General features: G+C 66.3%; 54 protein-coding genes and 2 tRNA genes (1 of these 56 only partly in view). 40 read left to right on the top strand and 16 right to left on the bottom strand.

Annotated elements, in window-relative coordinates; all coding sequences use genetic code 11:
• The 12 genes in view from C666_RS02840 to C666_RS02785 are tightly spaced (at most 60 nt apart) and all read left to right on the top strand, a layout consistent with a single transcriptional unit that may run on beyond the window.
• Positions 1–2,318, top strand: the 3' portion of a protein-coding gene (locus C666_RS02840; protein WP_038000122.1) for a FimV/HubP family polar landmark protein. The gene continues 709 nt to the left of window position 1, outside the view; 2,318 of the gene's 3,027 nt are visible here — the last part of the coding sequence; the start codon falls outside the window, past its left edge; its stop codon occupies positions 2,316–2,318.
• Positions 2,319–2,378: 60 nt separating this feature from the next.
• Positions 2,379–2,993, top strand: a complete 615-nt coding sequence (locus tag C666_RS02835; RefSeq protein WP_004333488.1) for a CbiQ family ECF transporter T component — start codon at positions 2,379–2,381, stop codon at positions 2,991–2,993.
• On the top strand, positions 2,981–3,778 hold the full coding sequence (truA, locus tag C666_RS02830; protein ID WP_028791996.1) for a tRNA pseudouridine(38-40) synthase TruA: 798 nt from the start codon (positions 2,981–2,983) through the stop codon (positions 3,776–3,778). The genes C666_RS02835 and truA overlap by 13 nt, the downstream gene beginning before the upstream one ends.
• Positions 3,779–4,402 (top strand): phosphoribosylanthranilate isomerase, encoded by a 624-nt coding sequence (locus tag C666_RS02825; protein ID WP_004333485.1) that lies wholly within the window; start codon positions 3,779–3,781, stop codon positions 4,400–4,402.
• Positions 4,395–5,603 carry a tryptophan synthase subunit beta gene (trpB, locus tag C666_RS02820; protein WP_004333483.1) on the top strand — a complete coding sequence of 403 codons (1,209 nt, stop codon included), beginning with the start codon at positions 4,395–4,397 and terminating at the stop codon, positions 5,601–5,603. Before C666_RS02825 ends, trpB begins: the two co-directional genes overlap by 8 nt.
• Positions 5,604–5,644: 41 nt before the next feature.
• On the top strand, positions 5,645–6,469 hold the full coding sequence (trpA, locus tag C666_RS02815; RefSeq protein ID WP_004333481.1) for a tryptophan synthase subunit alpha: 825 nt from the start codon (positions 5,645–5,647) through the stop codon (positions 6,467–6,469).
• Positions 6,466–7,344, top strand: a complete 879-nt coding sequence (accD, locus tag C666_RS02810; RefSeq protein WP_004333479.1) for an acetyl-CoA carboxylase, carboxyltransferase subunit beta — start codon at positions 6,466–6,468, stop codon at positions 7,342–7,344. The genes trpA and accD overlap by 4 nt, the downstream gene beginning before the upstream one ends.
• A complete protein-coding gene (gene folC, locus C666_RS02805; protein ID WP_004333477.1) occupies positions 7,344–8,651 on the top strand; it encodes a bifunctional tetrahydrofolate synthase/dihydrofolate synthase in 1,308 nt (435 codons plus the stop codon). The genes accD and folC overlap by 1 nt, the downstream gene beginning before the upstream one ends.
• Before the next feature lie 12 nt (positions 8,652–8,663).
• Positions 8,664–9,332 (top strand): SPOR domain-containing protein, encoded by a 669-nt coding sequence (locus C666_RS02800; protein ID WP_004333474.1) that lies wholly within the window; start codon positions 8,664–8,666, stop codon positions 9,330–9,332.
• Positions 9,333–9,341: 9 nt separating this feature from the next.
• Positions 9,342–9,833: a CvpA family protein gene (locus tag C666_RS02795; RefSeq protein ID WP_004333472.1), complete on the top strand. Its 492-nt coding sequence runs from the start codon at positions 9,342–9,344 to the stop codon at positions 9,831–9,833.
• Between the two features lie 11 nt (positions 9,834–9,844).
• Positions 9,845–11,380 (top strand): amidophosphoribosyltransferase, encoded by a 1,536-nt coding sequence (purF, locus tag C666_RS02790; protein WP_004333470.1) that lies wholly within the window; start codon positions 9,845–9,847, stop codon positions 11,378–11,380.
• A 44-nt stretch (positions 11,381–11,424) separates the two neighbouring features.
• A complete protein-coding gene (locus C666_RS02785) occupies positions 11,425–12,609 on the top strand; it encodes an O-succinylhomoserine sulfhydrylase (RefSeq protein WP_004333468.1) in 1,185 nt (394 codons plus the stop codon).
• A gap of 102 nt (positions 12,610–12,711) precedes the next feature.
• On the opposite strand, the gene C666_RS02780 is transcribed toward C666_RS02785, so the two are convergent.
• Genes C666_RS02780 through C666_RS02770 form a run of 3 tightly spaced genes read right to left on the bottom strand, consistent with a single transcriptional unit; the run spans position 12,712 to position 14,636 of the window.
• Entirely contained in the window at positions 12,712–13,518 is an 807-nt protein-coding gene (locus tag C666_RS02780) for a UDP-2,3-diacylglucosamine diphosphatase (protein WP_004333467.1), read from the bottom strand.
• Positions 13,508–14,005, bottom strand: coding sequence for a peptidylprolyl isomerase (locus C666_RS02775; RefSeq protein WP_004333465.1), 498 nt, complete (start codon positions 14,003–14,005; stop codon positions 13,508–13,510). The genes C666_RS02780 and C666_RS02775 overlap by 11 nt, the downstream gene beginning before the upstream one ends.
• A 46-nt stretch (positions 14,006–14,051) precedes the next feature.
• On the bottom strand, positions 14,052–14,636 hold the full coding sequence (locus C666_RS02770) for a peptidylprolyl isomerase (RefSeq protein ID WP_004333463.1): 585 nt from the start codon (positions 14,634–14,636) through the stop codon (positions 14,052–14,054).
• A gap of 260 nt (positions 14,637–14,896) precedes the next feature.
• Between C666_RS02770 and cysS the strand changes: the two genes are divergently transcribed.
• Positions 14,897–16,282, top strand: coding sequence for a cysteine--tRNA ligase (cysS, locus tag C666_RS02765; protein ID WP_004333462.1), 1,386 nt, complete (start codon positions 14,897–14,899; stop codon positions 16,280–16,282).
• A 134-nt stretch (positions 16,283–16,416) separates the two neighbouring features.
• Here the strand turns inward: cysS and dnaJ are convergent, their stop codons facing one another.
• The 3 genes from dnaJ to grpE all read right to left on the bottom strand — a co-directional run bounded on the left by dnaJ (position 16,417) and on the right by grpE (position 20,230).
• Complete coding sequence (gene dnaJ, locus C666_RS02760) at positions 16,417–17,532, bottom strand: molecular chaperone DnaJ (protein ID WP_004333461.1); 1,116 nt, start codon at positions 17,530–17,532, stop codon at positions 16,417–16,419.
• 96 nt (positions 17,533–17,628) lie between these two features.
• Positions 17,629–19,557, bottom strand: coding sequence for a molecular chaperone DnaK (dnaK, locus tag C666_RS02755; RefSeq protein ID WP_004333460.1), 1,929 nt, complete (start codon positions 19,555–19,557; stop codon positions 17,629–17,631).
• A 106-nt stretch (positions 19,558–19,663) separates the two neighbouring features.
• Entirely contained in the window at positions 19,664–20,230 is a 567-nt protein-coding gene (grpE, locus tag C666_RS02750) for a nucleotide exchange factor GrpE (RefSeq protein ID WP_004333454.1), read from the bottom strand.
• A gap of 314 nt (positions 20,231–20,544) precedes the next feature.
• Here grpE and azu point away from each other — a divergent pair, with 314 nt between their 5' ends.
• From azu to C666_RS02615, 27 genes are all read left to right on the top strand, one after another.
• Positions 20,545–20,988 carry an azurin gene (gene azu, locus C666_RS02745; RefSeq protein ID WP_004333452.1) on the top strand — a complete coding sequence of 148 codons (444 nt, stop codon included), beginning with the start codon at positions 20,545–20,547 and terminating at the stop codon, positions 20,986–20,988.
• Positions 20,989–21,381: 393 nt separating this feature from the next.
• The gene (gene gyrA / locus C666_RS02740; protein ID WP_004333450.1) at positions 21,382–24,045 is read left to right on the top strand and encodes a DNA gyrase subunit A; all 2,664 of its coding nucleotides are present in this window, start codon (positions 21,382–21,384) and stop codon (positions 24,043–24,045) included.
• Positions 24,045–25,142: a 3-phosphoserine/phosphohydroxythreonine transaminase gene (gene serC / locus C666_RS02735; protein ID WP_004333447.1), complete on the top strand. Its 1,098-nt coding sequence runs from the start codon at positions 24,045–24,047 to the stop codon at positions 25,140–25,142. Before gyrA ends, serC begins: the two co-directional genes overlap by 1 nt.
• Positions 25,143–25,157: 15 nt before the next feature.
• The gene (pheA, locus tag C666_RS02730) at positions 25,158–26,228 is read left to right on the top strand and encodes a prephenate dehydratase (RefSeq protein ID WP_004333445.1); all 1,071 of its coding nucleotides are present in this window, start codon (positions 25,158–25,160) and stop codon (positions 26,226–26,228) included.
• 74 nt (positions 26,229–26,302) lie between these two features.
• Positions 26,303–27,400: a histidinol-phosphate transaminase gene (gene hisC / locus C666_RS02725; RefSeq protein ID WP_004333443.1), complete on the top strand. Its 1,098-nt coding sequence runs from the start codon at positions 26,303–26,305 to the stop codon at positions 27,398–27,400.
• The gene (locus tag C666_RS02720; protein WP_004333441.1) at positions 27,400–28,305 is read left to right on the top strand and encodes a prephenate dehydrogenase; all 906 of its coding nucleotides are present in this window, start codon (positions 27,400–27,402) and stop codon (positions 28,303–28,305) included. Before hisC ends, C666_RS02720 begins: the two co-directional genes overlap by 1 nt.
• Positions 28,306–28,375: 70 nt before the next feature.
• On the top strand, positions 28,376–30,328 hold the full coding sequence (locus C666_RS02715) for a bifunctional 3-phosphoshikimate 1-carboxyvinyltransferase/cytidylate kinase (RefSeq protein WP_004333438.1): 1,953 nt from the start codon (positions 28,376–28,378) through the stop codon (positions 30,326–30,328).
• Between the two features lie 88 nt (positions 30,329–30,416).
• Positions 30,417–32,120 carry a 30S ribosomal protein S1 gene (gene rpsA / locus C666_RS02710; protein ID WP_004333435.1) on the top strand — a complete coding sequence of 568 codons (1,704 nt, stop codon included), beginning with the start codon at positions 30,417–30,419 and terminating at the stop codon, positions 32,118–32,120.
• A 10-nt stretch (positions 32,121–32,130) separates the two neighbouring features.
• Positions 32,131–32,415: an integration host factor subunit beta gene (locus C666_RS02705; RefSeq protein WP_004333433.1), complete on the top strand. Its 285-nt coding sequence runs from the start codon at positions 32,131–32,133 to the stop codon at positions 32,413–32,415.
• A gap of 151 nt (positions 32,416–32,566) precedes the next feature.
• Positions 32,567–32,875: a LapA family protein gene (locus tag C666_RS02700; protein ID WP_028791992.1), complete on the top strand. Its 309-nt coding sequence runs from the start codon at positions 32,567–32,569 to the stop codon at positions 32,873–32,875.
• 15 nt (positions 32,876–32,890) lie between these two features.
• Positions 32,891–34,066 (top strand): lipopolysaccharide assembly protein LapB, encoded by a 1,176-nt coding sequence (gene lapB / locus C666_RS02695; protein WP_004333429.1) that lies wholly within the window; start codon positions 32,891–32,893, stop codon positions 34,064–34,066.
• A 35-nt stretch (positions 34,067–34,101) separates the two neighbouring features.
• A complete protein-coding gene (gene cysM / locus C666_RS02690; protein ID WP_004333428.1) occupies positions 34,102–34,992 on the top strand; it encodes a cysteine synthase CysM in 891 nt (296 codons plus the stop codon).
• Positions 34,952–37,069: a hypothetical protein gene (locus tag C666_RS02685; protein WP_245603887.1), complete on the top strand. Its 2,118-nt coding sequence runs from the start codon at positions 34,952–34,954 to the stop codon at positions 37,067–37,069. The genes cysM and C666_RS02685 overlap by 41 nt, the downstream gene beginning before the upstream one ends.
• Positions 37,070–37,106: 37 nt before the next feature.
• On the top strand, positions 37,107–37,304 hold the full coding sequence (locus C666_RS02680) for a hypothetical protein (RefSeq protein WP_004333424.1): 198 nt from the start codon (positions 37,107–37,109) through the stop codon (positions 37,302–37,304).
• Positions 37,301–37,738 carry a YdbL family probable chaperone protein gene (locus tag C666_RS02675; RefSeq protein ID WP_081593365.1) on the top strand — a complete coding sequence of 146 codons (438 nt, stop codon included), beginning with the start codon at positions 37,301–37,303 and terminating at the stop codon, positions 37,736–37,738. Before C666_RS02680 ends, C666_RS02675 begins: the two co-directional genes overlap by 4 nt.
• Positions 37,738–38,526, top strand: a complete 789-nt coding sequence (locus C666_RS02670) for a 3'-5' exonuclease (RefSeq protein WP_004333421.1) — start codon at positions 37,738–37,740, stop codon at positions 38,524–38,526. Before C666_RS02675 ends, C666_RS02670 begins: the two co-directional genes overlap by 1 nt.
• A 50-nt stretch (positions 38,527–38,576) precedes the next feature.
• The gene (locus C666_RS02665; RefSeq protein WP_004333419.1) at positions 38,577–38,819 is read left to right on the top strand and encodes a GlsB/YeaQ/YmgE family stress response membrane protein; all 243 of its coding nucleotides are present in this window, start codon (positions 38,577–38,579) and stop codon (positions 38,817–38,819) included.
• 67 nt (positions 38,820–38,886) lie between these two features.
• Positions 38,887–38,963: transfer RNA gene (locus tag C666_RS02660), tRNA-Val, on the top strand.
• A 189-nt stretch (positions 38,964–39,152) separates the two neighbouring features.
• Complete coding sequence (thrS, locus tag C666_RS02655; protein WP_004333418.1) at positions 39,153–41,069, top strand: threonine--tRNA ligase; 1,917 nt, start codon at positions 39,153–39,155, stop codon at positions 41,067–41,069.
• A 27-nt stretch (positions 41,070–41,096) separates the two neighbouring features.
• Positions 41,097–41,618: a translation initiation factor IF-3 gene (gene infC, locus C666_RS02650; protein ID WP_081593364.1), complete on the top strand. Its 522-nt coding sequence runs from the start codon at positions 41,097–41,099 to the stop codon at positions 41,616–41,618.
• A gap of 141 nt (positions 41,619–41,759) precedes the next feature.
• Complete coding sequence (gene rpmI, locus C666_RS02645; RefSeq protein ID WP_002923845.1) at positions 41,760–41,957, top strand: 50S ribosomal protein L35; 198 nt, start codon at positions 41,760–41,762, stop codon at positions 41,955–41,957.
• Between the two features lie 12 nt (positions 41,958–41,969).
• The gene (rplT, locus tag C666_RS02640; RefSeq protein WP_004333413.1) at positions 41,970–42,329 is read left to right on the top strand and encodes a 50S ribosomal protein L20; all 360 of its coding nucleotides are present in this window, start codon (positions 41,970–41,972) and stop codon (positions 42,327–42,329) included.
• 112 nt (positions 42,330–42,441) lie between these two features.
• Positions 42,442–43,473 (top strand): phenylalanine--tRNA ligase subunit alpha, encoded by a 1,032-nt coding sequence (locus C666_RS02635; RefSeq protein ID WP_004333410.1) that lies wholly within the window; start codon positions 42,442–42,444, stop codon positions 43,471–43,473.
• Between the two features lie 65 nt (positions 43,474–43,538).
• Entirely contained in the window at positions 43,539–45,929 is a 2,391-nt protein-coding gene (pheT, locus tag C666_RS02630) for a phenylalanine--tRNA ligase subunit beta (RefSeq protein ID WP_004333407.1), read from the top strand.
• A gap of 1 nt (position 45,930) precedes the next feature.
• Entirely contained in the window at positions 45,931–46,239 is a 309-nt protein-coding gene (locus C666_RS02625; RefSeq protein WP_004333406.1) for an integration host factor subunit alpha, read from the top strand.
• Entirely contained in the window at positions 46,220–46,600 is a 381-nt protein-coding gene (locus C666_RS02620) for a MerR family transcriptional regulator (RefSeq protein ID WP_004333403.1), read from the top strand. Before C666_RS02625 ends, C666_RS02620 begins: the two co-directional genes overlap by 20 nt.
• An 81-nt stretch (positions 46,601–46,681) precedes the next feature.
• Positions 46,682–46,758 (top strand) — tRNA-Pro (locus C666_RS02615).
• Positions 46,759–46,862: 104 nt separating this feature from the next.
• Here C666_RS02615 and C666_RS02610 read toward each other — a convergent pair.
• The 10 genes from C666_RS02610 to eutQ form a co-directional block, all read right to left on the bottom strand.
• Positions 46,863–48,311, bottom strand: coding sequence for an ethanolamine ammonia-lyase reactivating factor EutA (locus C666_RS02610; RefSeq protein ID WP_004333400.1), 1,449 nt, complete (start codon positions 48,309–48,311; stop codon positions 46,863–46,865).
• An 84-nt stretch (positions 48,312–48,395) separates the two neighbouring features.
• Positions 48,396–49,637, bottom strand: a complete 1,242-nt coding sequence (eutH, locus tag C666_RS02605; protein ID WP_004333398.1) for an ethanolamine utilization protein EutH — start codon at positions 49,635–49,637, stop codon at positions 48,396–48,398.
• An 81-nt stretch (positions 49,638–49,718) separates the two neighbouring features.
• Complete coding sequence (locus tag C666_RS02600) at positions 49,719–50,969, bottom strand: iron-containing alcohol dehydrogenase family protein (protein WP_004333396.1); 1,251 nt, start codon at positions 50,967–50,969, stop codon at positions 49,719–49,721.
• Between the two features lie 3 nt (positions 50,970–50,972).
• Positions 50,973–51,839, bottom strand: a complete 867-nt coding sequence (gene eutJ / locus C666_RS02595) for an ethanolamine utilization protein EutJ (protein WP_004333394.1) — start codon at positions 51,837–51,839, stop codon at positions 50,973–50,975.
• Positions 51,840–51,880: 41 nt separating this feature from the next.
• Positions 51,881–53,305, bottom strand: a complete 1,425-nt coding sequence (locus C666_RS02590; protein ID WP_004333393.1) for an aldehyde dehydrogenase family protein — start codon at positions 53,303–53,305, stop codon at positions 51,881–51,883.
• A gap of 97 nt (positions 53,306–53,402) precedes the next feature.
• Positions 53,403–53,687 (bottom strand): ethanolamine utilization microcompartment protein EutN, encoded by a 285-nt coding sequence (gene eutN, locus C666_RS02585; protein ID WP_004333391.1) that lies wholly within the window; start codon positions 53,685–53,687, stop codon positions 53,403–53,405.
• A gap of 236 nt (positions 53,688–53,923) precedes the next feature.
• Positions 53,924–54,211, bottom strand: coding sequence for an ethanolamine utilization microcompartment protein EutM (gene eutM, locus C666_RS02580; RefSeq protein ID WP_004333389.1), 288 nt, complete (start codon positions 54,209–54,211; stop codon positions 53,924–53,926).
• 52 nt (positions 54,212–54,263) lie between these two features.
• Entirely contained in the window at positions 54,264–55,337 is a 1,074-nt protein-coding gene (locus tag C666_RS02575) for a phosphotransacetylase (protein ID WP_004333387.1), read from the bottom strand.
• A complete protein-coding gene (gene eutT / locus C666_RS02570; protein ID WP_004333385.1) occupies positions 55,328–56,176 on the bottom strand; it encodes an ethanolamine utilization cob(I)yrinic acid a,c-diamide adenosyltransferase EutT in 849 nt (282 codons plus the stop codon). Before eutT ends, C666_RS02575 begins: the two co-directional genes overlap by 10 nt.
• A 27-nt stretch (positions 56,177–56,203) precedes the next feature.
• Positions 56,204–56,670: ethanolamine utilization acetate kinase EutQ (gene eutQ / locus C666_RS02565; RefSeq protein WP_004333383.1), on the bottom strand; the 467-nt coding region annotated here is incomplete at its 5' end.

The following is a 56,670-nucleotide window of genomic DNA, read 5'->3' as shown; positions in this document are numbered from 1 at the left end:
AGGCCCGGCGCGAGATCCGTGCCCAGTCCGCCGACTTCGATGCCTATCGCCGTGGGTTGGCCGCTGCTGCGGCCCGCCGCGCACCGGCGCCTCAGACTGCGGCCGAGCAGGAGAGCGGCGGCAAGATCGTGCCCCGTGTCGAAGAAGCCCGGCCGGCCGCCGATGCAGGAGACCAGGTCAAGGTTTCCCGCAGCCAGCCCGAGGACGGCGCTGGCAGCGACGATGCCGACAGCCGTCTGCACGCGCTGGAAGAGGAACTGGCCGCGCGCGACAGAGCGCTGGAAGAGGCCAATGCCAGGCTGGCCCAGCTCGAGTCGAGCATCAGCGACATGCAGAAGCTGCTGCAACTGCGCAATGCGCCGCTTGCCCAGCTGCAGCAGGAGGCGCGCGGCGAGCAGCCGGCGGGCGAAGCGAAGACGGAGCCGGCGCCAGAGCCTGTCTCCGAGGCGCCAGCGGCATCGGTCGCAGCGCTGTCCGCCGTCGCGGCAGAGCCCTCCGCAGCGGCGACGATGGCTGAACCCCCGGCGCCCGTAGCGCCGGCTGCCGCCGATCCTTCGTCCGCTCAGGCGGCCGAAGTGGCCCAGCCTGCGGCACCCGCTGCGGCCGAAGCCCCGCCCGCTCCGCCGAAACGGCCGGTTCGCCGGCCTCCGCCTCCGCCGCCCGAGCCGGAACCGAGCTTCCTGGAATCGATGATGGCCGACCCGACCGTCGTCGCGGGGGGCGCGGGTATCCTGGCCTTGTTGCTGGGATATGCAGGGATCAAGCTGCGGCAGCGGCGCAAGCAGCAGGCCGTACCTGCGCCCGAGGCGGTCAGCGAACTTGCCCCGGGGGGGCATGGCGTGTTCGCGTCGGCGGGAGGGGAGAGCGTCGACACCGGTGCCAGCAGCATCATGCAAACGGATTTCAGCCAGACGGGCTTGTCTGCGATCGATGCCGACGAGGGCGTCGACCCGGTTGCCGAGGCAGACGTCTACATGGCTTACGGACGGGATGCGCAGGCCGAGGAGATCCTGCAGGATGCGCTCAAGGCCGATCCGGCGCGGTCCGCGATCCACCTCAAGCTGTTGGACATCTACGCGCAGCGCCGGGACGCCCGCCTGTTCGAAACCGTCGCCACCGAGTTGTTCGCTCAGACCAACGGGCAGGGTGGGGACTGGGAGAAGGCGGCCGCCCTCGGCCGCAAGCTCGATGCGGAGAACCCGCTGTACGCGGAGCAACGTATCGAGAGCGAGCCGTGGACCGAGGTTCCCGCTGGCGTGCCGGTAGGAGCGGTCGCGGTGGCTGCAGCGGCTGCGAGCCTGCCTGGGCGGGATGCCGAAGCGGCGCCGGAGGCTGACAACGGGCCGGAAACGGAGCCGCCGGCCTCGCTTGCCGGCCTTGATTTCACCAGTTCCCTGCCGGTCGAGCCGAGCCAGTCGCAAATGCGCGATACGTGGATGGTGCCGGGCGACCTGAGCCAGTTCGGCGGTGACAAAAACGGCGACGATGGTTCTGCACTCCCGGACGCCGAGCAGGCACTGGCGGCGCTCGAAGCCGCAGCGGTGCCCGATTTCGAAACCGATGCCACGCTCGACACCGGGATCATCGACTTCGAACTCGATCTCGGCGACGAGGTGCCTGTCTCGACCGAAGGCGAGAAGGCAACGGAAGCGGTGCCCGAGGATGCCGGCCTCACCTTCGATCTCGAAATCGATGAGCTGGATCCCGCTGCCGGTGCGATCGGGCTCACTCCGCTCCAGCTTGGTGCGGCTCAGGCGCACGGCGCCGCCGACGAAGCCAGCGCCGATCTGGCGGCCAGCCTCGATTTCGAATTGCCCGACCTCGAGCTTGCCCCGGCAACGCTGCTGCCCGGAGAGGAGCAGGGCGGCGTATCCGCGCAGGATGCGGGGGCCGCAGAGGCTGAAAGCCCAGTCGTGGACATCGAGAAGACGAGTTTCGACAGCAGCCTGCTGGACTTCGATTTCGATATCGATACGCCGGTGCCGCCCCCGGCCGCTGGTGCCGCGGGTCTGGACCTGACCTCGATCGATCTGGATCTCGATGGTTTCGACGTGCCGGGCGGCGAAGCGGAGACCGTGCCGCCCTCGATCGTGGCGACACAGCTCGGGCAGTCCCATGTAGACCTGTCATCGTCCCAGGCACTCGAGCCGGATTTCGAGGCATCCAGCGACGAGGTGGAGACCAAGCTCGAGCTGGCCCGTGCCTACGATGACATGGGGGACAAGGAAGGTGCGCTCGAACTCCTCGAGGAGGTGCTGCGCGAGGGCGGCGAAGCGCAGCAGGCGGCCGCGCGCGAGATGATTGCGCGCTTGTCCTGATCATATTCCGCCTTGCCGCCGCAGGGTCTCAGCCCTGCGGCGGCAAGGTCGTTGACGAGCATGCATTCCGGACTTCTCCTGCTGTTGTGGTTCGCTGGTGTGGCATCGGTGCAGTTTCTCGCGCCTGGCACACTCGTGTGGGCCGTCGCCGCTTGCCTGTTGCTTGCGCTGGGGTTTGCCCGGGCGAGGGTTTTGCGCCTGCTGCGGCGGGTGAGGGTGCTCGTGTTCGCGATCTTGCTGCTGTTTGGCTGGTTTACGCCGGGCGAGGCCGTGCTTGCGGCATGGCCGCAGATGTCGCCGAGCCGCGAAGGGGCGATGCTGGCCCTGCTCCACGCCGGGCGCCTGGTCGCGGCCGTGTGCGCGGTTGCGCTGCTGCTCGAGCGTCTGCCGGTGGAGCGCCTGGTCGGCGGCCTCTACAGCCTGAGCCGCCCCTTCGCGGTGATCGGCCTGCGCGCCGGCGATCTCGCGTTGCGTCTGACGCTGGTCCTGCGCCTTGTCGAAGCCTCGCCGCGAGGCAGCGTCACGCACTGGAAGGAATGGCTGCGTGATGATGCCTGCGGCGCCGAGCCGCAGGTGATTCACCTCGCCCGCGAGCGCCTTGGTCCGGTCGATGCCATCGTCGTCCTCGGCTTGGCGGCGGCACTGTTGATGTGGGGGCCGTGGTGGTCCGCATAGCGATCGGTGTCGAGTATGCCGGCGACGCTTTTTGCGGCTGGCAGAGCCAGGTCCATGGCCGCACGGTGCAGGATGTGCTCGAACGGGCCTTGTCCGAGATCGCCGCCGTGCCGGTGCGCCTGCACTGTGCCGGGCGTACCGATACGGGCGTGCATGCGAGTGCGCAGGTTGCGCATTTCGATACCGTGGCATCCCGGCCGGTGACGGCCTGGGTGCGCGGCGTGAATGCGCTGCTGCCGCCGGCCGTCGTTGTGCGCTGGGCGGCGGCGGTGGATGAAACCTTCCATGCACGCTTTCTCGCCACCGAGCGCCAGTATCGCTACATCCTGCACAATGCCGCGACGCGGCCTGCGATGCTGGCGGGGCGTGTCGGATGGTTTCATGTGCCGCTCGATGAGGTGCGCATGGCCGAGGCTGCCGAATGCCTCGTCGGCACGCATGATTTTTCGTCCTTCCGCGCGGCCGGCTGCCAGTCGAAGACGCCGGTGCGCGTCATGCACGAAGCGCGCGTCACGCGCCAGGGGGAGTATCTGCTGTTCGATTTCCGTGCGAACGGCTTTCTGCACCACATGATCCGCAACCTGGTCGGGGCGCTGATCTACGTCGGCAAGGGGCGTTATCCGGTGGATTGGATGCGGGCCTTGCTCGAAGCGCGGGACCGCAGCCATGCCGCGCCGACCTTCACGCCGGATGGCCTGTACCTGTGTGGCGTCTGCTATCCGCCGCGCTGGTCGCTCCCCGGCGATGGGCGTATCATCGCGCTGCCCCAGCTTCCCCTCACCTGAATGTCCCGTACCCGAATCAAGATCTGCGGCCTGACCCGCCCGCAAGATGTGCGCGCGGCCGTCGACCATGGCGCCGACGCGGTCGGCTTCGTTTTCTATCCGCCCAGCCCGCGTGCGGTGAGCATCGACCAGGCGGCGGCGCTCGTGGCCTTGCTGCCGCCTTTCGTCACCTCCGTCGGCTTGTTCGTCAACGCCGGCCAGGATGAAGTGGATGCCGTTCTCGAGCGCGTGCCCTTGCAGCTTCTGCAGTTCCATGGCGACGAAACGGAGGCCGATTGCGCCCGCTACGGCAGGCCCTGGATCAAGGCGGCGAGGATGCGGGCAGGGGTCGATCTGGTAGAATTCTCGTCTTTGCATCCGCGGGCCGGGGGCATTCTCGTCGATGCATTCGTCGAGGGCTATGGCGGCGGGGGAAAGACTTTCGACTGGTCGCTGATTCCCGAGGGGTTCGGGCGGCCGCTCGTGCTTTCCGGCGGGCTCGATGCCGGTAATGTGACCGAGGCCGTACGGCGCATCCGACCGTGGGCGGTCGATGTGTCGAGCGGCGTCGAGCGTGACAAGGGAATCAAGGACGCGGCGCAGATCGCCGCGTTCATCGCTGGAGTTCGACAAGCAGATGGCTGACATGCCTTACCAGTTTCCCGATGCAGGCGGGCATTTCGGCCCCTATGGCGGCGTATTCGTTGCCGAAACCCTGATGCCGGCCCTGGCCGAGCTGCGCGAAGCCTATGCGGCGTGCCAGGCCGATCCCGCATTCATGGCCGAGTTCGAATACGAACTCAAGCATTACGTCGGCCGCCCGAGTCCGATCTACCATGCCAGGCGCTGGTCGGAAACCCTCGGTGGCGCGCAGATCTACCTGAAGCGCGAAGATCTCAACCACACCGGCGCACACAAGGTCAATAACTGCATCGGCCAGGCGCTGCTCGCCCGCCGCATGGGCAAGCCGCGCGTCATCGCCGAGACCGGCGCAGGCCAGCACGGGGTCGCGACCGCGACCGTCGCCGCGCGCTATGGCATGGAATGCGTCATCTACATGGGAGTCGAGGACGTCAAGCGCCAGGCTGCCAACGTCTATCGCATGAAACTGCTCGGCGCCACGGTGGTGCCGGTGGACTCGGGCTCGAAGACGCTCAAGGATGCGATGAACGAGGCGATGCGCGACTGGGTCACCAACGTCGCCGACACCTTCTACATCATCGGCACCGTGGCCGGCCCGCACCCCTACCCGCTGCTGGTGCGCGACTTCCAGACGGTGATCGGGCGGGAATGTCTGGTGCAGATGCCGGAGCTCACCGGACGCCAGCCTGACTACGTGATCGCCTGCGTCGGCGGCGGCTCCAATGCGATGGGCATCTTCCATCCCTATCTCGACACCGAGGACGTGCGTCTGATCGGCGTCGAAGCCGCAGGCGAGGGATTGGACACCGGCCGCCATGCCGCGCCGCTGACTGCCAATGCACGACCCGGCGTACTGCACGGCAATCGTACTTACCTGATGCAGGACGAGGACGGGCAGATCGTCGAAACCCACTCCATTTCCGCCGGCCTGGATTATCCCGGCGTAGGCCCCGAGCATGCCTGGCTCAAGGACTCGAAGCGTGCCGAGTACGTTGCCGCGACCGATGCCGAGGCGCTGCAGGCCTTCCACGATCTGTGCCGCTACGAAGGCATCATTCCTGCGCTCGAGTCCTCGCATGCCCTGGCCCATGCGGCCAGGCTGGCGCCGACGCTGCCCCGCGACAAGATCCTGCTGGTCAATCTCTCGGGGCGTGGCGACAAGGACATGCATACCGTCGCCGAGCGCTCCGGCATCCAGTTCTGAACCTGCCCGGGCCGCTTTGCGGCCCGCCGTGTGATCGAGACATGTCAAGAATCCAGACCGTTTTCCAGCGCCTGCAAGCCGATGGCCGCAAGGCGTTGATTCCCTTCATCACCGCCGGTTTTCCCGAACCCGCGCTGACTCTGCCGCTGATGCATGCCCTGGTCGAAGGGGGTGCCGACGTCATCGAGCTCGGGGTGCCGTTCTCCGACCCGATGGCCGACGGCCCCACCATCCAGCGCGCGTCCGAGTGCGCCCTGGCGCAGGGCATGAGCCTGCGCAAGCTGCTCGGCATCGTCCGTAGCTTTCGCGCCGAGGACGATGACACCCCGGTGGTGCTGATGGGGTACGCCAATCCCATCGAAGCGATGGGCACCGATGCTTTCGTCGCCGAGGCGCGCGCGGCGGGCGTGGATGGTGTGCTGGTGGTCGATTATCCGCCGGAAGAATGCGTGAGCTTCGCCCGCGCGGCCAAGGCGGCCGGGCTGGATCCGATCTTCCTGCTGGCGCCGACTTCGACCGAGCAGCGCTTTGCCGATGTGGCGGCGGCGGGCAGCGGCTATATCTACTATGTTTCGCTGAAGGGGGTGACCGGCAGCGGCAAACTCGACATCAATGAGGTGGCGCGCCGCATTCCCCGCATCCGCGCCGCGGTCGGCATGCCCGTCGGCGTGGGTTTCGGCATCCGCGACGCGGAAAGCGCCCGGCGCATCGGCGCCGTGGCCGACGCGGTCGTCATTGGCAGCCGGGTCATCGAGGAGATCGAGCAGAGTCCGCGCGACGAAGCCGCGGCACGCGTCACCGCCTTCATGCGCGGCATCCGCGAGGCGCTCGATGCCATCGAGCCGGCAACAGGAGTGAAGTCATGAGTTGGTTGCAGAAACTGCTGCCGCCGAAGATCAAGCGCAGCGACGGTTCGAGCCGCGGAAGATCGTCCATCCCGGAAGGGCTCTGGAGCAAGTGCGGTGCATGCGAGGCCGTGCTCTACCGCTCGGACCTCGACAGCAATCAGGGCGTCTGCCCCAAGTGTGGACATCATCACCGCCTTCGCGCCCGGCAGCGGCTCGACATGCTGCTCGATGCCGAGGGGCGTTTCGAGATCGGCGCCGAAGTGGTGCCGGTCGATGCGCTGAAGTTCAAGGACTCGCGCAAATACCCTGAGCGCCTGTCGGCCGCGACCTCGGATACCGGCGAAGCCGATGCCATGGTCGTGATGCAGGGCGCGATCCTGAGCGTGCCCGTCGTCGTGGCCTGCTTCGAATTCGAGTTCCTGGGAGGCTCGATGGGTTCGGTCGTCGGCGAGCGCTTTGTGCGTGGCGCCAGAGCTGCCTATGAACAGCGTGTGCCTTTCATCTGTGTCACCGCCTCGGGCGGCGCACGCATGCAGGAAGGCCTGTTCTCGCTGATGCAGATGGCCAAGACCACGGCGGCGATCACGCGTCTGGCCGAACGGCGCCTGCCCTTCGTCACCGTGCTGACCGATCCCACGATGGGGGGGGTGTCGGCGAGCTTCGCTTTCATGGGAGACATCGTCGTCGCCGAGCCGGGGGCGCTGATCGGCTTTGCCGGCCCGCGCGTGATCGAGCAGACGGTGCGTGAAAAACTGCCGGAAGGCTTCCAGCGTGCCGAATTCCTGCTCGAAAAGGGCGCCATCGACGTGATCGTCGACCGTCGCGAAATGCGCCACGAACTGGCACGCCTGCTCGGCCTGCTGCTGCGCCAGCCCGCAGCGTCCGCCGCCTGATGGAGGCCTCCGCCTTGCCGCGCACGCTCGATGGCTGGCTGCAGTTGCTCGAACAGCGCCATGCGCAAAGCATTCAGCTCGGGCTCGAGCGGGTCGCCGCCGTGCGTGCCGCGCTCGGGCCCGACCCCGACGCCGTGGTGATCACGGTCGGCGGCACCAACGGCAAGGGTTCGTGCTGCGCGATGCTCGAAGCCATCCTGCTCGCTGAAGGCTATCGCGTCGGCTGCTATACCTCGCCGCATCTGCTGCGCTACAACGAACGTGTCCGCCTCGATGGTAAGGAAGCCTCGGACGAGGCGCTGGTCGAGGCCTTCCAGGTCGTCGAGGCCGCGCGGGGCAGCACGCCGCTGACCTATTTCGAGCATGGCACGCTGGCCGCTTGGTCAGCGTTCCGCAAGCATGGGCCGGACGTCATCATCCTCGAGGTTGGCCTCGGCGGCCGCCTGGATGCGGTGAACGTGTTCGATGCCGACTGCGCCCTGGTGACCAGCGTGGCGCTTGATCACATGGATTATCTCGGCGACAGCCGGGATGCGATCGGCTTCGAGAAGGCCGGTATCTTCCGCGCCGGCCGTCCGGCCGTTTGCGGTGATCCGCAGCCGCCGGCGACGCTGCTCGCCCATGCCGATTCCATCGGTGCGCAGTTATGGGTCAGCGGCCGGGATTTCGGTTTCGGCGGTGACCGCCAGCAATGGGGCTACTGGCGCTACCAGGCGCCGCCCGCCCAGGGGGTACTGGCAAAGCGTGGCGGGCTGGCCTATCCGGCCTTGCGCGGCGCCAACCAGTTGCTCAACGCCGCGGCGGTGATGACCGTGCTCGATGCCTTGAAGAGCCGCATCCCGGTATCGATGCAGGCGATCCGCCAGGGGCTGATGCTGGTCGATGTGCCGGGCCGCTTCCAGGTCCTGCCCGGGCGTCCGGCCGTCGTGCTCGATGTCGCGCATAATCCGCAGGCGGCTGGCGTGCTGGCCGAAAACCTTGGCAGCATGGGCTTCTATCCGGAAACCTGGGCGGTGTTCGGCATGCTCGGCGACAAGGATGCCGAGGGCGTCGTCGCCCTGATGAAGGCGAGGGTGGACCACTGGCTGCTCGCCGATCTGCCCGGCCCGCGCGGACTGAAGGCGGAAGAACTGGCGCTGCGCCTGCGTACGGCGGGTGTCGACACCGATATCCGATGTTTCCCATCTCCCAAACACGCTTATGCTGCGGCGCAGCAAGAGGCCGGCGAGGGTGATAGAATCGTAGCCTTCGGATCTTTCCTCACCGTGGCCGAAGTGCTCGACGCAGTGAAAGCGGCCCGGCACTGACGAGATCTTTTCGTGAGCGACGCAGAAAACCTCGAGATCAAGAAACGCGCCCGACGTCGGTTGGTCGGCGCGATCGCGCTTGCGCTGCTGGCCGCGATCGTTTTGCCGATGATGATGGAGCAGGAGCCGCACCCGAGCAACGCCGATATCCAGATCACGATCCCCGATCGCGATACGGATGCCGGGCAGGCGCGTTCCGGCGAGCCGGCCGCCGCCGCGCCCGTCGCCCCCGGCCCAGAGGAGCAGCCGCCTTCTGCGCCGCCAGCCGCCGAGCCACCGCCCGCTGCCGTTGCGCCGGCGATTCCGGCAAGGCCCGAGACGCGTACCGAAGCAAGCGGCGCGGCGTCCCGACCCGAAGCCCCGAAGCCCGACGCCACAAGAAGCCCGGTGGCGAAGCCCGCGACCGAAGACGCCGAGGCCGCGCGCGCGCGCGCAGCCATCGAGGGCAGGGAAGTGCCGAAAGGCGAAGCCTTCGTGCTGCAGATAGGCGCATTTGCCGATGCCGCCAAGGCCGGGCGCATTGCGGCCGATCTCAAGAAGCAGGGCTTCTCCGCCTATACCGAAAAGGCCGGCAACGTCACGCGTGTGCGCGTCGGTCCCGTCACCGGCCGGGCCGCGGCTGACAAGGCCGCGGCACAGCTGAGGGCGCTCGGCTTCAGCACTGTGATCACGCCGCGCTGACCGCCCAGAATGACGGCCTTCGACTACGTCTTCCTCGGCATTCTGGGTTTGTCCGCTGCGGTCGGCATGTGGCGGGGGCTGGTCAGCGAAGTCATGGCGGTGCTCGCGTGGGTGGTCGCGCTTCTCGCGGCCTGGCGCTATAACGAACAGGCGGCGCAGGTGTTCACCGGACTCATCGCCGAACCCTTGTGGCGGCAGGTGGCGGGCGGCGCGCTCGTGGTCGTCGGGGTGTTGATCCTCGTGGCCCTGGTCCGCTACCTGTTGCGCCAGCTGCTGCGTGCCGCGGGCTTGGGCGCCGCCGACCGCTTCTTCGGTGCGTTGTTCGGCATTGCGCGGGGCATGCTGGTGGCGCTCGTGGTCGTACTGATCGGCGGCCTCGCCGGTCTGTCTCGCGAACCCTGGTGGACGCAGGCGCTGTTCTCGCCACCATTGGAAACGGCGGTCATTGCCGCCAAACCCTGGCTGCCCGATGTGGTGGCCGACAAGATTCGATTCAGATAGGCGAAATCTCCATGTGCGGAATTCTCGGGGTCGTTGCAACCTCTCCGGTCAACCAGTTGCTGTATGACGGGCTCCAGGTGTTGCAGCACCGCGGCCAGGATGCGGCAGGCATCGCCACTTCCGAAGGCGGGCGCTTTCACATGCACAAGGGCTCGGGTCTGGTGCGCGACGTGTTCCGCACGCGCAATATGCGCAACCTCGAAGGCAACTGGGGTATCGGCCATGTCCGCTATCCCACTGCCGGTTCGGCCTACAACGCCGCCGAGGCGCAGCCTTTCTACGTCAATTCGCCTTTCGGCCTGCTGCTGGCGCACAACGGCAACCTGACGAATTCCGACGCGCTCAAGCGCGAGATATTCCTGTCCGACCTGCGCCACATCAATACCAGCAGCGATTCCGAGGTGCTGCTGAACGTGCTGGCGCACGAGCTTCAGGCGGCCTGTAACGGCCTGAAGCTCGACGAGGACGCCGTGTTCCGCGCGGTCGCGGGGGTGCATCGCCGCTGCCGCGGTGCCTATGGGGTGGTGGTGATGATCGCCGGCTATGGCCTGCTTGCCTTCCGCGATCCGTACGGCATCCGCCCGCTGGTCATCGGCCGCAACGATACCGAGGCCGGTACCGAATGGCTGGTGGCTTCCGAGTCGGTCGCGCTCGACGTGCTGGGTTTCAAGCTGCTGCGCGACATCGCGCCGGGCGAGGCGGTGCTGATCGATACCCAGGGGCATTTCCACAGCCGCCAGTGCGCGAGCAAGACCGTGCAGGCGCCCTGCATGTTCGAGTTCGTGTATCTGGCGCGGCCCGATTCGATCATCGATGGCGTGTCGGTGTACGAATCGCGCATGAGGATGGGCGAATGCCTCGCCGACAAGATGAAGCGCACGATGGCGAATGTGCATATCGACGTGGTGATCCCGGTTCCCGATTCCAGCCGGCCGTCGGCGCTGCAGATGGCCGAGCGCCTCGGCCTGCCGTTCCGCGAAGGCTTCGTCAAGAACCGCTACATCGGCCGTACCTTCATCATGCCGGGGCAGGCCACGCGCAAGAAATCGGTGCGCCAGAAGCTGAACACCATCCACCAGGAGTTCAAGGGCAAGAGTGTGCTGCTGGTCGACGACTCCATCGTGCGTGGCACGACGAGCAAGGAAATCGTCAACATGGCAAGGGAGGCCGGCGCCTCGAAAGTGTACCTGGCCTCGGCCGCGCCTCCGGTACGCTATGCCAACGTATACGGCATCGACATGCCGACACGCGGCGAACTGATCGCCTCTGGCCGCAGCGAAGACGAAATCTGTCGCGAGATCGGCGCCGATGGCCTGATCTACCAGGATCTCGACGACCTCAAGGCCTCGGTGCGTGCGCTGAACCCCGCGATCAGCTTCTTCGAGACGTCCTGCTTCGACGGCTGCTACGTGACCGGCGACATCACCGCTGAGTACCTGAACGGCGTCGAGAATCGGCGTGGGCAGATCACGCCGTCCAAGGGCGATCTCCACGACGATGACGGCGGCCAGCTCGATCTCAATCTCGCTTCGGGATCGGACAACTGAACCGACAACCGGACCCTCGCCTGCCCACATTCCCCCCGACCGCCATGAACCTCCCCGAAGACCCACCCCTCCATCCCGACACCCTGGCGATCCGCTCCGGCATCGAGCGCAGCCAGTTCGGCGAGCATGGCGAGGCGATGTACCTCACTTCCAGCTTCGTGTTCGACAACGCGGCACAGGCTGCCGCACGCTTCTCGGGCGAAGAAGAGGGCAATGTCTATGCCCGCTTCTCCAACCCGACGGTCACCGCCATGCAGACGCGGCTTGCTGCGCTCGAAGGCGCCGAGGCCTGCGTGGCGACGGCGTCGGGCATGTCGGCGATCCTTTCGCTGGCGATGGCGACGCTGCAGGCGGGCGACCATGTGGTGGCGTCCAACGGCTTGTTCGGCGCGACCCAGCAGTTGTTCGGCGGCATCTTGTCGAAGTTCGGCATCGAGACCAGTTTCGTGCCGGCCACCGACCTCGGCGCCTATCGCAAGGCGGTCCGGCCGCGTACGCGGCTGTTCTTCGTCGAGACGCCTTCCAATCCGCTGACCGAGGTGGTCGATATCGCGGGCGTGGCGGCGATCGCCCATGAGGCCGGCGCGCTGCTGGCGGTGGACAATTGCTTCTGCACGCCGGCCCTGCAGCGGCCGCTGGCGCTCGGCGCCGACGTGGTCGTGCATTCGGCGACCAAGTACCTGGATGGCCAGGGGCGCGTGCTGGGCGGCGCGGTGGCGGGCAGGAAGGCCGTTACCGACGAGGTCTTCAAATTCCTGCGTACCGCGGGGCCGACACTGTCGCCTTTCAACGCCTGGGTCATTTTCAAGGGCCTGGAAACCTTGCGCATCCGCATGGAGGCGCAGTCGGCGGCGGCCCTGGAACTGGCACGCTGGCTCGAGGCCCAGCCGGGCGTGGCGCGCGTGTATTACCCCGGGCTGCCGTCGCATCCCCAGCATGAACTGGCGATGCGCCAGCAGAAAGCCGGTGGGGCCATCGTCAGTTTCGATGTGAAGGGCGGGCGCGACGAGGCGTGGAAGGTCGTCGATTCGACGCGCCTGATCTCGATCACTGCCAACCTGGGCGACACCAAGACCACGATCACCCATCCGGCGACGACGACGCACGGCCGCATCACGCCGGAAGCCCGCATGGCCGCCGGCATCGGCGACGGGCTGCTACGGGTTGCGGTGGGGCTGGAGTCGGTCGAGGACCTGAAGACGGACCTCGCGCGGGGGCTGGGCGCCTGAGTCTGCCGGGCAGGCGTGTCGAGCAGGATACGGGGCGCAAAGCCCCGTTTTCTTTTCCGGTTCCGGGGGGGGCAAGCGTCCGGTAGGATCGGTCCGGCGTGCTCAGTTCGGCATGTCTGCGTCGGTGGTGAAACGCTGGCCGTCGAAAGCGAGCCAGCGCGGTGCGCCGTGCCAGTCGGCGAGCACCCAGCGTACGCGCTGCATGCCGTCGATGACGTGGATGTGGCGTGCCGGGCGGTGGGTATGGCCATGCACCAGCACCGCGCCAGCGGAGGCGCGCAGCAGGCCGGCGACCGCATCGGCGTTGACGTCCATGATCTCCATGGCCTTTTCGCGCTTCGCGGCCTCGCTCTTCTGGCGAAGGCTTTCGATGAAGGCCCTGCGGGCGGCCAGGGGCTGGGCGAGGAAGCCGCGCTGCCATGCCGGCTCGCGTACCTGGGCGCGATAGGCCTGGTACGCGGTATCGTCGGTGCATAGCGCGTCGCCGTGACTCAGCAGTACCTGCGGGGAGCCGGGCGCATCGTCGAAGCGGATGATGCTGGGATCGGGCAGCAGCGCGGCGCCGCTGGCCCGGGCGAAGCCGCTGCCGGCCAGCAGATCGCGGTTGCCGTTCATGAAGAATACCGCCGTGCCGTTGTCGGCCAGGGCGCGGATTGCGTCGCACATGCGGCGGTTGAACGGGGTATCGAGGTCGTCGTCTCCGGCCCAGTATTCGAACAGGTCGCCGAGGATGAACAGGCTGGCGGCCTTGCGCGCGCGATGCTGCATGAAGCCGATGAATGCCGCGGCAGTGTCGGGTGCGTCTTCGGAGAGATGCAGGTCCGAAATGAACAGCGCCGGAAGCCGTGCATTGGCGGTTTCCGGCGCCGTGCAGCGGTCTGCTGGGGAAGGGGAGGCCTCAGGCGACAACTTCGGCGCGCTCGATGAGCACATCTTCCTTGGGCACGTCCTGGTGGAAGCCGCTCGAACCGGTCTTGACCTTGCGGATGGCGTCGACCACGTCCAGACCTTCGCTGACCTTGCCGAACACGCAGTAGCCCCAGCCTTGCGCGTCGGGCGAGCGGAAGTTCAGGAAATCGTTGTCGGCGACGTTGATGAAGAACTGCGCGGTGGCCGAATGCGGTGCCTGGGTGCGGGCCATGGCGATGGTGCCGCGTTCGTTCTTGAGGCCGTTGTCGGCTTCGTTCTTGATCTGCTCGCCGGTCGGCTTCTGGTTCATGCCCGGTTCGAAGCCGCCGCCCTGGATCATGAAGCCGTCGATGACGCGGTGGAAGATGGTGTTGTCGTAGTGGCCCGATTCGACGTAGGCGAGAAAGTTCGCGACCGTCTGCGGTGCCTTCTCGGCATCGAGTTCGATGGTGATGACGCCGTGATTGGTGTGCAGCTTGATTGCCATGTGATGCTCTCCTGGGGGCTTGCCGTTTGGGGGCGGTTTGAAGGGCTTACTTGCTCGGCTTCTTCGCTGCCGCGGGCTCGATCACGCTCGCGCTCTCGACGACCACGGCCTCGACCGGCACGTTCTGGTGGAAGCCGCGATTGGCCGTCTGCACCTTGGCGATCTTGTCGACCACTTCCATGCCCTTCACGACCTTGCCGAAAACGGCGTAGCCCCAGCCATCGCGCGAGGGGTAGTCGAGGGAGGTGTTGGGCACGAGGTTGATGAAGAACTGGGCGCTGGCGGAGTGCGGGTCGGCGGTGCGAGCCATGGCCAGCGTGCCGCGTTCGTTCTTGAGGCCGTTCTTTGCTTCGTTCTCGATTGGGGCGCGGGTGCTCTTCTGCTTCATGCCGGCGTCGAAACCGCCGCCCTGGACCATGAAGCCGTCGATGACGCGATGAAAGATGGTGCCGTCGTAGTAGCCGTCCTTGACGTACTGGACGAAGTTTTCGGCGGACTTGGGCGCCTTGTCGGCGAAGACCTCGACGACGATCTCGCCCTGGTTGGTCTTGATCTCGACCACGGGATTGGCGGCGAGGGCGCTCAGCGCGGTCGATGCCAGCGCGGCAAGGGCGATCAGATGCTTTCTCATGGAATCTCCGGTGCATGGCCGTGAGGCCGGAGGCAGGATTGGCGACGGATGGCGCGGGGGCTTCGGGCCGGGCGGGGAAAATGGCGGGCCGGGTGGCCGTGGTATATTTGCGGCCTGCTGCGCGACCCGCAGCCGCCTGCCCTGAGCCCGGGCGACGCAAGATTCTAGCAACAAGCCCCACCCCTCACAATCGCACCGACAGCGTGCGCATCCCGTCGTTTCCTCCAACCGTTCCTTCTCACCGTTTTCCGATTTCGCCGATGCTTTCCATCTACAACACCCTTTCGCGCAACAAGGAAGCCTTTACCCCGATCGAGCCTGGCAAGGTCCGCATGTACGTGTGCGGCATGACGGTGTACGACTTCTGTCACCTCGGCCATGCGCGCGTGATGGTGGTTTTCGACATGGTGGCGCGCTGGCTGCGCGCCAGCGGGCTGGATGTGAAGTACGTGCGCAACATCACCGACATCGACGACAAGATCATCCGCCGCGCGCAGGATAACGGCGAGTCCATCCGCCAGTTGACCGACCGCTTCATCGCCGCCATGCACGAGGACGCCGATGCGCTGGGCGTGCTGCGCCCCGACTTTGAACCGCGCGCCACCGATTACGTCGCGCAGATGCAGAGCCTGATCTCGCGCCTGGAACAGAAGGGCCTGGCCTATGTCGCCGCCAACCGCGACGTCTGTTACGCCGTGCGCAAGTTTGCGGGCTACGGCAAACTGTCGGGCAAGTCCCTCGATGAGCTGCGCGCAGGCGAGCGCGTGGACGTCGCCCAGGACAAGAACGATCCGCTCGACTTCGTGTTGTGGAAGCACGCCAAGGCCGAGGAGCCGGGCGAAGTGAAATGGGATTCGCCGTGGGGCGCGGGCCGGCCGGGCTGGCACATCGAGTGCTCGGCAATGAGCTCGGATCTGCTCGGCGACCATTTCGACATCCATGGCGGCGGCATGGATCTGCAGTTTCCCCACCACGAGAACGAAATCGCCCAGTCCGAGGGCGCGCATGGTCATGTCTTCGTCAATTACTGGATGCACAACGGCTTCGTGCGCGTCGACGACGAGAAGATGTCGAAGTCGCTCGGCAACTTCTTCACCATCCGCGAGGTATTGCAGAAATACGACCCCGAGGTGGTGCGCTTCTTCATCCTGCGCGCCCATTACCGCAGCGCGCTCAACTATTCGGATGCCCACCTGGAGGATGCACGCAGCGCGCTGACGCGCCTCTACACGGCCCTGAAGAACATGCCGGCCGAAGGCGAAATCGCGGTCGACTGGAGCGAATCCCATGCGAAGCGCTTCCGTGCGGCCATGGACGACGATTTCAATACCGCCGAAGCGGTGGCGGTGCTGTTCGAGTTGGCCAACGAGGTCAATCGCAGCGCATCGCCTGGGTTCGCGCGGCAGTTGAAGGCCCTGGGCGCCGTGCTGGGGCTGCTGGAGCGCGATCCGGTGGTTTTCCTGCAGGCGGGGGCGCCGGATGCCGGGGGCTTGGACGCCGAGGCGATCGAGGCCCGCATCGCCGCGCGTGCGGCGGCCAAGAAAGGCAAGAACTACGCCGAAGCCGACCGCATTCGCGCCGAGCTGGCCGAGGCCGGGGTCATTCTGGAGGACGGCCCGGGCGGTACGGCCTGGCGCCGCGCCTGATCGAGCCGCTGCCGGCCGGCAGGGCCGGCATGATCCCGAGGCTTTCCTGACGAAAATGGCCCGCCATCATGCCGATGGCGGGCCATTTTCCATGGGGCGACGAGAGCCGATTCCGCGTTCGCACGGCCCTGCTTTCAGGTGCCGAAGAAGTCCTTCACCTTGTCCATCCACGACTTGGCCTTCGGGTTGTGGCGGTCGACGTTGCCGCTGGAAACTTCCTCGAACTCGCGCAGCAGTTCCTTCTGGCGTTCGGTCAGGCTGACCGGCGTTTCGACCACGACATGGCACAGCAGATCGCCGTGGACGTGGCTGCGCACGTTCTTGATGCCCTTGCCGCGCAGGCGGAAGACCTTGCCGCTCTGCGTCTCGGCGGGAATCTTGAGGCGTGCCATGCCTTCCAGCGTCGGGATCTCGATTTCGCCGCCGAGCGCTGCGGTGGTGAAGCTGAGCGGCATCTCGCAGTGCAGGTCGTCGTGGTCGCGTTCGAACACCGCGTGCTTGCGGATGTGGATCTCGACGTAGAGGTCGCCTGCCGGGCCGCCGTTGACGCCCGGCTCGCCATGGCCGCCATGGCGCAGGCGCATGCCTTCGTCGATGCCGGCGGGAATCTTCACTTCCAGCGTCTTGTGCTTCTTCACCCGGCCCGCGCCGCCGCAGTCACGGCAGGGCTCGGGAATGATCTTGCCGCTGCCGTGGCACTTCGGGCAGGTCTGCTGGATCGAGAAGAAGCCCTGCTGCACGCGCACTTGCCCGTGGCCGTTACAGGTGGGGCAGGTCTTGGGCTGGGTGCCGGGCTTGGCGCCGCTGCCGTGGCAGGTGCTGCATTCCTCGACGGTGGGGATGCGGATCGTCTTCTCGGCGCCGCGCGCGGCCTCTTCGAGCGTGATCTCGAGGTTGTAGCGCAGGTCGGCGCCGCGATAGACGTTGGAACGTCCGCCGCGCCCGCCGCCGAACAGATCGCCGAAGATGTCGCCGAAGGCATCCGCGAAGCCGCCTTCGAAGCCCTGGCCGCCCCCCATCGCCTGGTCGACGCCGGCGTGGCCGTAGCGGTCGTAGGCGGCCTTCTTCTGCGGGTCGGAGAGCATCTCGTAGGCTTCCTTGCCCTCCTTGAATTTCTCTTCCGCTTCCTTGTTGTCCGGGTTGCGGTCCGGATGGTATTTCATGGCCAGCTTGCGGTAGGCCTTCTTGATCTCGTCGTCGCCGGCGTCGCGGTTGACGCCGAGCACGTCGTAGTAATCCCTTTTGGACATGGTGCTTCGCTCAGTCTGGTATCAAGCAAAGGCCGAGCCGGCGCCGGAGCGGGGCTCCGGCGGGGCTCGGCCGCGAAGGATTCGCCAGAATGACGATTACTTCTTGTCCTTCACTTCGGTGAATTCGGCATCCACCACGTCGGCATCGTCGGCCTTGCCACTGGCCTGCTGCGCGCCGGCACCCGCCTGGGCGCCGCCTTCGGCCTGGGCCTGGGCGTACATCTGTTCGCCCAGTTTCTGCGCAGCTGTGGCCAAGGCCTGGCTCTTGGCTTCGATGCCGTCCTTGTCCGAACCCTTGATGGCTTCTTCGGCATCCTTGATCGCGGCTTCGATCTTGGCCTTTTCGTCGTCGGACAGCTTGTCGCCGTACTCGCCGAGCGCCTTGCGCGTCGAATGCACGAGGGCGTCGCACTGGTTGCGGGCGTCGACCAGTTCGTGCGCCTTCTTGTCTTCCTCGGCGTGAGCCTCGGCGTCGCGCACCATGCGTTCGACCTCGTCGTCCGACAGGCCGGAGTTGGCCTGGATCTTGATCTTGTTCTCCTTGCCGGTGGCCTTGTCCTTGGCGGAGACGTGCAGGATGCCGTTGGCGTCGATGTCGAAGGTGACCTCGATCTGCGGCATGCCGCGCGGCGCCGGCGGAATGTCGGACAGGTTGAACTGGCCCAGGCTCTTGTTGCCCGAGGCCATCTCGCGCTCGCCCTGCAGCACGTGGATGGTCACCGCGCTCTGGTTGTCATCGGCGGTGGAGAACACCTGGCTGGCCTTGGTCGGAATCGTGGTGTTCTTCTGGATCAGCTTGGTCATCACGCCGCCCAGGGTCTCGATGCCGAGCGACAGCGGGGTGACGTCGAGCAGCAGCACGTCCTTGACTTCGCCCTGCAGCACGCCGCCCTGGATCGAGGCGCCCACGGCCACGGCTTCGTCAGGGTTCACGTCCTTGCGCGGCTCCTTGCCGAAGAACGCCTTGACCTTCTCCTGCACCATCGGCATGCGGGTCTGGCCGCCGACCAGGATCACGTCGTCGATGTCGGACACCTTCAGGCCGGCATCCTTCAGCGCCACGCGGCAGGGCTCGATCGAGCGTTCGACCAGGTCTTCGACCAGCGCTTCGAACTTGGCGCGGGTGATCTTGACCGCCAGGTGCTTCGGCCCGGAGGCGTCGGCGGTGATGTAGGGCAGGTTGACTTCGGTCTGCTGGCCGGACGACAGCTCGATCTTGGCCTTTTCGGCGGCTTCCTTCAGGCGCTGCAGCGCGAGCACGTCGTTCTTCAGGTCGACGCCCTGATCCTTCTTGAACTCGGTGACGATGTAGTCGATCAGGCGCTGGTCGAAATCCTCGCCGCCGAGGAAAGTGTCGCCGTTGGTGGCCAGCACTTCGAACTGGTGTTCGCCGTCGAGGTCGGCGATCTCGATGATCGAGATGTCGAAGGTGCCGCCGCCGAGGTCATACACTGCGATCTTGGAGTCGCCCGGCTTCTTGTCCATGCCGAAGGCGAGCGCGGCCGCGGTCGGCTCGTTGATGATGCGCTTGACTTCGAGGCCGGCGATGCGGCCGGCGTCCTTGGTGGCCTGGCGCTGGCTGTCGTTGAAGTAGGCCGGCACGGTGATCACCGCCTCGGTGACTTCCTCGCCGAGGTAGTCCTCGGCGGTCCTCTTCATCTTGCGCAGCACTTCGGCCGAGACCTGCGGCGGCGCGATCTTCTTGCCGCGCACTTCGACCCAGGCGTCGCCGTTGTCGGCCTTGGCGATGGTGAAGGGCATCAGGTCGATGTCCTTCTGCACTTCCTTTTCTTCGAAGCGGCGGCCGATCAGGCGCTTGATCGCGAACAGGGTGTTCCTGGCGTTGGTGACCGCCTGACGCTTGGCCGGCGCGCCGCACAGGATCTCGCCGTCTTCGGCGTAGGCGACCACGGACGGGGTGGTGCGCCCGCCTTCGGAGTTTTCGATGACCTTCGGCTTGCCGCCTTCCATCACGGAAACGCAGCTGTTGGTGGTGCCGAGGTCGATGCCGATGATCTTGCCCATGAGTTTTCCTTCGAGTCTGAATGGTGTGGCGGAGCGGCATGGCCGTCCGGTCTGGTTCGAATATGGGGTGGCGCGCCGGCGTTTCAAGCCGCTGCGCGCAGATTCCTTACTGGTCCTTGGACTTCGCGACCATCACCAGCGCCGGGCGGATGACGCGTTCGTTGAGGAGATAGCCCTTCTGCAGCACGGTGACGACGGTGTTGGGTTCGGCGTCCGACGCGACGGTGCTGATCGCCTGGTGCTTGTTGGGATCGAACTTCTGGCCGAGGGGGTTCTCTTCGGCGAGGCTGGCGCCTTCGAATGCGGCCACGAGCTGCTTCAGCGTCAGCTCGACGCCTTCGCGCAGCTTGTCGAGTGTCTGGTTCTCCACCGCGAGTGCGGCTTCGAGGCTGTCCTTGACCGGCAGCATCGCGCTGGCGAACTTCTCGGCAGCGAACTTCGAGGCCTTGGCAATGTCATCTTGTGCCCGGCGGCGGACGTTCTCGGTCTCCGCCTTGGCGCGCAACCAGGCATCGTGGTGTTCGGCGGCCTTCAGTTCGGCCTGGCGCAGGGTTTCCTCCAGGCTCTGCATCACATCCGGCGCAGCGCTTTCCGCGGTCGGCGCAGTCTCGCCGGGGGTGGGCCGTTGTTCGAGTTCCGGCGCGGGGTTCGGATTCTGGCTCGGGTCCTGCATGGGTGTCTGCTCCCTGTTGATGTCTGTTCCTCAGCGCCATGTTGGGGCGGGGAAGAAGATTTCAAGGGACGAGCATGCCGAAATTGCCGTGCCATGCGCGGCGAGTGCGGTACGGCGGGGCGTGGAGGGAGGGGGCGCCGTTGCGGCAGGCTGCGTGCTAGCGCACAATAGCCGGCATTGGTTCTCGTTCAGACTTGGAAGTGGCCCCAATCCGCTTTCTCCGTTTCGGAATTCAATATGATGCCTGGCGTTTGCCTGTGTCAGTGTTGTAGTTGCATGTGTTCCTGTTTGTCATACGATCATAGGAGATACTGATGAAACTGAAGAAAATTGCCGCCTGCGTTCTGCTGTCCGCAACTGTTGCGCCGGCCTGGGCTGCTTGCGAGGCCACCATCGAAGGCAATGACGCGATGCAGTTCAACCTCAAGGAGATCGTGGTCGACAAGAGCTGCAAGCAGTTCACGGTGACCCTGAAGCACGTCGGCAAGCTGGCCAAGGCGTCGATGGGCCACAACTGGGTGCTGGCGAAGACCGCCGATGTCAAGGATCTGGCCGCAGAGGGTGCCAAGGCCGGTCCGGCCAAGGATTACCTCAATGACGGCGATGCCCGCATCGTCGCCCATACCAAGCTGCTCGGCGGCGGCGAGTCGGATTCCGTGACGTTCGACGTGTCCAAGCTCGCGGCGGGTACGGAGTACACGTATTTCTGCTCCTTCCCCGGCCACTGGGCGGTGATGAAGGGCGTGCTGAAGTTCTGATCAGCCGTCCTGGCTGCCGGGGGCTGATGGCTTCCGGCGAGCTTTGCGGGGCGGAGGTGCGCAAGGCCCTTCGGCCCCGCAGGGCGCAAGTCGATATGAATGCCGCCGCTATGTCGGCGATGGCCTGGATGGCTTTCCGGGCGTGCCCTGTACGCTTCCAGCGCGGTCTGTCGTTGATGGCGGCAGGAAACCCTCTGCAGACTCTCCATGGTTCGCGTGCCGGCCGGGCCCGAGTGCAGGTTTTCGTGCATTTCCGATGCCTCGCTCGACGGTGTTCGCCGGCGGCGGAGAGCCGTTCCGGCTGGTTTGCCCGTGGCTGCGGTTCGGCCGTTAGAGGGGGCTCGTGGTAGCATTGACCGTTTTTGATTCACGCGGCTTTCGCCGCCATCGAGCATGACTCAGTTCGCCAAGGAAACCCTGCCGATCAGCCTCGAAGAGGAGATGCGGCACTCCTACCTCGATTACGCGATGAGCGTGATCGTGGGCCGCGCACTTCCCGACGCGCGCGACGGCCTCAAGCCGGTGCACCGCCGCGTGCTGTATGCGATGCACGAGCTGTCCAACGACTGGAACCGCGCCTACAAGAAATCCGCGCGTATCGTCGGCGACGTCATCGGCAAGTACCACCCTCATGGCGACACCGCCGTCTACGACACCATCGTGCGAATGGCGCAGGATTTCTCGCTGCGCTACATGCTGGTCGATGGCCAGGGCAACTTCGGCTCGGTCGACGGCGACAATGCCGCGGCGATGCGTTACACCGAAATCCGCATGGCGCGCATCGGCCACGAACTGCTGGCCGACATCGACAAGGAGACGGTCGACTTCGGCCCGAACTACGACGGCTCGGAGAGAGAGCCGCTGGTCATGCCGGCGCGCATCCCCAACCTGCTCATCAACGGTTCGAGCGGCATCGCGGTCGGCATGGCGACCAACATTCCGCCGCACAACCTGGGCGAGATCGTCGATGCCTGCCTGAAGCTGCTGGAAGATCCGGACACCGACATCGAGGCGCTGATCGACATCGTCAAGGCGCCCGACTTCCCGACAGCCGGGCTGATCTACGGCCTGCATGGCGTGCACGAAGGCTACCGTACCGGCCGCGGCCGCGTGATCATGCGCGCCCGCACCCACTTCGAGCCGATCGGCAAGACCGACCGCCAGGCCATCGTCGTCGACGAGCTGCCCTACCAGGTCAACAAGCGCACGCTGCAGGAGCGCATGGCGGAACTGGTCAACGAGAAGAAGATCGAGGGCATCAGCGAGATCCGCGACGAATCCGACAAGTCCGGCATGCGTCTGGTGGTCGAGCTCAAGCGCGGCGAGATGCCCGAGGTGGTGCTGAACAAGCTGTTCAAGCACACCCAGCTGCAGGACAGCTTCGGCATGAACATGGTCGCGCTTGTCGACGGCAAGCCGCGCCTGCTCAACCTCAAGCAGATGCTGGTGTGCTTCCTCGAGCACCGGCGTGAGGTCGTCACCCGCCGCACCATCTTCGAACTGCGCAAGGCGCGCGATCGCGGCCACATCCTCGAAGGCCTGGCGGTGGCGCTGTCCAACGTCGACGAGATCATCGCCCTGATCAAGGCCGCGCCGACGCCGGCCGACGCCAAGCGCGGCCTGATGGAGCGTACCTGGCGCTCGCCGCTGGTCGAGGAGATGCTGTCGCGCGCGATGGCCGACAGCTACCGGCCCGAAGGACTGGACCCGCAATTCGGCTTGTCTGCGCAGGGCTACCGCCTGTCCGAGGTCCAGGCCCAGGCCATCCTGGAACTGCGTCTGCAGCGTCTGACCGGGCTGGAGCAGGACAAGATCGTCGGCGAATACCGCGAGGTGATGGACATCATCACCGACCTGCTCGACATCCTGGCGCGGCCGGAGCGCATTACCGCGATCATCGTCGAAGAGCTGAGCGCGATCCGCAATCAGTTCGGCGACCCGCGCCGCTCCGAACTGGTGATGAACACCGCCGAGATCAACATCGAGGATCTGATCACGCCGGAGGACATGGTCGTCACGCTGTCGCACACCGGCTACTTCAAGCGCCAGCCACTGGCCGACTACCGTGCCCAGCGCCGCGGCGGCCGCGGCAAGCAGGCGACCTCGATGAAGGACGAGGACTTCATCGACCATCTCTTCGTCGCCAATACCCACGACACCGTGCTGTGCTTCTCCAGCCGCGGCCGCTGTTACTGGCTCAAGGTGTACGAAGTGCCCGAAGGCACGCGCAACTCGCGCGGCAAGCCGATCGTCAATCTCTTCCCGCTGGTCGAAGGCGAGAAGATCACCGCCGTGCTGCCGATCAAGGAGTTCGACGAAGAGCACTTCGTCTTCATGGCGACCTCGGAAGGCACGGTCAAGAAGACCGCGCTGACCGCGTTCTCCAACCCGCGCAAGGCCGGCATCATCGCGGTCAGCCTCGACGATGGCGACCACCTGATCGGCGTCGCCATCACCGATGGCGAATGCGACGTGATGCTGTTCTCCGACGCTGGCAAGGCGGTGCGCTTCGCCGAGACCGACGTGCGCCCGATGGGCCGCGAGGCGCGCGGCGTACGCGGCATGATGCTGGAAGACGGCCAGGCGGTGATCGCGATGCTGGTCGCCAAGGACGAGTCGCAGTCGGTGCTGACCGCGACCGAGAACGGTTACGGCAAGCGTACGCCGGTGGCCGAATACACCCGCCACGGCCGCGGCACCAAGGGCATGATCGCGATCCAGACCTCGGACCGCAACGGCAGGCTGGTCGGCGCGGTGCTGGTCGACCCGAGTGACGAAGTCATGCTCATCTCGACCGGCGGCGTGCTGATCCGCACCAGCGTCGAGAGCATCCGCGAGATGGGCCGCTCCACCCAGGGCGTGACCCTGATCAACCTCGATGACGGTACCTTCCTGGCCAGCATCGAGAAGGTCGCCGAGTCCGACGAGAGCATGCTCGCGGAAGGCGAGGGCGGGGACGGCGAAGCCGCCGCCGTGGATCTGCCCGATGGCGCGGAGCTGGCCGAGGACGAAGACCAGGGCGAGCCCCCCGTGGCCGGCGAGCCGGGAGAAGCTTGATGAGTCGCGTATGGAATTTCAGCGCCGGTCCGGCGGCGCTGCCCGAGGAAGTGCTGCGCCAGGCCGCCGACGAGATGCTCGACTGGCAGGGCTCGGGCATGGGCGTGATGGAGATGAGCCATCGCGGCAAGGAGTTCACTGCCATCGCGGCGCAGGCCGAGGCCGACCTGCGCGAACTGCTGGCGGTGCCGGCCAACTACCGCATCCTGTTCATGCAGGGCGGGGCGATCGCGGCGAACGCGATCATCCCGATGAACCTGATGGGCGGAAAGCGGGTGGCGGACTACGTCGTCACCGGTGCGTGGTCACAGAAATCGCAGAAGGAAGCGCGCAACTACGCCGAGGTGAACATCGCCGCCTCGTCCGAGGCGGGGGGCTTCATCACCGTGCCGCCGATGGCGGAATGGAAGCTGTCGGCCGACCCCGCCTATGTCTTCACCTGCACCAACGAGACCATCGGCGGCGTCGAATATCCTTTCGAGCCGGATCTCGCGCAGGTCGGCCGCGACGAGGTGCCTGTGGTGGCCGACATGTCCTCGCACATCCTGTCGCGCGTCATCGACGTCTCCAGGTACGGCCTCATCTTCGGCGGTGCGCAGAAGAACATCGGCCCGGCGGGCCTGACCATCGTCATCGTGCGCGAAGACCTGCTCGGCCGCGCGATGCCGCATTGTCCGAGCGCGTTCGACTTCAAGACCGTGGCCGACAACGGTTCGATGTACAACACGCCCCCTACCTATGGCATCTACATCGCCGGCCTGGTGTTCCAGTGGCTCAAGCGCCAGGGCGGCGTGGCGGCGATCGAGGCGCGCAACGTGGCCAAGGCCGGCCTGCTGTACGGTTTTCTCGATGCCAGTGATTTCTACGAGAATCGTATCGATCCGGCCTGTCGCTCGCGCATGAACGTGCCTTTCTTCCTGAAGGACGAAAGGCTCAATGATACTTTCCTGGCCGAATCGAGGGCGGCGGGGCTGTTGCAGCTCAAGGGACACAAGTCGGTGGGCGGCATGCGTGCGTCGATCTACAACGCGATGCCGCTGGCGGGCGTGCAGGCCCTGGTGGACTTCATGCGCGACTTCGCGGCGCGCAAGGCTTGACGGGATGGAGCGAGCATGAGCGACGAACTGCTGAAGCTGCGCAACGAGATCGACCGCCTCGATGAAGAGATCCTCGCCCGCCTGTCCGAGCGCGCGCGCTGCGCGCAGCGCGTGGGCGAGGTGAAGCAGGGCCATGCCCCCTTCTATCGCCCGGAGCGCGAGGCGCAGGTGCTGCGCCGCCTGGCGGAACTCAATCGGGGGCCGCTGCCGGCGGATGCGGTCAAGACCATCTTCCGCGAGATCATGTCGGCCTGCCTCGGGCTGGAGCACCCGCAGCGCATCGCCTATCTCGGCCCGGCCGGAACATTCTCGGAAAGCGCCAGCCGCAAGCAGTTCGGCTCGGCGCCCGCCTTCATGCCGATGGCGACGATCGAGGACGTGTTCCGCGCGGTCGAGGCCGGCAACGTCGACTATGGCGTGGTGCCGGTCGAGAACTCGACCGAGGGCGCGGTCAGCATCACGCTCGACCTGCTACTGGCCAGCCCGGTCAAGGTATGCGGCGAACTCAACCTGCGCATCCACCAGCAACTGATGTCGCGTGCCGATGGCATCGGCGCCGCCAAGCGCCTGTATTCGCATGCGCAGTCGCTGGCGCAGTGCCATGAGTGGCTGAACCGCAACCTGCCTCATCTGCCGCGCATTCCGGTGGCGAGCAACGCCGAGGCGGCGCGCCTGGCGGGGGAGGATGCCGAGTCCTGCGCGATCGCGGGCGAGGCCGCGGCCCAGCTCTACGGCCTGAACATCCTCGCCCCCAACATCGAGGATGAACCCAACAACACCACGCGCTTCCTGGTGATCGCCAGCCATGACGCCGGGCCTTCGGGCAAGGACCGCACCTCGCTGGTGTTCTCTGCGCCGAACCGCCCGGGGGCGATCCATACCTTGCTGGAGCCGCTCGCGCGCCATGGCGTGGACATGACCAAGCTGCAGTCGCGCCCCGCGCAGTCGGGTCTGTGGGAATACGTGTTCTATGCCGACATCAACGGACACAGGGAAGATGCCGGGGTCGCGGCCGCGCTCGTGGAGCTGGCCGATCGTGCGGCTTTCCTGAAGGTGCTTGGCTCCTACCCGGTTGCCGCCATCTGAATGAACCCGGGTGGGCTCTTGCCGCCCGTCTCGACCGCTTAACGAACAAGGCCGCGTGCCACCAGGAGACCGTCATGAGCGTAGCCAGCCACGCCCCGGATCACATCCGCGCCATCACGCCCTACCAGCCGGGCAAGCCGATCTCCGAGCTGGCGCGGGAAATGGGCATTGCCGAGGCCAGTATCGTCAAGCTGGCCTCGAACGAGAACCCGCTGGGAATGAGCACGCATGCCCGCGATGCCGCGCGTGCGGCGTTGGGTGACCTGGCGCGCTATCCGGATGGCGGCGCCTTTGCGCTGAAGGCGGCGCTGTGCCGTAAGTTTGGTGTTGGCCCCGAGCAACTGGTGATCGGCAACGGCTCCAACGACATCCTCGAGATCGCCGCGCAGGCTTTCCTCGGCCCCGGGTGTTCGGCCGTGTATGCACAGCACGCCTTTGCCGTCTATCCGCTCGCCACGCAGGCACGCGGCGCGCGCGGCATCGAGGTGCCGGCCAAGCACTTCGGGCACGATCTCGGCGCGATGGCAGCGGCGATCTGCGAAGACACCCGCATCGTCTTCATCGCCAATCCCAACAACCCGACCGGCACCTTTCTGCCCGGGGCGCAGATCGAGGCCTTCCTGAACGAGGTGCCGCAGGACGTGCTGGTGGTGCTCGACGAGGCCTATACCGAATACCTGTCGCCGGCGCAGCGCTACGACGCAATCGCCTGGATCGGGCGCTTCCCGAACCTGCTGGTGTCGCGCACCTTCTCCAAGGCCTATGGCCTGGCGGGCCTGCGGGTGGGCTACGGCATCGCGCATGCCGAGGTCGCCGACCTGATGAATCGCGTGCGCCAGCCTTTCAACGTCTCCAGCGTCGCGCTGGCGGCGGCGGAAGCGGCGCTGGAGGACGAAGAGTTCCTCGCCCAGTCGGCCGAGCTCAACCGGCGGGGCATGCTGCAGCTCACCGAGGCGTTTTCGGCACTGGGGCTGGAGTGGATCCCGTCCGCCGGCAACTTCGTCACCTTCAAGATCGGCGATGCCGCAGGCATCAACCGTGCGCTGCTGCAACAAGGTGTGATCGTGCGTCCGATCGCCGGCTACGGCATGCCGCACTGGCTGCGGGTGTCGATCGGGCTGCCGGAAGAAAATGCGCGTTTCATTGCCGCGCTGAAGCAGGCGATGGCCTGATGGCGGGCGGCACGGCCCCGCCCCTGATCGGCAGGCTCGTCATCTGCGGCGTCGGCCTCATCGGCGGCTCGTTCGCGCTCGGGCTGCGGTGCGCTGGGGCGGTTGGCCGCATCGTCGGCATCGGCCGGCGGCGTGAGCCGCTCGAACGCGCGCGGGAGCTGGGCGTGATCGACGAGATCGCCAGCGACTGGGCAGAGGCCCTGGCCGGCGCCGACCTGGTCCTGCTTGCCGCGCCCGTGGGGCAGATGGATGCGATCATGGCGGCGATGGCGCCGCATCTGGGCGCGGAGACGGTCGTCACCGATGTGGGCAGCACCAAGCGCGACGTGATCGACGCCGTTCATCGCCATCTCGGGCGGAATCTGCCGCAGGTGGTGCCGGCGCATCCGATCGCGGGCGCGGAAAAAAGCGGCGTCGATGCAGCGTTCGCCGATCTCTACGTCAAGCGCAAGGTGGTGCTGACGCCGCTGGCCGAGAGCCGGGCCGATGCGGTCGAGACGGTGCGCACGGCCTGGCAGGCATGCGGTGCGACGGTGGTGGACATGACACCGCAGGAGCACGACGGCGTGTTTGCCGCCGTCAGCCATCTACCGCATCTGCTGGCTTTCGGTCTGGTGGACGATCTTGCGCGGCGCGACAACGCGCAACTGCTGTTTTCGCACGCCGCCAGCGGTTTTCGCGACTTCACCCGCATCGCTGGCAGCCATCCGGAAATGTGGCGCGACATCTGCGTGGCCAACCGTGTGGCGCTGCTCGCCGAGCTGGATGCCTACCTCGGCGAGCTGGCAGGCCTGCGAAGCATGCTTGCGGCGGGAGATGGCGACGCGCTCGAAGCCGTTTTCGAGCGTGCGCGGCGTGCGCGCAACGCCTGGGCCGAAGGCCTGCCGGTGCAGACGGCTGAATGATTGAGCGGCCGTGGCGCTTGCCCGGCCATGGATTGGCCCCTCGCGTGGGGCCCCGCTTCTAGAGGCGAAGATGGCATTCCTTGATCTGTCCCCGATGCTGGGTGCGAGCGGCAGCGTGCGTCTGCCCGGCTCGAAGAGCATCTCCAACCGCGTGCTGTTGCTGGCCGCCCTGGCCGAAGGCCGGACCGAGATCCGCGACCTGCTGTCGTCGGATGACGTCGAACGCATGCTGGAGGCGCTGCAGGCGCTGGGCGTGCGCTGGGAGCGCAAGGGCGAGACGCTCGACTACGTGGTCGACGGTGTCGGCGGGCCGTTTCCGGTGAAGACCGGCGATCTGTTTCTCGGCAATGCGGGCACGGCTTTCCGCCCGCTGACCGCCGCACTGGCCCTGTCCGGCGGCGAGTACCGGCTGTCGGGCGTGCCGCGCATGCACGAACGCCCGATCGGCGATCTGGTCGAGGCGCTGCGCCAGCTCGGCGCCGACATCGACTGCACGGCGAACGAGGGTTTTCCGCCGCTGCACATCAGGCCGGCGGCGATTCGCCCGGGTGGCGTGGTGAAGGTGCGGGGCGACGTATCGAGCCAGTTCCTGACCGCGCTGCTGATGGCCTTGCCGCTGACCGGCGTGCAGACCACAGTCGAAGTCATCGGCGAACTGATCTCCAAGCCCTATATCGCGATCACGCTCGAACTGATGGCGCGCTTCGGCGTGAAAGTCGAGCGGCAGGACTGGGCGAGCTTCGTCGTGCCGGGCGGGGCGCGCTATCGCAGCCCGGGCACGGTATTCGTCGAAGGCGATGCATCGTCGGCGTCGTACTTTCTCGCCGCCGGTGCGATCGGCGGCGGGCCGGTGCGGGTCGAAGGCGTCGGCCGCGGCAGCATCCAGGGCGACGTTCGCTTCGCCGAAGCGCTGGAGCAGCTCGGGGCACGCATCGGCATGGGTGAAAACTGGATCGAGGCGGCGGCGCCGGCGTCGGGTACGCTGAAGGCCTTCGACCTCGACCTCAACCACATCCCGGATGCGGCGATGACGCTGGCGGTCGCGGCGCTGTTCGCCGATGGCCCCTGCCGCCTGCGCAACATCGCGAGCTGGCGGGTCAAGGAAACCGACCGCATCGCGGCGATGGCGATCGAACTGCGCAAGGTCGGCGCCGAGGTGGAGGAGGGAGCAGACTACCTGCGCGTCACCCCCCCCGTCCGTCTGCTGCCGGCCGCGATCGACACCTATGACGACCACCGCATGGCGATGTGCTTCTCGCTGGTCAGTCTCGGCGGCTGCCGCGTGCGCATCAATGATCCGAAGTGTGTCAACAAGACCTTTCCGGGTTATTTCGACGCTTTCGCCACGGTTGCGCAGCCGGTGCCGGTGATTGCGATCGACGGCCCGTCGGCCTCGGGCAAAGGAACGGTGGCCGAACGCGTCGCCGCCGCACTTGGCTGGCAGGTGCTCGACAGCGGCTCGCTGTACCGCATCGTGGCGCTGGCGGCGATGCGGGCGGGCGTGGCGCTCGACGACGAGGCCGGTGTGGCGGCGGTCGCCGCAGCCTTGCCGGCGCGCTTTGAGACCGGGCGCGTGCTGCTCGGCGACGACGACGTCACCACCGACATCCGCAGCGAAGCCTGCTCGTCCGGCGCGTCCCGGGTCGCGGTTCTGCCGGCCGTGCGCGAGGCGCTGCTGGGACGCCAGCGTGACTACCGTTCGGCCCCCGGGCTGGTCGCCGACGGGCGCGACATGGGGTCGGTGGTGTTTCCCGATGCGGGTCTCAAGATATTCCTCACGGCCTCGGTCGAGGCTCGTGCCGGGCGTCGCTATAAGCAGTTGATCGAAAAGGGATTGCCTGCTAACATGCAAAGCCTTCTGGACGACTTGCGGGAACGTGATGCGCGCGATGCGGCACGGCCCGTGGCGCCGCTCATGAAGTTGCCGGATGCAGCACTGCTCGATACGACCGAACTGGATGTCGAGGGTGCCGTGGCTTTCGTGCTCGATCTCGTGCGGGATCGGGGGCTGGCCGCCGGTTGATGTGCCGCGCGCAGGGGTGCGAGCCCAGGCGCGTTTTTTCTTAATTTCACTTTTTTGCCGTCGCACGGCGGTCCCGGATTTATCCCTCATGTCCAACGCCACCCCCGCTTTCGAAGAAAGCTTTGCCGCCCTTTTCGAAGAAAGCCTTGCCCTGCAGGAAATGCGTACCGGTGAAGTCATCACCGCCGAAGTCGTGCGCATCGATCAGAACTTCGTCGTCGTCAATGCCGGCCTGAAGTCCGAGAGCTACGTTCCCGTCGACGAGTTCCGCAACGACCGCGGCGAACTCGAAGTCAACGTCGGCGACTTCATCCACGTCGCCATCGACGCGCTGGAAGACGGTTTCGGCGAAACCCGTCTGTCGCGCGAGAAGGCCAAGCGCATCGCCGCCTGGAACGACCTCGAGAAGGCCCTCAACGAAGGCTCGCTGGTCAAGGGCGTCATCACCGGCCGCGTCAAGGGTGGCCTGACCGTCATGACCAACAGCATCCGCGCCTTCCTGCCGGGCTCGCTGGTCGACATGCGTCCGGTCAAGGACACCACGCCGTACGAAGGCAAGGAATACGAATTCAAGGTCATCAAGCTCGACCGCAAGCGCAACAACGTCGTCGTGTCGCGCCGCGCCGTGCTGGAAGAGTCGATGGGCGAAGAGCGCGAGAAGCTGCTCGCCAACCTCAAGGAAGGCACCGTCATCAAGGGTATCGTCAAGAACATCACCGACTACGGTGCGTTCGTCGACCTGGGCGGCATCGATGGCCTGCTGCACATCACCGACCTGGCCTGGCGCCGCGTCCGCCACCCGAGCGAAGTGCTCAACGTCGGCGACGAGATCGAAGCCAAGGTGCTCAAGTTCGACCAGGAGAAGAACCGTGTCTCGCTGGGCCTGAAGCAACTGGGCGAAGATCCGTGGGTCGGCATCTCGCGCCGCTACCCGCAGGGCACCCGCCTGTTCGGCAAGGTGACGAACATCACCGACTACGGCGCCTTCGTCGAAGTCGAGCAGGGTATCGAAGGCCTGGTCCACGTGTCCGAAATGGACTGGACCAACAAGAACATCCACCCGACCAAGGTCGTCCAACTGGGCGATGAGGTCGAAGTCATGATCCTCGAGATCGACGAGGACCGCCGCCGCATCTCGCTGGGCATGAAGCAGTGCATGTCCAACCCGTGGGACGATTTCGCCATCAACCACAAGAAGGGCGACAAGGTCCGCGGCCAGATCAAGTCGATCACCGACTTCGGTGTGTTCATCGGCCTGGAAGGCGGCATCGACGGCCTGGTGCACCTGTCCGATCTGTCGTGGAGCGAGCAGGGCGACGAAGCCGTTCGCCGCTTCAAGAAGGGCGACGAAGTCGAAGCCGTGGTGCTGGCGATCGACGTCGAACGCGAGCGCATCTCGCTCGGCATCAAGCAGCTCGAAGGCGATCCGTACACCAACTTCATCGCCACCCACGAGAAGAACACCCTCGTGCGCGGCACCGTGAAGTCGGTCGACGCGCGTGGCGCAGTGATTTCACTGGGCGATGACGTCGAAGCCTACCTGCGTGCTTCCGAGGCCGCCGCCCACCGCGTCGACGACCTGACCACGGTGCTGAAGGAAGGCGACGAGGTCGAGGCGATGGTCATCAACGTCGACCGCAAGACCCGTTCGATCAACCTGTCGATCCGCGCCAAGGATCAGGCCGAGCAGACCGAAGCCATGAGCAAGCTCGCTTCCGACAGCTCCGCCGCATCCGGCACGACCAATCTGGGTGCGCTGCTGAAGGCCAAGCTGAACGAGCAGAAGCAGTAACAAGCCGATCATGACCAAATCGGAGCTGATCGCCCAGCTCGCGGAGCGTTTTCCGCAGCTGGTCGCAAAGGACGCCGATTACGCGGTCAAGATGATTCTCGATGCGATGACCGACGCGCTGGCGCGCGGAGATCGCATCGAGATTCGCGGGTTTGGCAGTTTTGCGCTGAACTATCGTCCGCCTCGCGTCGGGCGCAATCCCAAGTCGGGTGAGAAGGTGCACGTGCCGGAAAAGTACGTGCCGCATTTCAAGGCCGGCAAGGAATTGCGCGAGCGGGTCGACCTTGCCGATTGAACTCGGTCATGGGGTCCGGCCGGTCGGGGTTTGACAGTTGGCCGCGCGGCGATCGGATGTAAGCAGGCTTGTGAGTGGCATTCGTGGTATCGGAAGGCGGCTTTGGCCGCCTTTCTTCTTTTTTGCGGCGCGCTCGGCGATAATGCACGCCATGCGCGCGATCATGTGGTTCATCCGTCTCCTGCTGTTCATCCTGCTGTTCGGGTTCGCGATCAAGAATGATCATCTGGCGACCCTGAACTTCTTCTTTGGCGGGCAGTGGCAGCTTCCCCTGGTGTTCGTCATCCTCGTCAGCTTTGCGGCTGGGGCATTGCTGGGTGTCACGGCGACTTTCGCCTCGTTGCTGCGCCAGCGCCGCGAAATATCGCAACTGCGCAAGCAACTCGAGCGCGCCGAGCGCGAGCGGGTCGCAACGCCTGCCGGGCCGACGGCCGACATCCAGATCCCCGGCCTTCCCTGAGCGCGCCGACGTCCAATGGAAATCGAACTCTGGTGGCTGCTGGCCCTTCCGCTGTTCTTCGCGCTGGGCTGGCTTGCTGCCCGCATCGACATTCGCCAGGTCGTGCAGGAGTCGCGCGCGTTGCCGCGCTCCTATCTGTCGGGCCTGAATTTCCTGCTCAACGAGCAGCCGGACAAGGCGATCGATTCCTTCGTCGAGGCCGTACGCATCGATCCACAGACGATCGAGCTGCATTTCGCCCTCGGCAGCCTGTTCCGCCGCCGTGGCGAAACCGACCGCGCGATCCGCATCCACCAGTTGCTGGTCGATCGCGAGGACATCACCGAAGAGCAGCGCCTGCAGGCGCTCGGCGAACTGGGGCAGGACTTCCTCAAGGCGGGGCTGCTCGATCGCGCCGAGGCGGTGTTCGTCCGCCTGCGGGGCACACGTGGCGACGCCATGGCGCTGCGCTACCTGCTGGAAATCTACCAGCAGGAAAAGGACTGGGCGAAGGCGATCGAGGTGGCGGATTCTCTGCCCGGCCACGAGAGTCTGATGTGGCGTACCGAGGTGGCGAACTTCCATTGCGAGCTCGCGGCGAACGCGCTGGCGAATTCCCTGCCGGATGAGGCCGAGCGCCACGTCGAGGCGGCATTGGCAGTCAATCCGCGCTGCGTGCGTGCGAGCCTGATCCGGGGCGACATCTGTGTTGCGCAGGGCCGGGACCAGGACGCCCTGGCGGCATGGAAGCGCATCGAGAATCAGGACCCGGTCTATCTCGCGCTGGCGGCCGAGCGGATCATGGACGCCTATGGGCGCCTCGGGCGACTCGAGGAGGGGCATCAGCTGTTGCGCGCCTGGCTCGACAGCCACGCCTCGCTCGACCTGCTGGACGAGCTTTTCCATTGGGAGATGGACAAGCAGGGGCCCAAGGCGGCCTACGAGCTGGTGCGGGAGGAGCTGCGCCGCAATCCCACGCTGCTTGGGCTGGACAAGCTGCTGGAGGCCGCGCTGTTGACGGTGCCGACCGAGCAGCGCGGCGACGTCGAATTGATCAAGCAGCTCATCCACGGCCATACACGCAAGGTTGCCCGCTACCGCTGTGACGCCTGTGGGTTCAAGGCGCGCCAGTTCCATTGGCGCTGCCCGGCTTGCGGCGGCTGGGAAACCTATCCGCCGCGGCGTACCGAAGAATTCGACCTGACCCCGTGACGGGGTCGATCCACCCCACACCGAGAACCCGATCCATGGAATTCAAGACGCTGGAAGATTACGTCGGCCATACTCCGCTGGTGCGTCTCAAGCGCATCAATGCCGGCCGCAACAACGTCATCCTCGCCAAGCTCGAAGGCAACAACCCGGCCGGTTCGGTCAAGGACCGGCCGGCGCTGTCGATGGTGGTGCATGCCGAGGCGCGGGGCGAGATCAAGCCGGGCGACACTCTGATCGAGGCCACCAGCGGCAATACCGGCATCGCGCTGGCGATGGCTGCCGCGATGCGCGGCTACCGCATGATCCTCGTCATGCCGGAGAATCAGAGCGTGGAGCGGCGGCAGACGATGCGCGCCTTCGGTGCCGAGCTGGTGCTGACACCGACATCCGGCGGCATGGAAATGGCACGCGACATCGCCGACAGGATGCGCGACGAAGGCAAGGGGATCATCCTCGACCAGTTCGCCAATCCGGACAATCCGCTCGCCCACTATGAAGGCACCGGTCCCGAGATCTGGGCGCAGAGCGGCGGGCGGGTGACCCACTTCGTCAGCTCGATGGGGACCACCGGCACCATCATGGGCACTTCGCGCTTCCTCAAGGAAATGAACCCGGCGGTGCAGATCGTGGGCTGTGAACCTGAAGAAGGCTCGCAGATTCCGGGCATCCGAAAATGGCCGGAAGCCTATCTGCCGAAAATATTCGAGCGTCCGCGCGTCGATCGCGTCGAGCGTGTCAGCCAGGCGGAAGCCGAGGAGATGACCCGCCGGCTGGCGCGCGAGGAAGGCATCTTTGCCGGCATCTCGTCGGGGGGCTCGATGCATGTCGCGCTGCGCCTCGCGGCCGAGCTCGAGAATGCGGTGATCGTGTCGATCGTCTGCGACCGTGGCGACCGCTACCTGTCGACGGGTGTGTTCCCGGCCTGAGGCCAGGACGGGGCGCGGGGCCCGCGGCAAGGCGGCCGCGCTTTTCCTCGGCCTTGCGCTGGCACTGCTGCTTGCCCTGGCGGCGCAAGCGGTCGAGCGCATCCAGCTTTCCATTGCCGACATCCGCACGCCGGCGCTGCGTGTGCAGGGCGTGCAGTTCCACTTCGCCACGGGAAGCGTGCCGCCCGAGCTGCGCATCGCAGGCCTTGCGCTGGGCGATCGAAGCTGGCGTGATCTGCGCCTTTCCTGCTCCCGGACGAGCGTCGCGCTCGAAGGCCTGGGCTGCCAGCGGGGAGAGCTTCGCATCGCCGGGCGCCGCCTGCCGCTGAGCGTCGATTTCCGTTTCGATCCCTTCGAGGCCACGCTCGAGGCCGGCCTGGCGTTTGCATCGGGCTCGCACGTGCGCCTGCGCTACGACGGCGAATCGCTTCTGGAGGTTTCTCTGGTGCGCTTCAGCGCCGAGGATCTGACCGAATTCGCTGCCATGCTCTCGCCCTCCATTGCCGCGGAGCTCTCGCGCCACGCGCTCGAAGGCGTGGTCGATGCGCAGCTGGCCTGGCAACTGCCAGGCGGCGCCCATCCGCATGAGAGCCTGCGACTGGAGGCCCGCCTCAGCGACGGCGGCTTCGCCGCCCCCGATGGTTTGCAGGCTGCGGAGGGTCTTCACGTCGCCGTGGATCTGTCGGCCCGGGCCTCGCCGGCAGGATGGGACTGGCAGGGGCGGGCAGCATGGGAAAAAGGGGAGGCCTATCTGCACCCGCTCTACCTGCAGGCGGGGCCCGTGCTGAATGCGGAGGGGACGATCGACGACGAGCGGGCGGTGCTGCGCATGGCCACGATCGAGATCGAAGGCGTGAGCCAGCTCGCATTCTCGGCCGGTATCGCACGCCAGCCGCTGGCCTTGCAGGATTTCGCGCTGTCGCTGGCGGGCGGGGATCTGGCGATCCTCGGACCGCGCTGGATCACGCCTGTGCTGGCGCCAGCGCTGGCGGAGCGGCTGCGCTTCGCGGGCCATGTCGGGGCGGGCATCGAAATCAAGGATGGGCATCTGGCCACGCTGGACCTGGTGTTCGATGAGGCCGGCGTGAGCCTGGCCGGCGTCGGGCCGAGCGGCGAGGCGGGGGGACGCGGCTTGGCCTTCGGGCCACTGTCGGGTCACCTGCCGTGGTCGGCGGCGGCCCCCACCCGCGCCCGTTTCCAGGTACAGGGAGGGCATTGGGAAGCGCTGTCGCTGGGGGCTTTCGAGGTGGAGGCGCTGCTCGACGGCGGGCATGCTGCGTTCGAGCCGATCCGCATCCAGCTGCTCGATGGGGCCCTGGTGCTGGAGGGGCTGGCGCTCGAACGCGAGGCAGCGGGCTGGCGAGGGCAGGGCGACGTGGTCGTGGAGCCCTTGTCGATGGCCTTGCTGACCGAGGCGCTGGGCTGGCCGGGAATGTCGGGCATCCTGTCGGCCTCGCTGCCGGGCATGCGCGTGAATTCCGGCGAGATCGCGCTGGACGGCGCCTTGGTCGTATCGGTGTTCGATGGCTATCTGCAGGCCACGGGGCTGCGCGTGAGCGAACCCTTTGGCGTCGCTTCGCACCTGAGGGCGGACATCCAGGCGCGCCACCTGGATCTCGCGCAGCTCACCGATACTTTCAGTTTCGGCAGCATCACCGGGTACGTGGATGCGGACGTACATGGCCTGGAGCTGGTGCGCTGGAGGCCCGCCGCGTTCGACATGAGGCTGGCCAGCAGCCCGGGGAGCTACCGCCGGCGCATCAGCCAGCGTGCGGTGCAGAACATCGGCGCGCTGGGGGGCGGAGGGGCCATGGCGGCCCTGCAGCGCGGGGTGCTGGGCGTATTCGATACTTTCGGCTACCGCGAACTGGGTTTGCATTGTGTGCTGGCGGGCGGGGTATGCATAATGGATGGCGTCGAGGGCGGTGAGCGCGCGGACGGCGGCTTCCGCATCGTTCGCGGCGGCGGCATCCCGGCGCTGGATGTCATCGGCTACAATCGGCGCGTCGACTGGAATGAACTCGTCGGACGAATCCAGCGCGTGATCGAAGACAACGTCGCGCCCGAGTTGCACTGATGTCCGGCTGGGTGTGCCGGGACCGCAGGAGGCTTGAATGTCGTTTTTCCACATGAGACCGTTGCTGCTCGCAGGGGCCGCGGCTGCCGCCGCATCGGCCTGCGTCACGATCAACATCTATTTCCCGGCCGCGGCTGCCGAAAAAGCCGCTGACCGCATCATCGACGAGGTGTGGCAGACACGCGAGGCCAAGCCGCCGCAGGCGGCGCCGGCCGAGGAAGGAGCCAGGCAATGAACTCATATCTTGCTCGTACTGGATGGATGCGCTGGCTGGCACCGGGGCTGTTCGGCTGCATGCTGGCCTTCGCGGTGCAGGCGCAGGGAAACCTCGAGGTCGATACGCCGGCGATTTCCGCACTCAAAGCGTCGATGCAGAAGCGCCATGCCCAACTCGCGCCTTTGTACGCATCGGGCGCGATCGGTCTCGCCGCCGACGGCAGTATCGCGCTGAGGGATGCTTCGGCCGTGCCGCTCGCGCAGCGAGGGGGCATCAGCGCGCTGGTCGCCGCCGAGAACGCCGATCGTGGCGCGCTGTACCGCGAAGTCGCCCGCGTCAACCAGCATCCCGAATGGGAGGCCGACGTGCGTGGCACCTTCGCCCAGCGCTGGATCGACCGCGCGCCGGCCGGCTGGTGGGTGCAGCGCGGCGGTGCATGGGTGAAGAAGTAATGCCCGTTCTTGTCTTCGACATCGAGACCGTTCCGGATGTGGCGGGCATCCGCAATCTTTACGAACTGCCCGCTGACCTGTCCGACGCCGAGGCGGCGGAGTGGGCCTTCCAGCAGCGGCGCGCCAGCCACGGCAACGATTTTCTGCCGCACCACCTCCAGCGCGTGGTGACGATTTCGTGCGTGCTGCGCGATGCCCAGCAGTTCCGCGTGTTCTCGCTGTCGGAGCCGGATGCCGGCGAGGGCGAGATCATCCAGCGCTTCTTCGATGGCATCGAGCGCTATACGCCGCAGATCATTTCCTGGAACGGCGGCGGCTTCGACCTGCCGGTGCTTCACTATCGCGGCATGCTGCATGGCGTGGCGGCGCCGCGCTACTGGGACCAGGGCGAGGGCGACTATCACGACTCGCGCGACTTCAAATGGAACAACTACATTGGCCGCTACCACAATCGTCATCTCGATCTGATGGACTTGCTGGCGATGTACCAGCCGCGCGCCAGTGCGCCGCTGGATGATCTGGCCAAGCTGATGGGGTATCCGGGCAAGCTCGGCATGGATGGTTCGGCCGTATGGCAGGCGTGGCAGGATGGCGGTATCGCCGATATCCGGGATTACTGCGAGACCGACGTCGTGAACACCTATCTGGTCTATCTGCGCTTCGAGCGCATGCGCGGGCATCTCGACGCCAAGGCGTGGGCAGACGAGGTGGCCGTCGTGCGAGAATCGCTCGGGCGGCTCGATGCGCCGCACTGGAAGCAGTTTCTCGCCGCCTGGGCACAGGATTGAGCCCGGGCGGCAGCGCTCCACCATAAAAATCGTACCGACAGGAGAATCACATGGGCATCATCGCTACCATTTTCATCGGCCTGATCGTTGGCCTCGTCGCCCGTCTGCTGCATCCCGGCAAGGACGGTCTCGGGCTCATCATGACGGCCTTGCTCGGCATCGCCGGTTCGCTCGTGGCGACCTACGGCGGCCAGGCGCTGGGCATCTACCAGGCAGGCCAGGGCGCAGGCTTCATCGGCGCCGTGGTCGGCGCGATCGTGATCCTGTTCGTCGTCAGCCGGCTCAAGAAGTAGTCTTTGATGTGCACTGCAAAAAAACTTTGACAAGTTTTTTGGAGTGCCTATAATGCGGGACTTCAGCAGGCGCGTAGCTCAGTTGGTTAGAGCACCACCTTGACATGGTGGGGGTCGTTGGTTCGAATCCAATCGCGCCTACCAAGATATTGGAGTCGATCATCATGTTCCGAACTACCACTCAGGCCGGAAACTGAACAGGTCGGCTCCGCTTGTAAGTCTGCTAGAGAAAAAAGCGCGCCTAGACCGCGCTTTTTTTTCGTCTACATTTTCGTTTCTTCGTATCCTAGCCCGCGACCTTGTCGGGGGTGAGAACTGCCAGAGGCCACTGCCATGCCCAACATCACGCTTCCCGATGGTTCCGTTCGCAGCTTCGACCATCCGGTGACCGTTGCCGAGGTCGCGGCCGCCATTGGTGCGGGCCTCGCCAAGGCTGCGCTTGCGGGCCGCGTCGGTGGGCGTCTGGTGGATATTTCCCACCGCCTCGATGCCGACGCCGATCTCGCGATCGTCACCGACAAGACGGAAGAAGGGCTCGACATCATCCGCCACTCTTCCGCCCACCTGCTGGCACATGCGGTGAAAGAGCTGTTTCCCGATGCGCAGGTGACGATCGGGCCGGTGATCGAAAACGGCTTTTACTACGATTTTTCTTACAAGCGGCCCTTCACGCCGGAAGACCTGGCCGCGATCGAGGCACGCATGGCCGAGATCGCGAAGCGCGAGATTCCGGTCCAGCGCGAAGTGTGGCCGCGCGACAAGGCGGTCGATTTCTTCAAGGGCATCGGCGAGCACTACAAGGCCGAGATCATCGCTTCGATTCCGGCGGGCGAGGACGTGTCGCTCTACCGCCAGGGCGATTTCATCGACCTGTGCCGGGGGCCGCACGTGCCCTCGACCGGCAAGCTCAAGGTCTTCAAGCTCATGAAGCTGGCTGGCGCCTACTGGCGCGGTGACTCGAAGAACGAGATGCTGCAGCGGGTCTATGGCACGGCGTGGACGAAGAAGGACGATCTCGACGCCTATCTGCACATGATCGAAGAGGCGGAAAAGCGCGACCATCGCAAGCTCGGCCGCCAGCTTGACCTCTTCCATCTGCAGGACGAGGCGCCTGGCATGGTGTTCTGGCACGCCAAGGGCTGGACGCTGTGGCAGCAGGTCGAGCAGTACATGCGCAGGACGCTCGGCGAACACGGCTATCAGGAAGTGAAGACGCCGCAGATCGTGGACCGTTCGCTGTGGGAGAAGTCCGGCCATTGGGGCATGTATTCCGACCTGATGTTCACCACGCAGTCCGAGAAGCGCGACTACGCGGTCAAGCCGATGAACTGTCCGTGCCACATCCAGATATTCAACCAGGGCCTCAAAAGCTATCGCGACCTGCCGTTGCGCATGGCCGAATTTGGCTCCTGCCACCGCAATGAGCCCTCCGGCTCGCTGCACGGCATCATGCGCGTGCGCAACTTCGTCCAGGACGATGCGCACATCTTCTGCGCGGAGAGCCAGGTCCAGGCCGAATCGGCTGAGTTCATCCGCCTGCTGCAGAAGGTGTATGCCGATTTCGGCTTCAGGGACGTGCTCGTCAAGCTCTCGACCCGGCCGGACAAGCGCGTGGGAACGGACGAGCAATGGGACGCCGCCGAGGCCGCGCTTGCCGCTGCGCTCGATGCCCAGGGCCTGAAGTACGACCTGCAGCCGGGCGAAGGCGCCTTCTATGGGCCGAAAATCGAATTTTCGCTCAAGGACAGCCTCGGCCGGGTATGGCAGTGCGGCACGCTGCAACTCGACTTCAATCTGCCGGTCCGCCTCGGCGCGGAGTTCGTCGACGAGGACAACAGCAAGAAGGTCCCGGTCATGCTGCACCGCGCGGTGCTGGGGTCGCTGGAACGCTTCATCGGCATCCTGATCGAGAACCACGCCGGCGCGATGCCCTTGTGGCTGGCACCGGTGCAGGCGGTGGTGATGAACATCTCCGAGGGGCAGGCGGACTATGCTGCCGAGGCCGTGGCGAAGCTCAGGAAGGCGGGCTTCCGTGTCGAAGCCGATTTGCGTAACGAAAAGATTAACTATAAAATTCGCGAACATAGCGTACAGAAGCTGCCCTACCAGATCGTCATCGGCGACAAAGAAAAGGCGGCGGGCCTGGTGGCCGTGCGTGCCCGGGGTGGCCATGATCTTGGTCAAATGTCCCTCGATTCGCTGATCGAACGCTGGCTTCGCGAAGTTGAAGCGAAGGCCGGCACGGTCTGATTTTTGGTTTTCGTGGAGAGTTGAACCATCGCTCAAGATAAGAAGCAGCGCGTAAATAGGGAGATCAACGCGCCCGAGGTCCGGCTGGTTGGTGAAGAAGGCGAACAGCTCGGAATCGTGTCCCTGAACGCAGCCCTGAACATGGCCGAAGAAGCCGGGCTGGATCTGGTCGAAATCGCACCGATGGCCGTACCGCCGGTATGCAAGCTGATGGATTTCGGCAAGTTCAAGTATCAGGAACAGAAGAAGGCCCACGAAGCCCGACTCAAGCAGAAGCAAGTCCAGGTCAAGGAGGTCAAGCTCCGCCCCGGTACCGACGAGAACGACTACCAGATCAAGCTTCGCAACCTGAAGCGTTTTCTGGAAGAAGGCGACAAGTGCAAGGTGACCTTGCGCTTCCGCGGCCGCGAGATGGCCCACCAGGAATTTGGCCTGCGCCAGCTCGAACGCATCAAGGCCGACCTGGATGAACAGGGCCAGGTCGAACAGATGCCGAAGATGGAAGGGCGCCAGATGATCATGGTCATTGCGCCGAAGAAGAAGCACTAAGCTTCGAGGAATTTGCCCCGCAGGGGCAAAGCCGGCAGATGGCGGGAGCCGCCTGCCGGAAAACAAGTGGTGCCGGGTAACGAAACGCGTCGGGGCTTATCGGCGCTACCTGGTTCCATCCAAAAACATGGAGTCTCAGCAATGCCCAAGATGAAGACGAAGAGCGGCGCCAAGAAGCGCTTCAAGGTCCGCTCGAGTGGTGGGATCAAGCGGTCCCAGGCGTTCAAGCGCCACATCCTGACCAAGAAAACGACCAAGGCGAAGCGTCAGCTGCGCGGCATGACCGAAGTTCATGCTGCCGATGAAAAGCTGATCCGCGCCATGCTTCCGTACGCTTGATAGGAGACCGCAATGCCTCGCGTTAAACGTGGTGTAACCGCCCGCGCTCGTCACAAGAAAGTCCTTTCCCAGGCCAAGGGGTATCGCGGCCGTCGCAAGAACGTCTATCGCATCGCCAAGCAGGCGGTGATGAAGGCCGGGCAGTACGCCTACCGCGACCGCCGTCAGCGCAAGCGCCAGTTCCGTACCCTGTGGATCGCCCGTATCAACGCCGCCGCGCGTGAACTGGGCCTGACCTACAGCACCTTCATGAATGGCCTGAAGAAGGCCGCGATCGAAGTGGACCGCAAGGTTCTGGCCGACTTGGCCGTGTTCGACAAGCCCGCTTTTGCGGCGATTGCCGAACAAGCCCGGGCCAAGCTCGCTGCGTGATTCAGCGCAGTCCGAAAAAAGGAGGCCTGGCCTCCTTTTTTTTCTTCTGAATCTGGCTCCACGCGTAGTACCCAGAGTATTCGCAGTAAATCGCAACCCGTAGGGCACGGACATGGAACACCTGGATCAATTGGTTCAACAGGCGGCTGCCGACTTTGCCGCTGCGGCGGACGGCGCCCAACTCGAACAGGCCAAGGCGCGCTATCTCGGCAAGAGCGGTTCGCTGACCGAGCGCCTCAAGTCGCTCGGCAAGCTGGACCCCGACGCGCGGCGCGAGGCGGGTGCCGCCATCAATGCCGCCAAGGCCGCAATCGAGGCCGAACTCGAAGCCCGCCGCAATGCGCAGCGCGAAGCCGCCCTGCTGGCCCAACTGGCCGCCGAGGCGCTGGACGTGACCCTGCCCGGGCGTGGCGCGGTAGCGGGCGGTCTGCATCCGGTGAGCCGCACGCTCGAACGCATCGAGCAACTGTTCGGCTCGATCGGCTTCGTCGCTGCTGACGGCCCCGAGATCGAAACCGACTGGCACAACTTCACCGCGCTCAATACGCCGGAGAAGCACCCCGCGCGTTCGATGCACGACACCTTCTACCTGGAAGGCCAGGACGAAGTGCTGCTGCGCACCCACACCAGTCCGGTGCAGATCCGCGCCATGCAGGCGCACGTCGAGCGCTACCGGGATTGCGACACCCTGCCCGAGCTGCGCGTGATCGCGCCGGGCCGGGTGTTCCGAGTCGACTCCGATGCCACGCACTCGCCGATGTTCCACCAGGCGGAAGGCCTGTGGGTGGGCGAGAACGTCAGCTTTGCCGACCTGAAGGGCGTGATCGCCGACTTCCTGCGCAGGTTCTTCGAGACTGACGATCTGCAGGTGCGCTTCCGCCCCTCCTTCTTCCCGTTCACCGAACCCAGCGCCGAAATCGACGTCGCTTTCATGAGCGGCGCGCTGGAAGGGCGCTGGCTCGAGATCGCCGGCTGCGGCATGGTGCATCCGAACGTGCTGCGCTTCGGCGGCATCGACCCCGAGCGCTACACCGGCTTCGCCTTCGGCATGGGACCGGACCGCCTGACGATGCTGCGCTATGGCGTCAACGACCTGCGCCTGTTCTTTGAAGGCGATCTGCGCTTCCTGAGCCAGTTCCGCTAAGCACTGTGCCGGCAGGGCGCCCCAGGCGGCGCCAGCCTCATCGAATTCTTCCGGGTAATCGAATCATGCAATTCTCCGAACAGTGGCTGCGGACTTTCGTCGATCCGCAACTCGACAGTGACGCGCTCGGCCATCTGCTGACGATGGCCGGCCTCGAAGTGGAAGAGGCGACGCCCGCTGCGCCCGCCTTCTCGGGCGTGGTCGTGGCCAGCATCGTCGAGGCGGAAAAGCACCCGAACGCCGACAAGCTCAAGCTGTGCAAGGTCGACGTCGGCGCCGGCGAGCTGCTGCAGATCGTCTGCGGCGCGCCGAATGCTGCCGCCGGCATGAAGGTGCCGTGCGCGAAGGTCGGTGCCGTGCTGCCGGGCGACTTCGCCATCAAGGCGGCCAAGCTGCGCGGTGTCGAGTCCTTTGGCATGCTCTGCTCCGCGCGCGAACTCGGCCTGTCCGAAGACCATGGCGGCCTGTACGCGCTGCCCGCGGATGCCCCGGTCGGCTGCGACATCCGCGACTACCTCGGCCTCGACGACACCTTGTTCACGATCAAGCTGACGCCGAACCGCGCCGACTGCCTCAGCCTCGAAGGCGTGGCGCGCGAAGTCGCGGCGATCACCAGTACCGCGCTGCGTAAGACCGAAATCGTGCCGGTCGCCCCGAGCCACGATGGCCGCCGCGCCATCGTGCTCGACGCGCCCGAAGCCTGCCCGCGCTACTGCGGCCGCATCCTCCGCGGCGTGAATGCCAAGGCGCCGATGCCGGACTGGATGGTCACGCGCCTGGCGCGCAGCGGCATCCGTTCGATCAGCGCGCTGGTGGACGTCACCAACTACGTCATGCTCGAACTCGGCCAGCCGCTGCACGCCTTCGACAACACCAAGTTGCAGGGCGCGATCCATGTGCGCCATCCGCGTGAAGGCGAGCAGGTGCTGCTGCTCAACGAGCAGACCGTGACGCCGGCCGCCGACACGCTGCTGATCGCCGATGAGGCCCGCGCGCTGGCGCTGGCCGGCATCATGGGCGGCGAAGACAGCGGCATCACGCTTGACACCACCGAAGTCTTCCTCGAAAGCGCCTTCTTCGCCCCGGATGCGATCGCCGGCCGCGCACGCGCCTACGGCTTCGGTTCGGACGCTTCGCACCGCTTCGAGCGCGGCGTCGATTTTGAACTCCCGCGCCGCGCGCTGGAGCGTGCCACGCAGCTCATCATCGACATCTGCGGCGGCGAGGCCGGCCCGGTCGAGGAAGCGCTTGCAGCCGACACGCTGCCGGTCCGCGAGCCGGTGCGTCTGCGCACCGCGCGCGCGCGCCGCGTGCTCGGCATCGATCTGGACGATGCCGCGATCCAGTCGCTGCTCGAACGCGTGCATCTGAATGTGCAGCGCGACGGCGAGGACTTTATCGTCACGCCGCCGTCGTGGCGCTTCGACGTCGAGATCGAAGTCGATCTGGTCGAAGAGCTCGCACGCCTGCATGGCTACGACAACATTCCCGCCGTGGCGCCGCAGGGCAGCCTGATGATGCAGCCCAGCACCGAGCACGCCCGTCCGGTGTGGGCAGCGCGTCATCTGCTGGCTGCACGCGGTTATCAGGAAGTGATCAATTTCGCTTTCGTCGAGGAAGCCTGGGAGCGCGACTTCTGCGCCAACGAAGACCCGATCCGCCTCGCCAATCCGATCGCCAGCCAGCTCAGCGTGATGCGCTCCAGCCTGATCGCGGGCTTGGTCGATACTATGGCGACCAACCGCAAGCGCCAGACCGAGCGCGTGCGCGTATTCGAAGTCGCCCGTGTGTTCGAGCGCAAGGCCGACGGCGAGCCGGTGACCGGCTTCCACCAGCCGATGCGCATCGCCGGCCTCGCTGCGGGCCCGGTGTTGCCGGAGCAGTGGGGCGAGCGTAGCCGGGCGGTCGATTTCTACGACGTCAAGGCCGACGTCGAGGCCTTGATCGCGCCGCGCGGCCTGAACTTCGTGCGCCTGTCCCATCCGGCCCTGCACCCCGGCCGCGCCGCGAGCGTAGCGCTGGATGGCCGCGTGATCGGGATCATCGGCGAACTGCATCCGGTGTGGGTGCAGCGCTACGATCTCGGCATCGCGCCGGTAGTGTTCGAGCTCGAGCTCGACGCCGTGCTGGGTGCGCGCATGCCGGCCTACAGCGAGATTTCGCGCATGCCGGCCGTGGTGCGCGACCTGGCCCTGGTGCTCGGGATCGAAGTCAGCGCAGGGCGGGTCATCGACACCCTGCGCCAGGCCGCACCCGCCGTGGTCAAGGAAATCACGCTGTTCGACGTCTATCATGGCAAAGGCATCGAGCCGAACAAGAAGAGCCTTGCCTTCAGGGTGTTGATGCAAGATACTCAGCGCACACTTGAAGATGCCGAAGTAGATGCCATCGTGACAGGCTTGGTGAAGCAGGCAGAGGCCGTGCTGGGTGCCCGCCTGCGTGGTTCGGGAGGCTGACATGACCACGCTGACCAAGGCGGAACTGGCCGAGCTCCTGTTCGAGCAGGTCGGTCTCAACAAGCGCGAAGCCAAGGACATGGTGGAAGGCTTCTTCGAGGAGATCCGGACGGCGCTGGAGCGTGGCGACAGCGTCAAGCTGTCGGGCTTCGGCAACTTCCAGTTGCGCGACAAGCCGCAACGTCCCGGGCGCAACCCCAAGACTGGCGAAGAGATCCCGATCACCGCGCGGCGGGTGGTCACCTTCCATGCCAGCCAGAAATTGAAGGCAGCCGTGGAGCAGCTCAGCGATGCAAGCAAGCAACCCTGAAATCGGCACGGGGCCCCTGCCGCCGATTCCGGCGAAGCGTTACTTCACGATCGGCGAGGTGAGCGAACTGTGCGGCGTCAAGCCGCACGTGCTGCGCTACTGGGAGCAGGAGTTCACCCAGCTCAAGCCGGTCAAGCGCCGAGGCAACCGACGCTACTATCAGCACCACGAAGTACTGCTGATCCGCCGCATCCGCGAATTGCTGTACCAGGAAGGCTTCACCATTTCGGGCGCGCGCAACCGCCTCGGCGAAAGCGCGATCCAGGAGCAGGAGAGCAAGGTCGAGGCCGACCAGTACCGTGCCATCGTGGCCGAGGTCCGGGCAGAGGTGCAGGCGCTGCTCGAGGACTTGCGCGGCTGATTGCCAGGCAGATGCAAGTGGTATGGCCTGTGCAGAAAAACTGGTAAATCTTTTGATCGCTGCTATAATGGCGGCTTGTGTCGGGGCGTAGCGCAGCCTGGTAGCGCACTTGCATGGGGTGCAAGGGGTCGCGAGTTCGAATCCCGCCGCCCCGACCAATCGATCGTCGAGTAAAAAAGGCCAGTCTTCGGACTGGCCTTTTTTACTTTTCAAGGGCCGGCATGGTGCGCCCATGCCTTGTTCAAGCCCGAAACGGTGTGTTTTAGCCCGGAAAGGCCAGTGACTTCACCGTGATCGGCACGATCTCGCCGCCCATGAAGGGCTTGCCCACGTCGATGTAGTCGCCCGGGCGAGTCTGCACTTCGTCGATGACGGCGAGCTTGCGTCCCTGCAAACGCGGCTGCAGCAGCATGCCGAGCACTTTGCCGAGGTCCTGGCGGGCGACGATGAACAGCGCGCGGGCCGGGTCGGGGTGGGCGGCGGCGAAGTGCACGATGGCGTCGATGGCGCGCTCGACGTCGGCGTAGGCCACCGGCAGGTCGTCGGGCAGGCCCAGCGCGTAGCCGTCCTTGCCGGCGACGAGGTCCATGCGCTGCATCGCGGTGCCCCAGTCCGCGGCGAGCTGTTCGGCGCTGCACCCGGCCCACGGCCGCGTGGCATGAACCACCGGCAGATTGCGCACCGGCAGGTGTTGTTCGTCCACCCAGATGGTGCTGCCTGACAGCGACAGGCTGTAGGCGCCGGCGCCGATGACGGTGGCGCGCAGGGTGTGGCGCGGCTCGCGCAGCGGCAGCGCCTGCATGCCGGGGTGGCGGTGCAGGGCTTCGGCGAGGGCCGGGCCGATGTCGCCGAAGGCGCGCGCTGAGGCCGCGCTGTGCGGGTCGTAATAGCAGGCGCCGACGCCGCCGGAGAGGTACACCGCGTCGTAGCGATGGCCCGGCCGCAGGGATTCGGTCATCAGCAGCTGGCGCGCCAGCGGCGAGGGCTGGCCGACGCAGATTTCGTGGATCAGGCCGGCCATGCGCTCGGCCAGTTGCGCCACGGTGTCGTCGTCGACGCGCTGGCCGCTGCCGAGGCGGCGGGCCTGGTCGGCACCGAACAGTTCGGCGCAGATGGGTCTGGTCGGGGCGTGCAGGTGGCGCAGGCGGCCATCGCTTTCCAGTTCGAGCAGGTGGCCGCCGACGTTGAGGCAGGCGGTGTCGACCACGCGGCCGGCTTCGAACACCGCGTAGTTGGAGGTGCCGCCGCCGATGTCGATGTTGAGCACGCGGCAGGTGTTGGTGCGCGCGTATTCGGCGGCGCCGGAGCCCTGGCCGGCGATTACCGATTCCAGGTGCGGGCCGGCGGTAGCGACGATGAAGTCGCCGAGCTGCTCGGCCAGCCCCATCACCGCCTGGCGGGCGTTGCGCGCCTTGGAGGTTTCACCGGTGATGATGATGGCGCCGGATTTGACCTGCTCGGTGTCCAGCCCGGCGGCGGCGTACTGCGACATGATGAACTGGCGCAGCTTGTCGTCATGCAGGTGGCCTTCGAAGTCGACCGGCGTGGCGATCGCGGGGCTGACGTAGAGGATCTCGCGGCGCGAGAACTCGTAGTTGGGCACTTGCGAGGCGGCCGCGCGGTTGACCACTTCGAGGCGCGAGAAGATCACCTGCGAAGTGGTGGTGCCGATGTCGATGCCGACGCTGTAGATCTGCCAGGATTCGGCCATGGCATGGGTGTCCTGTGCTGGGCGGCCGTGCGGCGGCCGGGTCGCTGAGGCACGATCCGGCCGCGGCGGGCGGTGAAGCGAGGCTTACGCCGTCTGTCCGGCGGGGGCGCTGACGCCGACGCTGGGCTTGGGCGCGATCATCATGGCGACGAAGATGGCGGTGACGCCGCCGACCAGCTTGCCGACGATCATCGGGAAGATCATCGGCGAGGCCACCGCTGCGACGAAGCCGAGGTGATCGCCGAAGGTGAAGGCCGCCGACACCGCGAAGGCGATGTTGAGCACCTTGCCGCGGTCGTCCATCTTGTTGAGCATGACGAACATCGGGATGTTGTTGGCCAGCGTGGCGACCATGCCGGCGGCGGCGGTGTCGTTCATCTTCAGCAGGCCGCCGACCTTGGCCAGCGATTTGCCGAACCAGCGCGTCAGCAGGAACACCATCGGATAGGCGCCGAGCAGCACCGCGGCGATCTTGCCGATGGTTTCGATGGCGCGCAGGTCTTCGCCCGGCACGTCGCCCGGCTTCATGAAGATCGGGTCCATGCCGGGGATCAGGCGCACGCCGATCTGGTCGTGCAGCACCGCGGCGGCCAGCCCCAGGGTGATCAGCGCCACCAGGATCTTGGCGAACACCTGGAAGCCGGCGATCATCTTCTCGGGGAAGAACTTCAGCCCCAGCGCCACCAGCACCGCGACCAGGATCACCGGCGTCATGTTGCCGAGGATCATGCCGAAGGTGAAAGGTACCGGCTGGCCGTCGATGACCACGTTGGAGCCCAGCGCCACCAGGCCGCCGGCGATGCAGCCGATGGGAATGGTGACCATGCCGGCGAGCACGCCCATGGCGAGGAAGCGGCGGTCTTCCTTGTCGATGATGCCCAGCCCGACCGGAATCGAGAACACGATGGTGGGGCCCATCATGGAGCCGAGAATCACGCCGGCGTACATCCACGCGGCCACGTCGCCGCCGGACAGTTCGCGCGCCAGCGGGAAGCCGCCCATGTCCAGCGCCAGCAGCGTGGTGGCAAACATCGCCGGGTTGGCGCCCAGTGCCTCGTACAACGGAATCACGATGGGGCCGAGCATGCGCGCCAGCACCGGCGCCAGCGCCATCACCCCGACCATCGCCAGGCCCAGGGCGCCCATCGCCATGAAGCCTTCCTCGAACTGCTTGCCGGAACCGCCGATGGCGCGGCCGACGCTGCCCAGGCCGATTTTGCCGAGCAGTTTCTCGGCCCCGTCGAACTGGTCCATCATGCGGTCCAGCGCGGCGATGACCATGAAGCTCATCATGATCCACATGATGATGACGTTGATGTTGTCCATGATGCTGCTCCCTTTGTTGCGCCGATGCTTTGTCGGGCCCCCGCGCCAGCGCGTGCGCGGCGGTCCGTCGTTATCCTTGCTTCAGCTGCCGGGCGGTCCGCTGTGCCAGCCGGCGGCACCCTGGCGGGCGTGGGCGTGGCGATACACCTCGACGACCTGCGCGCGCGACACGCTGCGCGGGTTGGTGGCGAGGCTGGGGTCGAGCAGCGCGGCGTCGGCGAAGCCTTCGTAATCGGCGGGCTGGCCGCCGGCGTCACGCAGGTTGACGGGCAGGCCCAGCTCGGCGATGAGTTCCTGCACGTACTGGATCGCCTGCGCCGCGTCGAGCAGGCGGCCGCTCAAGGCGTGGCCGATTTCGGCCAAGTTGCGCTTGCACACCAGCTGGTTGAAGTGCATCACCGACGGCAGCAGGATGGCGTTGGCCACGCCGTGCGGGATGTCGTAAGCCGGGCCGATCTGGTGCGCCATGGCGTGGCACAGCCCCAGGCCGGCGTTGGAGAAGGCCACGCCGGCCATGTAGGAGGCCAGCATCATCGATTCGCGCGCCTCGACGTTCTGCCCCTGGCCGACGGCGATCGGCAGCGCCTCGCCGATCAGCGTCAGCGCGCGGTAGGCCAGCGCCTTGGTGAGCGGCGTGGCATGGGTGGCGAGGTAGGCTTCGATGGCGTGGGTGAGCGCATCCACGCCCACGGCGGCGGTGAACTGCGGCGGCGTGCCCAGCGTCAGGCAGGCGTCGATGACCGCCAGGTCCGGAATCATGTCCGGGTGGATGATGAGGTGCTTGATGTGTTCGCCGGCATCGTTGCTGTCGGTGATGACGGTGGCGTTGGTGGCCTCCGAACCGGTGCCGGCGGTGGTCGGCACGGCGATCAGCGGCGCGCGGCGCACGGCGATGCGGGCCGGTTCCTGCGCCATCTCGCGCACGCTCAGGCCGGGGTTGGCGGCCAGCACCACGGCGGCCTTGGCGGCGTCGAGGATGGAGCCGCCGCCAAAGGCGATGACGCCGTCAAAGGGCGCTGCGCGCATGGCCGCAGCCATTTTCTCCACCAGCGCGGTGTCCGGCTCGCGCGGCGACTGGCAATAAATGGTGTGCGCCAGGCCGTGGCTCTTCAGCGAGCGGTACATGCCGTCGGCGAGCCCGAGCTTTTCCAGGCTCTCGTCGATGGCGATGAACACCCGGCCGATGCCGCGCGCGGCAATCGCCTGGCCGATGCGGGCGATGGCCCCCGGCCCGATGAAGGTGCTCGGCGGAACCGAGAATTCACGCACCGAGCGCGCGTTGATCAGATCGATGGCCTGATAGACGACGCTGCTGACGTCTTCGTGGTTCATGGCCTAAGTCTCCGCCTGCGGCCGCGCACCGGGCAGCCCGTGGGCAGCAATGGCGAGCGGGGTGAGAAACAGCGGCGGCCGCGGCAGGATCACTTGCAAGTGCGGAAAGACCTGCGCGAACAGGTCGCGCACGCCGGGCATGCTGCACGAGCCGCCGGACAAATACAGGGTATCCACCTGCTGGCCTTGCAGGTGGGTATCGACGATGTGCGCCATCTTGTCGAACACCGGGCGCACCACCGGCCACAACGCGGCGTTGTCGGCGCGCCGCTTGAGCGCCTCGGCCTCGGTCAGCGGCAGGTTGCGCGCGCCGGCCAGCGTCAGGGTGACGTGGTGGCCGCCGGTGGGCTCGTCGCCCGAATAGACGATGCGCCCTTGCTGGACCACCGCCACGCCGGTGGTGCCGCCGCCGATGTCGACGACGGCGGCGCGGTCCAGTTGCAACAGCGCGGCCACCGCCGAGGGTTCGTCGATGACGCCCGAGACTTCCAGCTCAGCCGCCTCGATGACATTGACCGAGATGCGCGGATCGGTGCCCGGCGGATAGGAGGTGGCGGCGCGGCGCGGCAGCCGCTCGCCCAATTGCGCGGCGAGCGATTCGATCTGCCGGCGCACGATCTGCACCGCACCGAAGAAGTCCCACACCACGCCGTCGCGCACCACATCGGCCCAGTCCAGGCGCACGGCAACGGGGTTGCCCTGCGCGTCGAGCACCATCGACACCACGTCGCTGGTGCCGAGGTCGATGCCCAGGTGCAGTCCAGTGCCCGGCGCTGCGCCGTTCGCCGCATCGGCCACCATCTCGCCGCTGGCCGCGAGGGCGGCGGCGCGGGCGAGGCGGGGTTCGAGCCAGTCGTCGATGCTGCGCATGATCGGGCCTGTCGGTGAGTGTGGGGTTCAGACGGTGGGGTTCAAACGATGCGGAAGTGGTCCACCAGCACGCAGCGGCGCAGGCGCACGAAGGTGCGGGCGCTGGTGACGCCTTCGCCGGTGGGGGTGGAGATGGTCATGGTGGTCCAGCCTTCACCACCGAAGCCCAGCCCGGCCAGGCAGGGGCCGTTCTTGACGAAGATGCTGGTGTTGATGGCGTTGGCCATGCGGTCGAGCGCGTCGATGTTGCGCGAGTGCATCGCAGCGGTATGGCGGCAGTTGCCTTCGAGCTTGACCGCGAGGTCGATGGCGGCATCCACGTCGGGTGCGCGCACCACCGGAATCACCGGCATCATCAGTTCGGTGACGGCGAAGGGGTGGTCGGCCGGCGTCTCGATGTACAGCAGGCGGGTGTCGGCCGGCACCTCCAGGCCGATGGCGGCGGCGATCTTCGCCGCGTCGCGTCCCACCCAGTCGCGGCTGACGGTACCGCGGCCGTCGGCGCCGACGTAGTTGAGCAGCACATCGACCAGGCGCTTGCCCTGGTCGGGCGTCAGCTCCACCGCCTTGTGGCGCGCCATTTCGGTTTTCAGCGCATCGCAGACGCGGTCGACGACGATGATTTCCTTTTCGTCCACGCAGATGATGTTGTTGTCGAACGAGGCGCCCCAGACGATGTCGCGCGCGGCACGGGCGAGGTCGGCGGTTTCGTCCACCACCACCGGCGGGTTGCCGGCGCCGGCGGCGATCAGGCGTTTGTCGGTGTGCTTGCGCGCGGCTTCCACCACCGCCTCGCCGCCGGTGACGGTGAGCAGGTGGATGCCCGGATAGCTGAACAGGCGCTGCGCGGTGGCGATGTCCGGGTTGAGCACGGTGGTGACCACGTTGTCCGGCCCGCCGGCGGCCACCGAGGCCTCGTTGAGCAGGGACACCGTGCGCTGCGACACTTTCTTGGCGGCCGGGTGGGGGGCGAACACCACCGTGTTGCCGGCCGAGATCATGCTGATGGCGTTGTTGATGATGGTGGCGGCCGGGTTGGTCGATGGCGTCACCGAGGCGATCACGCCCCAGGCGGCGTTTTCGATCAGCGTCAGGCCACGGTCGCCGGTCAGCGCCGTCGGCGCCAGGCACTCCACCCCCGGCGTGTGGCGCGCCTGCGACACGTTCTTGGCGAATTTATCCTCGACGCGGCCCATGCCGGTCTCGGCCACCGCCAGTTCGGCCAGTTCGCGCGCATGCGCCTCAGCAGCCTTGCGGATGGCTTCCACCACCTTGACGCGGGTGGCCAGGTTGCGGATCGCCCGTTGCGCCGTGCTGGCCTCGGCAACCGCATCGTCCAGTTCGGTGAATACCCCCGGTGCGGCGCGCCGTCCGGCGGCCGGCTGCACCGCCTGCGGTTGCGTCTGCATCGATGCCAGTACCGTGCGAACGATTTGTTCGACGTTTTTCAGATCGATATCCACCATGCACTCCCGTGTTCATCTGCGCCGCACGGCCACGGGGTCGTCCGGCTTGTGTTCATCCGCCGGCGCCTGCCGCGCCGCGCGGGGCCGTACCGACGGCCTACTTGTGGAAAGTGAGCTTTCCGCCAACCACCACTTCATCGACGATGCCGATCACGCTCATGTCCACCGGCACCTCGTTGGAAATCGTCTTGCGCGCGGAACTGCCCTGAACCACCAGCACCCATTCGCCGTCACCGGCACCGATGCTGTCGGCCGCCACACAGGGGCTGCCTTTGGGATTGCCCTGGGGGTCGATGAAATCCACCAGCAACAGCCGCTGCTGCTCGAGCCCGGCGTGCTTCACCGTGGAAACGACTTGCCCCAGTACGATTGCGAGTTCCATGTGTTCACCACTGAGGTTCACTACTGAGTTCGTTCAGCCGCCCGCGCTCGCACCGTGGCCTGCGGCCTGCCCCAGCCATTGGCAGGGCGTGCCGTCGCCCGCGCGCGTGACTCGCTTGCGTTGCGTTGCGCTACGTAGCGCGACGTCTGGGTACCGCCATGGATCGGCTACCGGCCGCCAGCCCCGTGGGGGGCGGCCGGGCCGTCCGGTCGAGCTGCGCCGAACCGTCCGGCCGCTCAGTCCAGTCCGCTTTCCATCTTGATCGGGAACACTTCTTCCAGATCGCCGTGCGGACGCGGAATCACGTGTACCGACACCAGTTCGCCAATCCGTTGCGCGGCAGCCGCGCCGGCATCGGTGGCGGCCTTGCAGGCGGCCACGTCGCCACGCACCATCGCGGTGACGAAACCGCCGCCGATCTGCTTGACGCCGACCAACTTGACGCGCGCGGCCTTGACCATGGCGTCGGAGGCTTCGATCAATGCAACCAGGCCTTTCGTTTCGATCAGTCCCAGGGCTTCCATTTTGACTACTCCTTAAAAAGTCCCCTCCTGGGGAATCATGGTGTTCAGGGTGCTACAGGTGTTGCGGTGCTGCTGGCGCAACGCGTGTTGCGGGGACGGCGCACGGCCCGTTCGGGACGGGCGCCGGTACAGCATTGCCGCTGGCCATCAGCGTGGCCAGCAGGCAGGTTTCGACGATGTCTTCGCTGCTGCAGCCGCGCGACAGATCGTGGATGGGCGCGGCCAGGCCTTGCAGCATCGGCCCCAGCGCGGTGTAGCCGCCCAGGCGCTGGGCGATCTTGTAGCCAATGTTGCCGGCCTCCAGCGAGGGGAACACCAGTACGTTGGCGCGGCCTTGCAGCGGGCTGTCTGGCACTTTGAGCGCGGCGACCTCGGGCACGATGGCGGCGTCGAACTGCAGGTCGCCATCCACCAGCAGGCCGGGCTGGCGCTCGCGTACCCGCGCGGTGGCTTCGCGCACTGCGTCCACTGCCGGGTGGCGTGCACTGCCATGGCTGGAGAAGGCCAGCATGGCCACGGCGGCGCGTTCGCCGGTGACGCGTTCATAGCTGGCCGCCGAGGCGATGGCGATGTCGGCCAGTTGCGCCGGGGTGGGCTGCGGCACCACCCCGCAGTCGGCGAAGCCGAGCACGCGCCGGTCGCGACCGCAGGCCTCGGCCGGCGGGATCATGAAGAAGATCGACGACACCGTGGCATTGCCCGGCGCCAGGCCGAGCACGCGGATGGCCGCGCGCAGCACGCTGGCGGTGGACGAGAGGTTGCCGCCGATGCACAGATCGGCGTCGCCGCTGGCGAGCATGGCGGCGGCGAACCACAGCGGTTCGGACAGGCGCGCGGCGATTTCTTCCTGCGCGGCCTTGGGCATGCGTGCCTGCAGCAGTTCGGCATACGCCGGGCGGGCGGCTGCGCGGGCCGGGTCGAGCAGCGTCAGCGTGCCCTGGCCGAGGCTTTTTCCCAGGCACAGCGCGCGTAGCTCGAAGGGGTTGGCGAGCAGCAGCGGGTGGGCCCAGCCGCGCGCCTGCAGGTGGCGGGCGGCTTCGATGGCGCGCGCGTCCAGCGTGTCGGGGAAGACCACGCGCAGGGGCTGGCGCTGGGCGAACTCGGCGCAGCGGCGCATCAGTTCCATGCCGCCTCCTTCACCGTCAGGCCGCGGTCGAGCATCACGGCGACGATCATCAGCACATACACGGCGCTGCTGAGGCGGTTGAGTCCTTCGAGGATGTCCGGGCGGGCAATCTCGAAGTCGCCGCCGATGTAGAGGCGCGCGGCCACCAGTTCGACGTTGCGGATGGCGGTGCGCAGCAGGTTGAGGCGCGCGGCGGTCAGCCCGTGCGCGGCCTCCGGCACGATGTGGTCGTAGCCCAGGTGCTGCAGCGGTGCGTGCGACAGCCGGTGGATGGCGTCGGCGTCGAATTCGCCCATGTGCATCGGGCGCAGGGTTTCGCCGGTGGCCTCGGCGCGCAACACGTTGCCAAGGTCGGAGCGGATGTCGGCCAGGTAGGGGGCGATGCGGCGGCTGGACGGTTTGTCGCTTTCCGCCAGTTCGGCCTGGATCCACACCGCGCAGGCGATGGCGCTGTCGAGCTGGCCGCGCAGGTGGATGCGCGGGTCGTTCTTGGACACCAGCGTGTCGGCGTTCAGGTGGGTCAGCGTATCCGGCTTCTTGGCCACCGCCTGATGGCACAGCGTGCAATGCATGGGGTGGGCGCGATCGCCGCCGGTGAGCGGATGCACGCGCTTGCGCTCGCTCGCGTCACCACCGGCGGCGGATTTGCCGCGTCCGGCGATCGGGTTGTCCACAAACACCTGGCCGGATTCATCGACGTACTTCACCCGCAGATGGCGCTCGCTGATCAGCGATTGTGCCGCTGGCGTCAGCGCCGCGCCGGCCGGCAGGTGCAGCTCGGTGCCGTCGGCCAGGGTGTGGCGTTCGCGTAGCCAGGTTTCGGTGATGTAGGTTGTCATGATGACCGCCCGGATAGGCTTCCGTCGTCAGCAGTCGGCCCAGTTGGCCGGGTAGGCGACGTAGAGGAAACGTACTTCGCTGGGAGTGCCGAATTCGATGTTGGAGCCCTTGGGGATGAAGATCACGTCGCCGACCTTGCCGATCGCGGTCTGGCCGTTGCAGCGGATGTGCAGTTCGCCTTCGAGCACCAGGTCGACTTCGTCGTAGTTCAGCGTCCAGGGGAAGAAGCAGCGGTTCCAGCTCATGAAGCCGGCCGCCATCGAGCTGCCGTCGGCGCTGGTGATGAGGTCGGCGATGCCGACGTGGCTGTCCTCGCCGGCGCCGTCGAACAAGCCCATGCGCACCGAATCGCCCTTCACCACCTTGATGCCGCCGGCGATGGTGCGCGATTCGTAGGGCTGCGGCTCGGCCGCGGCGGCGGGTTCGGCGGCCGGCGGCGCGGCGGGGAGCACGGCGGGCTTGGGCGGTGCATTGACCGCCGCGGTGGCGGCCT

This window comes from Thauera linaloolentis 47Lol = DSM 12138 (assembly GCF_000310205.1).
Classification (GTDB): Bacteria; Pseudomonadota; Gammaproteobacteria; order Burkholderiales; family Rhodocyclaceae; genus Thauera; species Thauera linaloolentis.
Note: the sequence above shows the minus strand (reverse complement) of the source record. Positions and strands in the feature narration are given on the sequence as shown.

Coding starts and splice junctions, on each gene's coding strand:
- C666_RS02835 (WP_004333488.1), top strand. CDS start 2,379: ATGCATTCCGGACTTCTCCTGCTGTTGTGGTTCGCTGGTGTGGCATCG.
- C666_RS02825 (WP_004333485.1), top strand. CDS start 3,779: ATGTCCCGTACCCGAATCAAGATCTGCGGCCTGACCCGCCCGCAAGAT.
- trpB (WP_004333483.1), top strand. CDS start 4,395: ATGGCTGACATGCCTTACCAGTTTCCCGATGCAGGCGGGCATTTCGGC.
- trpA (WP_004333481.1), top strand. CDS start 5,645: ATGTCAAGAATCCAGACCGTTTTCCAGCGCCTGCAAGCCGATGGCCGC.
- accD (WP_004333479.1), top strand. CDS start 6,466: ATGAGTTGGTTGCAGAAACTGCTGCCGCCGAAGATCAAGCGCAGCGAC.
- folC (WP_004333477.1), top strand. CDS start 7,344: ATGGAGGCCTCCGCCTTGCCGCGCACGCTCGATGGCTGGCTGCAGTTG.
- C666_RS02795 (WP_004333472.1), top strand. CDS start 9,342: ATGACGGCCTTCGACTACGTCTTCCTCGGCATTCTGGGTTTGTCCGCT.
- purF (WP_004333470.1), top strand. CDS start 9,845: ATGTGCGGAATTCTCGGGGTCGTTGCAACCTCTCCGGTCAACCAGTTG.
- C666_RS02785 (WP_004333468.1), top strand. CDS start 11,425: ATGAACCTCCCCGAAGACCCACCCCTCCATCCCGACACCCTGGCGATC.
- C666_RS02775 (WP_004333465.1), bottom strand. CDS start 14,005: ATGGCAATCAAGCTGCACACCAATCACGGCGTCATCACCATCGAACTC.
- C666_RS02770 (WP_004333463.1), bottom strand. CDS start 14,636: ATGAGAAAGCATCTGATCGCCCTTGCCGCGCTGGCATCGACCGCGCTG.
- cysS (WP_004333462.1), top strand. CDS start 14,897: ATGCTTTCCATCTACAACACCCTTTCGCGCAACAAGGAAGCCTTTACC.
- dnaJ (WP_004333461.1), bottom strand. CDS start 17,532: ATGTCCAAAAGGGATTACTACGACGTGCTCGGCGTCAACCGCGACGCC.
- dnaK (WP_004333460.1), bottom strand. CDS start 19,557: ATGGGCAAGATCATCGGCATCGACCTCGGCACCACCAACAGCTGCGTT.
- grpE (WP_004333454.1), bottom strand. CDS start 20,230: ATGCAGGACCCGAGCCAGAATCCGAACCCCGCGCCGGAACTCGAACAA.
- azu (WP_004333452.1), top strand. CDS start 20,545: ATGAAACTGAAGAAAATTGCCGCCTGCGTTCTGCTGTCCGCAACTGTT.
- gyrA (WP_004333450.1), top strand. CDS start 21,382: ATGACTCAGTTCGCCAAGGAAACCCTGCCGATCAGCCTCGAAGAGGAG.
- serC (WP_004333447.1), top strand. CDS start 24,045: ATGAGTCGCGTATGGAATTTCAGCGCCGGTCCGGCGGCGCTGCCCGAG.
- pheA (WP_004333445.1), top strand. CDS start 25,158: ATGAGCGACGAACTGCTGAAGCTGCGCAACGAGATCGACCGCCTCGAT.
- hisC (WP_004333443.1), top strand. CDS start 26,303: ATGAGCGTAGCCAGCCACGCCCCGGATCACATCCGCGCCATCACGCCC.
- C666_RS02720 (WP_004333441.1), top strand. CDS start 27,400: ATGGCGGGCGGCACGGCCCCGCCCCTGATCGGCAGGCTCGTCATCTGC.
- C666_RS02715 (WP_004333438.1), top strand. CDS start 28,376: ATGGCATTCCTTGATCTGTCCCCGATGCTGGGTGCGAGCGGCAGCGTG.
- rpsA (WP_004333435.1), top strand. CDS start 30,417: ATGTCCAACGCCACCCCCGCTTTCGAAGAAAGCTTTGCCGCCCTTTTC.
- C666_RS02705 (WP_004333433.1), top strand. CDS start 32,131: ATGACCAAATCGGAGCTGATCGCCCAGCTCGCGGAGCGTTTTCCGCAG.
- C666_RS02700 (WP_028791992.1), top strand. CDS start 32,567: ATGCGCGCGATCATGTGGTTCATCCGTCTCCTGCTGTTCATCCTGCTG.
- lapB (WP_004333429.1), top strand. CDS start 32,891: ATGGAAATCGAACTCTGGTGGCTGCTGGCCCTTCCGCTGTTCTTCGCG.
- cysM (WP_004333428.1), top strand. CDS start 34,102: ATGGAATTCAAGACGCTGGAAGATTACGTCGGCCATACTCCGCTGGTG.
- C666_RS02680 (WP_004333424.1), top strand. CDS start 37,107: ATGTCGTTTTTCCACATGAGACCGTTGCTGCTCGCAGGGGCCGCGGCT.
- C666_RS02675 (WP_081593365.1), top strand. CDS start 37,301: ATGAACTCATATCTTGCTCGTACTGGATGGATGCGCTGGCTGGCACCG.
- C666_RS02670 (WP_004333421.1), top strand. CDS start 37,738: ATGCCCGTTCTTGTCTTCGACATCGAGACCGTTCCGGATGTGGCGGGC.
- C666_RS02665 (WP_004333419.1), top strand. CDS start 38,577: ATGGGCATCATCGCTACCATTTTCATCGGCCTGATCGTTGGCCTCGTC.
- thrS (WP_004333418.1), top strand. CDS start 39,153: ATGCCCAACATCACGCTTCCCGATGGTTCCGTTCGCAGCTTCGACCAT.
- rpmI (WP_002923845.1), top strand. CDS start 41,760: ATGCCCAAGATGAAGACGAAGAGCGGCGCCAAGAAGCGCTTCAAGGTC.
- rplT (WP_004333413.1), top strand. CDS start 41,970: ATGCCTCGCGTTAAACGTGGTGTAACCGCCCGCGCTCGTCACAAGAAA.
- C666_RS02635 (WP_004333410.1), top strand. CDS start 42,442: ATGGAACACCTGGATCAATTGGTTCAACAGGCGGCTGCCGACTTTGCC.
- pheT (WP_004333407.1), top strand. CDS start 43,539: ATGCAATTCTCCGAACAGTGGCTGCGGACTTTCGTCGATCCGCAACTC.
- C666_RS02625 (WP_004333406.1), top strand. CDS start 45,931: ATGACCACGCTGACCAAGGCGGAACTGGCCGAGCTCCTGTTCGAGCAG.
- C666_RS02620 (WP_004333403.1), top strand. CDS start 46,220: ATGCAAGCAAGCAACCCTGAAATCGGCACGGGGCCCCTGCCGCCGATT.
- C666_RS02610 (WP_004333400.1), bottom strand. CDS start 48,311: ATGGCCGAATCCTGGCAGATCTACAGCGTCGGCATCGACATCGGCACC.
- eutH (WP_004333398.1), bottom strand. CDS start 49,637: ATGGACAACATCAACGTCATCATCATGTGGATCATGATGAGCTTCATG.
- C666_RS02600 (WP_004333396.1), bottom strand. CDS start 50,969: ATGAACCACGAAGACGTCAGCAGCGTCGTCTATCAGGCCATCGATCTG.
- eutJ (WP_004333394.1), bottom strand. CDS start 51,839: ATGCGCAGCATCGACGACTGGCTCGAACCCCGCCTCGCCCGCGCCGCC.
- C666_RS02590 (WP_004333393.1), bottom strand. CDS start 53,305: ATGGTGGATATCGATCTGAAAAACGTCGAACAAATCGTTCGCACGGTA.
- eutN (WP_004333391.1), bottom strand. CDS start 53,687: ATGGAACTCGCAATCGTACTGGGGCAAGTCGTTTCCACGGTGAAGCAC.
- eutM (WP_004333389.1), bottom strand. CDS start 54,211: ATGGAAGCCCTGGGACTGATCGAAACGAAAGGCCTGGTTGCATTGATC.
- C666_RS02575 (WP_004333387.1), bottom strand. CDS start 55,337: ATGGAACTGATGCGCCGCTGCGCCGAGTTCGCCCAGCGCCAGCCCCTG.
- eutT (WP_004333385.1), bottom strand. CDS start 56,176: ATGACAACCTACATCACCGAAACCTGGCTACGCGAACGCCACACCCTG.